This is a genomic window from Haloferax sp. AS1 (genome assembly GCF_014530665.1).
GTDB lineage: Archaea > Halobacteriota > Halobacteria > Halobacteriales > Haloferacaceae > Haloferax > Haloferax volcanii.
In genome coordinates this window covers 1,493,426-1,548,844 of the sequence record NZ_SPSA01000001.1, presented here as the reverse complement: position 1 = coordinate 1,548,844, position 55,419 = coordinate 1,493,426, and the positions used below count along the sequence as shown (strand labels likewise).

The window sequence follows — 55,419 nt, the reverse complement described above, 5'->3', positions numbered from 1 at the left end:
TACTCCCGCGCCGCTCGCAATTCGTCGATGTGCGCGTCGATGACCGACAGCGTCGCGTCGGCGTCGACGTAGCCCTTCTCGTACTCCTTCATCGCGCTGTTGTAGTCGCTGAGGAACTGTGCGACCGCGTCGTCGAGGTCGTCGCTCATACACGTCCGTAGCCCCGTCATCGGATTTGAACCTTCGGCCCGCGGGCGGCGGGCGGCGGGGCGGAACCCCGCGACACTCCCGCCCGGCTCGGCCCGCGTGTCCACCGCGGGACCGTCGATTTATCACCGCGCCCCGCCAACGCGCCGGTAGTGACGACCCTCCGATTCGAGGACGGAACCGTCCACATCGGCACTGACGGCGACAGCGCTGCGGGCGACGACTCCGACGTTCGGGCCGCCCTCGCCGACGTACCGAGCGTCGAAGCCGACCCCCGAAGCGGCGGCTATCGCGCCCCTGCGATTCGGTACGCCGCGGTTCGGGACGCGCTCGACGCGGCCGGCGTCGACTCCGACGACCGGGTCGCGGCCGCCCTCGACTCTCCGCTCTCGCTTTCGACGACCTACGACCTCCGCGACTACCAGCGCGCCGCCCTCGACGCGTGGCTCGATGCAGACGCAGCGGGCGTCGTGGAACTCCCGACCGGCGCGGGCAAGACTGTGCTGGCGGTCGCCGCGATGGTCGCCCGCTCCGTGCCGACGCTCGTCGTCGTGCCGACCATCGATTTACAGGACCAGTGGATACGCGAACTCGAAACCGAGTTCGACGTGCCGGTCGGGCGGTTCGGCGGCGGCGAACAGACGCAGGAGTCCATCACGGTCTCGACGTACGACTCGGCGTACCTCCGCGCCGACGACGTGGGCGGCGACTTCGGCCTCGTCGTCTTCGACGAGGTGCACCACCTCGGCGGCGAGGGATACCGGGACATCCCGCGGTTCCTCGCCGCGCCCGCCCGCCTCGGCCTGACGGCGACGTTCGAGCGACCGGACGGCGCGCACGAGCGCGTCGAGGAACTCGTCGGCCCGCGGGTGTACCGCCTCGACGTGGACGATTTGGCGGGCGACCACCTCGCTGATTACGAGGTCCGTCGCATCGAGGTCGAACTGACGGCCGACGAGCGCGAGACGTACGACGAGGCACAGGAGACGTTCGTGAACTACCTGCGCACCTCGGGGCTGTCGATGCAGTCGGGAAGCGACTACCAGAAGCTCGTGATGCGGTCGGGCAACGACCCGCGGGCGCGGGAGGCACTGCTCGCCAAGCAGCGCGCCCGCGACGTGATGATGAACTCCGAGGCGAAGGTGGACAAACTGGCTCGGTTGCTCGCGCGGCACCGCGAGGACCGCGTCATCGTCTTCACCGCCTCGACCGACCTCGTCTACCGCATCTCGCGGCGCTTCCTCGTCCCGCCGATAACCAACGAGACCGGGACGAAAGAGCGCCGCGAAATCCTCGACCGCTTCCGCGACGGGACCTACGACACCGTCGTCGCGGCCAACGTGCTCGACGAGGGCGTGGACGTGCCCGACGCCAACGTCGGCATCCTGCTTTCGGGGTCGGGGTCGGAACGCGAGTTCACCCAGCGACTCGGCCGTATCCTCCGGCCGAAGACCGACGGCTCGACCGCGACGCTCTACGAACTCGTGAGCGTCGAGACGGCGGAAGAACGGGTGGCGGCCCGGCGTCGGTGACGCGGAAACCCCTCTCAGACCAGCGAGACGTTCAGGTCGCCGTCGTCGGAGAAGGCGTCGTATTCGACGTCGAACTCGATTTCGAAGTCGGCGGTCCCGCCGGCCGGCACGGTGAGTTCCCGCGACTGCGTCGTGCGTTCGCCGCCGACGCTGACCCGGACTTCGACCGTGGTGAGTCGCTCGGCCCCGCCGTCGTTGAGAACCGACCCGAAGACCCGGAGACGGCCGTCGTCGGTCGCCTCGTAGTCGATATCTTCGATGCGGACCGGGGAGACCTCGGGCGTGTCCCGGGGGTTGCCCGCCGGCGCCGCCGGTGGGTTTCGCGGCCCCGTCGCGCCCGGTAGCGACCCCAGACAACCCGACGACAGGCCGACCGCGACCAGTCCGAGGAGGCGTCGTCGCTCCATACGGTGGCGTCCGCCGCGGACGCAATGAACCTTGCCGTCCGCGTCGTCGGTCGCGTCTCACTCACCGTCGCGCGCGCGTCTCCCCGCCGCCCGAGTCGCTTTTGTCCCGCGACCCCCTCGTTGCGAGCGTGCTGACGAAGGACCTGCTTCGGGTGTCGCGGGCGGGCGGCGGCTACCACCCGCAGTTCGCTGACCGGGGCGACCGCCCGCTGGCCGCGAAGGCCATCGGCGTCTTCCGGCGACACGTCGGCGACGCGCGGGCCCCCCTCGACGACGCCCTCGCCGACCTCGAAGCCGAGGCCGACGACTTCAAACTCGCCCGCGGGTTCGCGTCGCTCCTCGACCGCGAGGCGGTGTTCGAGACGGCGGCTCCCCTGCCGCCGGTCCGCGCCCGACGCGCCGCGTTCGAGGCCGCGATGAGCGTCGGCGGCGTGGCGACCGAGGAGGAACGGGCCGCGGCGCTCGACCGCGCGGCGTCCTCGCTCGGGTCGTCGCCGGCGGCGGTCGACGAGTCGCTCACGGCCGACCGCGAGGTCGAACAGGTGCTCTCCGAGTTCGACCCGCGGTGGACGCCCGACGAACTGCTCGCGCAGTACAACCTCTCGCTCGCCCAGACCGCCCTGTTCGACGCGACCGAGGTCCGGGTCCGAAGCTCCGACCCGAAGGCCGTCGTCTCGGCGGTCAAGCGCCTCCGCCTGATGTACGAGATTCGGAAGACCGACGCCGGCCGCGAGGTCGTCGTCACCGGCCCCGACGCGCTCTTTCAGCGAACCCGGCGGTACGGGACCGCCTTCGCCCGCCTGCTCCGGTCGGTCGCCACCGCCGGCGACTGGCGACTCGCGGCGACTATCGACGACCGCGGGACCGAGCGCGAGATGACGCTCACGAGCGACGACGTGTCGGTTCCGGGCGTCGAGCCGATGGCCGAACCCGGCTTCGACAGCGGCGTGGAGGCCGACTTCGCCGCCCGCTTCCGCGGCCTCGACCTCGACTGGTCGCTCGTCCGGGAGCCGGAACCCCTCGAAACGGGGACGAGCGTGATGATTCCGGACTTCGCGTTCGACTACGCGCACGCCGACTTCCGCGTCTTCTTCGAGATTATGGGCTTTTGGACGCCCGAGTACGTCGAAAAGAAACTGGGCCAACTCGCCGACGTGGAGGACGTGGAACTCGTCGTCGCCGTGGACGAGTCGCTCGGCGTCGGCGAGGACATCGCCGCCCGCGACCACCGCGCCGTCCCCTACGCAGGCTCCGTGCGCGTGAAGGACGTGGTTGACGTGCTGCGCGACTACGAGTCCGACCTCGTCGCCGACGCGGCGTCGTCGCTCCCCGCCGAACTCGCGCCCGACGACGACGTGGTGACGCTGTCTGCCCTCGCGGCCGCCCGCGGCGTCTCGGTCGACGCGCTCGACGACGTGGCCTTCCCGGAACACGAACTCGTCGGGCGGACGCTAGTTCGGCCCGCCGTCCTCGACGCGGTCGCCGGGGAAATCGAGGCTGGAATGTCGCTGTCGGCGGCCGAGTCCGCCCTCGCCGACCGCGGCCTCGACGACGCGAGCGCGGTCCTCTCGTGGCTCGGCTACCGGGTCGAGTGGGAGGGACTGACCGGCGGGGCGGTCAGAGAGAAGTAGCGGGGCGCAGCACCGCGACCCGGTCGCTGCCGGCTATTCCGGTTTGACGAGGTCTTCCTGCCGACCCTTGGGGACGGTCGAGCGGAGTTCCCCGTGGAGGTAGAGACCGACGCCGAGGGGTTCGAGTTCGCCGGCGATTTCGTGGGCGGCGGTGAGGTAGCCCCAGTCGCCCTCCCACCGGTCGAGCTGTTGGTCGTGGCCGTCGACGAACGCCTGCGCCTCGCTCGGACTCAGTTCGATGACGTTCTTCGTCGCGTCGCCGCAGAAGCGCTGGACCGCGTTGGTCGAGGGCTTCCAGTGGCGCTGGCGGGTCCGCAGGATGCGCATCCCGAGCCCCTCGACTTCGATGGGGTCGACGACCTCGCCGTGGAACGCCCAAATCTTGCCCGCGCCCTTCTCCCAGAACGTGTACCCGTCGAAGACCGCGGGGTCGACGCCGAACCGCTCGTCCCACCAGTCGACGACCTCCTCGCGGGAGGGCCGCCCCTCGACGACGCGGTCGTCGGCCGTCGGCGGCAGGCGGTCGAACTGCTGGCCCCAGTTCTCGTCGGGGGCGGTGTCGTCGCTCATGCGGTCACCTCCAGTTTGGCGGTGAAGAAGCCGCCCGTGTCGTTGTGGTGCGGGTAGACGCGGCGAGCCTTGGTCACCGACGGGTCGTACTCGTCGCCCTCCCACTCGGTGATGCCGGGCGCGGTCTCGAAGCCGTCGGGCACGTCCCACTCGACGACCTCGCAGTCCTCACGTTCGAGGACGAAGTCGAGGATGGCCTCGTTCTCCTCGGGCGCGAAGGTACAGGTGGAGTAGACGACGGTGCCGCCGGCTTTCGTCACCTGCACGGCCCGCCGGAGGATGCCCTTCTGGATGCCGGCGACGCTCTTGACGTGGTTCATCGTCCACTCGTCGAGCACGTCGGGGTTCTTCCGGCAGGTGCCCTCGCAGGAACACGGCGCGTCGACGAGGACGCGGTCGAACTGCTCGAACGACGCGTCCCTCTCGGGGGTTCGCTCCCCGTAGGGCTTCATCGAGAAGTTGCGGGCGTCCTGATTCGACACGACGAGGTTCGTCACGCCGAGGCGCTCGGCGTTGTGGCGGAGCGCCGACAGCCGCCCGAGGTTGTTGTCGTTGCCGACGAGGACGCCCTCGTCGTCCATCATGGCGGCTATCTGGGTCGTCTTCGACCCCGGCGCGGCGCAGGTGTCCCAGACGCGCTCGCCCGGCTGCGGGTCGAGGGCGATAGCCGGGAGCGCCGACACCTCCTCTTGGCCGTGGAGCCAGCCGTGGAAGTACGGCCAGTTCGTCCCCGGACTGCTGTCTTCGAGCTTGAGGATGCCGGGATGCCAGTCGGTCGGTTCGTAGGCGACGCCCTCGTCGTCGAGCGCCTCGCGGGCGCGCGCCACCGTCGTCTTGATGGTGTTGACGCGGACGACGGAGGGAAGCGGCCGCTCGCAGGCCGCGAAAAAGGCCTCCTCGTCGTCCACGAGCGGCGCGTACCGCTGGAGCGGGTTCATGACACTCGATTCCGCGCGGGCGCGCTTGTCGGTTTCGGAGTCGCCGGCGGGGTCGCAGGCGTCGTCGCCGGGAGACGCCACCGCCGAAGCAATCGCGCCGGGGCGAGGCCGGCAGGCGATGACCGCACAGTCGCCCGTCGGATTTACCTCGCCCCGGCGACCATGTTCACGTATGGCACGCATTCGCGTCCTCGCGGAGGAACTCACCGACGAACTGGAGTCGCCGACGCTGGTCGAAGGGCTGCCGGGCGTGGGATTGGTCGGCAAAATCGCGGCCGACCACCTGGTCTCGGAGTTCGACATGACCCACTACGCCGACGTGTTCTGCGAGGGCGTCCCGAAGGTCGCGGTCTACATGGAGGACGACCCGGCGTTGCACCCGCCGGTCAGGCTCTACGCCGACGCGGAGCGGGACCTGCTCGTCCTCCAGAGCGACATCCCCATCCGGCCCGAGGCGGCGACCGAACTCGCCACCTGCCTCGGCCCGTGGTTCGAGGAACTCGACGTGCTCCCCGTGTTCCTCTCGGGCATCGCCCGAGAGAAGTCCGAGGACGTGCCCGCGCTCTACGGCGTCGGCACCGACGGCGCGGCGCCGCGGCTCGAAGCCGCCGATATCGACAGTCCGACGGAGACCGGCCTCGTCTCGGGGCCGACGGGCGCGCTCCTGAGCAACGCCGTCTCGGTCGGCCGGCCGGCGCTCGCGTTGGTCGTCGAGTCGGACCCGCAGTTCCCCGACCCCGAGGCGGCCCGCGTCGTCATCAAACACGGCATCGAACCGCTCGTCGGTATCGAGGTGCCCGTGGACGACCTCGTGAACAGCGCCACCGAGATACGGCAGGCCAAAGAGCAGTTGGCCCGGCGGATGCAGCAGTCCGACGAGGAGAGCACGCAGGCGCGACCGCTCGGGATGTACCAGTAAGCGGAGTGGACGGCGCTGGCCGTCGGTCGCGGGGAGTCTCGGCCCGCGCGACGGTTCCGCCCTGAGAAGCGTTTCGGCCGACCCGCAGTCTACACGTTTAAGCCGCGTCGGACACTTCTCCCGCCCATGAGCGACGACCCTGCCGAGTCGGTCACGGACGCGAACGCAGACGCCGAGACTGACGCGGCATCCGACGCAGCGGCGCAGACGGCCGAAGACGCGGCGACGGACGCCGACGGCGAGGCGTCGAGCGCCGAGTCGGCGGCCGAGGAATCCGGCGCGACGGGCGACGGGCCGACCGTCGCTGACCGCGTCGCCGAGTACGACGACGACCTCGCGGCCGAGGTCGCGGCGCTCGAAGCCCGCGTCGACGACCTCGAAGCCGAGCGCGACGAGGCGGAAGCGACGGCCGAGGAACTCCAGTCGCGTCTCAAGCGGACGCAGGCCGACTTCCAGAACTACAAGAAGCGCGCGAAGAAGCGGCAGTCCCAAATCAAAGACCGCGCCACCGAGGACTTCGTCGAGCGCGTCGTCACCGTCCGCGACAACCTCGTTCGCGCGCTCGACCAGGACGAGGACGCCGACATCCGCGGCGGCCTCGAATCGACGCTCAAGGAGTTCGACCGCATCCTCGAAGACGAGAACGTCGAAATCATCGACCCCGAACCGGGGACCGACGTGGACCCGAACCGCCACGAAGTGATGATGCGCGTCGACAGCGACCAGCCGGCGGACACCGTCGCCGACGTGTTCCAGCCCGGCTACGAGATGGCCGACAAGGTCATCCGCGCCGCGCAAATCACGGTCAGTAAGGGCGAATAGCGCGCCGTCGACCGGGCGCTCGCCGTCGCCGGGAGCGGTCTCGCCTCCCCGACCCGGCGAGGACTTTTGTTCTCACCTCGCTATCACTACGCCATGCGACTTCGTTCCCGTCGGCGGCGGCCGACCGTGCGCGTCACCCAACACGGCGACCCCGGCGACGACGACCTGCTTTTCGTCCTCGGGTGGGGCAACGAGCCGGGTCACCGGAGCGTCGAGTGGCTCCTCGACCGCCTCACCTACGAGGGCTACCACGTCCACGCCGTCGAACTGCCGACGAACGGCTGGGAGTTCGAGCGCCAGTACGTGAGTCCGGTGCGGGCGTACGCGGTCGACCGCGACATCGACCTCGTGCTCAGCCACAGCACCGGCGGCCTCGTCGCCGCCCACCTCGACCTCGCGGTTCGGAACGTCTTTCTGAGCCCGTGGTGGGGAACGGCCGTCTCGGGGCTCGCCGCCCTCCTGTTTCCCCTCGTCAGTCGGCTGCCGACGACCAAACCTATCGTCCCGTCCGGCATCTCCCGCGAGGACCTCGGCGAACTGAAACTCGCCGCCGAACTGGCCGACGTCCCGGCTAACGCCTCGCCCGCCTTTCTCCGCATGATTCGTGGCGCGCAGGCGTCGCTGCCGCCGTTCCGCCCCGACGACGTGGTGTTCGCCTCGCTTTCGGACCGGGTCGTGGACGTTCGCGCAATCGGCGACCGGACGCCGGCGTCGAACCTCGTCCCGTACGACGGCGGTCACGAGTTCTTCGCCAGCGAGGGCCGCGAACGGACGCTTTCCACGGTGCTCGACGCCCTTGACGGGGCCGACGCGTCGTCGCTCCGGGCGAACGGCGCTGACGCGGCCGACTCGGCCGACGGAACCGAACGCCCGCAGCCGACGGACTGACGAGCAACGAGGTCGCACGGTCGGTCGGGTGCCGGGTCGCCGCCGGGCGACCACGCTCGGAGCGTCGCCGCGACGCGGTCGGCGGTTCTACATAAATCGACCGACCTCTTTTCGACGCGAGAATAGAAAATCGCAAGACGGCGTCGACCTCGGTGCACGCCGTGTGTCGCAGTATCTAGTAACCTTTAACCGGCAAAAGACGGTATTTGCGGGCAAGATGGCGAGCAACAAGATTCTGGGTATCGACCTCGGCACCACGAACAGCGCGTTCGCGGTGATGGAGGGCGGCGACCCGGAGATTATCGTGAACGCAGAAGGCGACCGAACCACCCCCTCCGTCGTCGCGTTCACCGACGACGGTGAGCGGTTGGTCGGCAAGCCGGCGAAGAACCAGGCCATCCAGAACCCGGAGCGCACGATTCGGTCCATCAAGCGCCACATGGGTGAGGACGGCTACACCGTCGATATCGAGGGTGAGGAGTACACGCCGGAGCAGATTTCGGCGATGATTCTCCAGAAAATCAAGCGCGACGCCGAGGACTACCTCGGCGACGAACTCCAGAAGGCCGTCATCACCGTCCCCGCGTACTTCAACGACAAACAGCGGCAGGCGACGAAGGACGCCGGCGAAATCGCGGGTCTCGACGTCGAGCGCATCGTCAACGAGCCGACCGCCGCGTCGATGGCCTACGGCCTCGACGACGAGTCGAACCAGACCGTGCTCGTCTACGACCTCGGCGGCGGCACCTTCGACGTGTCCGTCCTCGACCTCGGCGGCGGCGTCTACGAAGTGGTCGCCACCAACGGGGACAACGACCTCGGCGGCGACGACTGGGACGAAGCCATCATCGAGTGGCTCGCCACCGAGTTCGAAAACGACCACGGCATCGACCTCCGCGAGGACCGACAGGCGCTCCAGCGTCTCAAGGACGCGGCCGAGGAAGCCAAAATCGAACTCTCCTCGCGCAAGGAGACGACCATCAACCTCCCCTTTATCACGGCGACGGACTCCGGACCGGTCCACCTCGAATACGACCTGACCCGCGCGAAGTTCGAGTCGCTCACCGCTGACCTCATCGACCGCACGGTCGAGCCGACCGAGCAGGCGCTCGAAGACGCCGGCTACGACAAAGGCGACATCGACGACGTCATCCTCGTCGGCGGCTCCACCCGGATGCCGCAGGTCCGCGACAAGGTCGAAGAACTGCTCGGCTCCGAGCCGAAGAAGTCCGTCAACCCCGACGAGGCCGTCGCGCTCGGCGCGGCCATTCAGGGCGGCGTCCTCGGCGGCGAGGTCGACGACATCGTCCTCCTCGACGTGACGCCGCTGTCGCTCGGTATCGAGGTCAAAGGCGGCCTGTTCGAGCGCCTCATCGAGAAGAACACGACGATTCCGACCGAGGAGTCGAAGATATTCACCACCGCGGCCGACAACCAGACCACGGTGCAGGTCCGCGTCTTCCAGGGCGAACGCGAGATGGCCGAGGACAACGAACTCCTCGGCGAGTTCACGCTCTCCGGCATCCCGCCGGCCCCCGCGGGCACGCCGCAGATCGAAGTCGGCTTCAACATCGACGAGAACGGCATCGTCAACGTCTCCGCCGAGGACAAAGGCTCCGGCAACGCCGAGTCCATCACCATCGAGGGCGGCGCGGGGCTCTCCGACGACGAAATCGACCGCATGCAACAGGAGGCCGAACAGCACGCCGAAGAGGACAAAGAGCGCCGCCGCGCCGTCGAGGCCCGCAACGAGGCCGAGGGCGCGGTCCAGCGCGCGGAGACGCTCCTCGAAGAGAACGAGGAGAACGTCGACGACGAACTCCGCGCCGACATCGAGGCCGCCGTCGAGGACGTGGAAGCGGTGCTCGAAGACGACGACGCCTCCACGGACGAACTCGAAGACGTGACCGAGGAGCTCTCGAAGGAACTGCAGGAAATCGGCAAGCGCATGTACCAACAGCAGGCGCAGGCGCAGGCCGGCGGTCCCGGCGGCGCTGGCGCTGGTGCGGGCGCGGCGGGCGGCCCCGGCGGTGCGGACCCCGAGGACTTCGTCGACGCCGACGCGGACTTCGACGAGGACGACGAGGACAACTAACCACAGGTGGACGGTCGGGTCGCCGAGGGACCCGACGCCGGCGGTCGAATCCGGGCGAAACCCCCGGTTTGACCCCGTTCGCGCTCGCCGCGATACGAGAGACGGACTTTTCAAATACCTTCACCGGCTACAAGAGAGCAACTGATGAGCGAGGACTTCTACGACGTACTCGGGGTCTCGCGGGACGCCTCGAAAGACGAAATCAAGAACGCGTACCGCAAGAAGGCCGCGAAGTACCACCCCGACGTTTCCGACGAGGACGACGCCGAGGAGAAGTTCAAGAAGGTCCAGAAGGCCAAGGAGGTGCTCACGGACGACGAGAAGCGGCAGATGTACGACCAAGTCGGCCACGAGCGCTTCCAGCAGTCCCAGAAACGCGGCGGCGGTGGCGGCGGCCGCGGACAGGGCAATCCCTTCGGCGGCGGCAACCCGTTCGGCGGCATGGGCGGCGGTGGCGGCGGCTTCGAGGACATCTTCAACAACCTGTTCAACGGCGGCGCGGGCGGCCAACAGCGCAACCGTCCCCAGCAGGGCCGCGACGTGGCCCAGCGCATCTCAATCGACCTCGAAGACGCCTACCACGGCGTCGAGCGCGACGTGACGATTCGCCGCCGCGAGGTCTGTCCCGAGTGCGACGGCGAGGGTCATCCCGAGGACGCCGACGTGAACACCTGTTCGGAGTGTAACGGCTCGGGCCAGCAGACGACGGTCCAGCAGACCCCCTTCGGCCGCGTCCAGCAGACGACGACCTGTCGCGCCTGCGGCGGCGAGGGCGAGACGTACAGCGAGGACTGTTCGGAGTGCCGCGGGAGCGGGCGCGTCCGTCGCACTCGCGACGTGACCATCACCATCCCCGCCGGCTTCCGCGACGGCCAGCGCCTCCGCTACCGCGGCGAGGGCGAACCCGGCGAGAACGGCGGTCCCAACGGCGACCTGTTCGTCGAGGTCAACGTCCGCGACCACGAGGAGTTCGAGCGCGACGGCGACGACCTCCGGTACACCCATCCCATCTCCTTCCCGCAGGCCGTCTTCGGCGCGACCGTCGAGGTGCCGACCCTCGACGGCGAGGAGGAACTGAAGGTGCCCGCGGGCACCCAAAGCGGGTCGACGTTCACCGTCTCCGGCGCGGGGATGCCCCACCTCGACGGCCGGGGCCACGGCGACCTGCACGTCGAGGTCCACGTCGTCACGCCCGAGGACCTCAACAGCGAGCAGCGCGAGGCGCTCAAAGAGTTCGCCGAGGCCGGCGGCGAGGAGGTCAAAGAGGGCCTCTTCCAGAAACTGAAGAACTCGCTGTGAGCGATTTCCGACACCGCCACGCTCTCGTGTGTGGCGGCCGTCGGTTCGGCCGATGTCCTACACGAAAGCGAACTACGAGGACGTAGACGCGGTCGGCGGCGGGCTCCACTTCCTGCGAGACGAACTCGACTGCGTCGAACTCGGCTTCAGCGTGTTGGAGGCCGACCCCGACTGGTCCGGCAAACCCCACGACCACGCCGAACAGGGCCACGAGGAAGTGTACTACCTCGTCTCCGGCGGGGCCACGCTCGTCGTCGAGGACAAGGAACTCGACCTCGAACCCGGCGACGCCGTGCGCGTCTCGCCTGAGGACACGCGCGAACTCCGAAACGGCCCCGAGGAGAGCACGTTCGTCATCGCGGGCGCGCCCTGAGTCGTCGCGCCGGCGTCGTCTCGGCGCTGCTCGCCCGGACTCCCCACGCGTTCTCGAACCGCGAGCACGCCTCGGGGGCTTTTTTCGCGCCGACTCCCTACGACCGGCCATGGACGTTATCGGTGACCTCATGGCCCGCGACCGGCGGAGCGACCGACTCGCGCTCCGGGTCGACGGCCCCGGCCGGACCTACACGTACCACGACCTCATCACGACCTCGTACAAGGCCGGGAACGTCCTCCGCTACCTCGGCGTCCGCAAGGGCGCTCGCGTCGCGGTCGACCCGGCGCCGCTCCCCGAACCGCTGTTGACGTTCCTCGGGGCGGCCCAACTCGGCGCGGTGACGGCGTTCGACCCCGCAGTGGAGGCGCGGGCGACCGTCGTTCCCGTCGACAGCGAGGAAGCATTCGAGGACCTGCCGCCGGGGCAGAAACTCGCCGTGTTCGGCGGCCCGCCGAGTTCGCCCGCGACGACCCACTGGGAACAGGAGGTCTGGAGCGAGAACCCCGCGGTCCACCCGGAAGTAGTCTCGCCCGCCGACCCGGCGCTCGTCGCTGACGACCGCGAGTTCACCCACGGCGACCTGCTCGACGCGGCCCGCGAGGTCGTCGCTGACTTCGACCTCGAAGCGGGCGACACGGTCGCGGTCCGGTCGTCGCTTTCTCACCCCGGAACCGTCGTCGCCGGCGTGCTCGCGCCGCTTTTGGCCGGCGGCACGGTTCGGATTCCCGTGGACGACGAGGCGGTCGAAGCGGCCCTCGCAGTCGGTAACGGGGTTCCCGAGTCGGTCGCGCTCGCGCCCGACGACGTGTGGTGACCACGACGCGTAGGGTGGAGAGACGTCACCGAACGCTCCAACTATTAATTCGGATTTGAGATTGAATTCTACCTCGGTGTTAAATTCGGGATTTTCACCGCTATATTTATAGTCCGGCTGTATCGTTAGTGCAAACACGTTACATGTCACAGGCTGGCATCGTATCTCTCTGGAACCGGTATCGTTCGGTCGGCATCGTCTACCGAATCGGGGTCGCGTTCGTCCTCGGGTCGCTCGTCGGCCTCGTCGTCGGCGAACCCGCGACGGCCTTGAAACCGGTCGGTGACCTGTTCGTCCGACTGCTGGAGATGCTCATCGTCCCCATCGTGGTGTTCACGCTCCTGATGGGCGTCCGGCAGCTCTCGCCGTCGTCGCTCGGTCGCGTCGGCGCGCAGGTCGTGGGGCTGTACGCGCTCACGTCCGCGTTTGCGGTCGCCATCGGACTCGGGGTGAGCAACCTCGTCTCCCCCGGCTCCCGCGGGCTCGAAGAACTGCTCGCCGGTGCCGAGGCACAGAGCGCCGAGGCCCCCGACGCCGTCGAAGTCGTCCTCAACGTCGTCCCGACGAACCCCGTGGGCGCGATGGCCGACGGTGGCGTGTTGCCGACCATCTTCTTCGTCGTCGTGTTCGGCCTCGGCCTCACGCTGGCGTGGGAAGAGACCGACGACGAGCAGGTCAAACGCGGCATCGAGACGTTCTTCGACCTCGCTGACGCCGGCGCGGAAGCGATGTACAAGGTCGTCTGGGGGGCGATGGAGTTCGGCGTTCTCGGCGTCTTCGCGCTGATGGCCAACGTCTTCGGCACCGCCGGCGTGGACGCAATTCTCCCGTTCGCGCTCCTCATCGGAACGATGCTCCTCGCGGCCGTCGTCCACATCGGGCTCGTCTACCTCGGCACGTTCGTCGTCGGCGTCGCGGGGCGGTCGCCGGTCGCGTTCCTCTCCGGAGCGCGCGACGCGATGGTGACCGCGCTGAGTATCCGGTCGTCGTCCGGGACGCTCCCGGTGACGATGTCCGACGCGGACGAGAACCTCGGCATCGAAGAGCGCATCTACGGCTTTACGCTCCCGCTCGGCGCGACCATCAACATGGACGGCACGGCGATGTACCAGGGCGTCGCGGCCATCTTCGCGGCGAACATCGTCGGCGTGAACCTCTCTCTGGTCGACCAGTTCGCGGTCGTCGCGGTGGCCGTGCTGGCGAGCATCGGCACCGCCGGCGTGCCCGGGTCGGGGCTCATCATGCTCACGCTCGTCTTGACGCAACTCGGCCTGCCGCTCGAAATCGTGGGGCTCGTCGCCGGCGTCGACCCAATCCTCGACCGCATCCGGACGATGGTGAACGTGACCGGCGACCTCGCGGTGACGACGGTCGTCGCCACGTGGAACGACGCGGTCGACTTCACCGCCGACGCGTGGAACGACGGCGTCGGCGCGGCGCTGTCCGACTGAACGAAGGCGGAAAAACCGCTTCAGGACGCGTTTTCTATCTTTTCGAGCGACTCGGGATTCTCGATACTGCTCATGTCGCCGAGGTCCTCGCCCGCGTAGATGGAGGCGATGGCGCGGCGGATGATTTTGCCCGACTGCGTCTTCGGGAACTCGTCGACGAACAGGATTTCCCGTGGGCGGAACGGCTTGCCCAACTCGTCGCCGACGACGCCCCGAAGCTCCTCGCGGAGGTCGTCGTTCTCGTCGATACCGTCTTCCAGGACGACGTAAGCGACGACGGCCGTTCCGGTGGTATCGTCGGGGACGCCGACCGCGGCGGCCTGGTTCACCGCGTCGTGTTCGATGAGCGCGCCTTCGACCTCGGCGGGGCCGACCTTGCGGCCGGCCACGTTGAGCGCGTCGTCGGCGCGGCCGTGGAGGAACCAAAAGCCGTCTTCGTCTTTCTGCGCCCAGTCGCCGTGGTCCCAGAGGTCGTCCCACGACGACCAGTAGGTGTCGAGGTAGCGGTCGTCGCCCTCCCAGAGGCTCTTGGTCATCGACGGGCAGGAGTCGCGGGCGACGAGGAAGCCCCGCTCGTGGCTGTCGGCGATGGACTCGCCCGAGGAGTCCACGATGTCGATATCCATCCCGAGGCCGGGGCCGCCGAGCGAGCAGGGCTTGAGCGGTTGGGTCGGCATCGGCATGAGGAAACAGCCGCAGATTTCGGTGCCGCCGGAGATGTTGATGATGGGGGCGTCGCCGCCGCCGACGTGTTCGTAGAACCACTGCCACGACTCGGGGTCCCACGGCTCGCCGGTCGACCCGAGCAGGCGGAGGCTCGACAGGTCGTGTTTCTCGACCTCCTCGTCGCCGTACTTCCGCAGGGCTCGGATGGCCGTCGGCGAGATGCCGAAGGTGGTGATGCGGTGGCGCTCTATCATCTCCCAGAAGCGGTCCGGGTTCGGGTAGTCGGGCGCGCCCTCGTACATGAAGATGGTGCCGGCGAAGGTGTGGTTCCCGATGAGCGTCCACGGGCCCATCATCCAGCCGATGTCGGAGACCCAGAAGAAGCGGTCTTCGGGCTTCTGGTCGAAGCCGAAGTGAATCTCCTTGGCGGTCTGCATCTGGACGCCCGCGTGGGTGTGGACGATGCCTTTCGGCTTGCCGGTCGTTCCCGAGGAGTACAGCAGCATCGACTCGGCGTCCGACGGCAGGCGTTTGGTCTCGTACTCGGAGTCGGCCGCGCCGACGGTGTCGCCCCACCACTCGTCGCGGCCCTCGGTCCACGGCACGTCGGCGTCGCTCTCATCGCCCTCGTCACCGAACCGCCGGTAGACGACGACGTTCTCGACGCAGCCCGCTTCCTCGATGGCCTCGTCGGCGGTCGGTTTCAGTCGGACCTCGGAGCCGCGGCGGTAGAAGCCGTCGGCGGTGAAAAGCACCGAGCACTCGGGGTCTTCGAGGCGGGTCGCGGTGGCGTCGACGCCGAAGCCGGAGAAGATGGGGACGGCTACCGCGCCGACCTTGAAACAGCCGTAGAGGATAGAGATGACCTCGGGGACCATCGGCATGTAGAGCCCGACGGTGTCGCCGGTCTCGATGCCGTAGGATTCGAGGACGTTGGCGACGCGGTTGGCCTCGCGGTAGAGGTCGTGGTAGGTCCGCTGGACGACCTCGCCGCCTTCGCCCTCCCAGATGCAGGCGACGCGGTTCCGGTTCCCGGAACCGACCGCGGCGTGGCGGTCGAGGGTGTTGTGGGCGACGTTTATCTCGCCGCCGGGGTACCAGCGGGAGAACTGCGGCCCCTCCGAGTCGTCGCGGACCGCGTCGTACTCCTCGTAGAACTCGACGTCGAGGTAGTCGACGAGCTCGTCCCAGAACCACTCGACGCCCGAGGCACCGACGCCCGGCACCTCGGTCGTCGTTCGCTCGATGAGTTCGTCGTAGTCCTCGATGTCGTGTTCCCGCATGAAGCGGGTGACGTTGGCGTCCTCGACGAACGCCGGGTCCGGTTCGTGCACCACGGTGTCGGTGTCGGGTACGTCCATGAACCGAGCTACCGCGACCGGAACCATGAATCTTTACTGTTCTTTCGTTGGGTTCGACGGACGCGACGGCCATCGGCGGCCCGGCCCGAGGCGTTTTTGTCGGCCGGTGTGCTAGGAGTAGACATGTACGTCCGAGACGCGAAGAACCGAGACGAGGTCTGGTTGCTCGACTCGCTGGACGAACTCGGACTCGACGACGGCTCCTTCCGGTCCCGCGATTACGTCATCGCGCTCGACGAGGAGTCCGGCGAGAAGGCGGGCTTCGGGCGCATCCGGGTCCACAAGACCGACGAGCCGTTCTGCGAACTCACCTGCGTCGGCGTCTCGGAGCGGTGGCGCGGACAGGGCGTCGGCGCGCACGTCGTCGAGCGACTGGTCGACCGCGCTGCCGCCGAAGACTTCGACACCGTCTACGGCTTCACCTCGGACCACGGCTACTGCGCGCAGTTCGGCTTCGAGGCGGTCGACGCCGAGGACCTCCCCGAGGGGCCGCGGCAGCGACTCGACCGGGTCAGGGAAGCCGACGGCGACGCCATCGCGCTCCGACTCGACCGCGAGGCGTTTTCGATGCCCGAGCGCCTCCGCGAGCGGTTCAAGGCCGCCGCGCCCGCGAGCGCCGGGGACGCCGAACCCGAACTGACCGCCGAGGACTTCGGCTACGACGAGGAGACGCCGACGAAGTACTCGACGAATCTCCGGCGCTGAATCGAATCTCCGGCGCTGAGCCGGGTCCGACTCAGGTCCGGTCGTCGAGGAAGTCGGTGCTGAAGACGATCCAGGTCAGCACGCTACAAAACAGAATCGGCGGGAGGATGGCGAAGCCCCAGAGCGGTTCGAGCCCTTGCAGGAGGATGAGTACCACGTCGGCCAGTCCGAGCGCGAGGAACGGCGCGGTCGCCAGCGCGGCGCGCTTGCGGTTCTTGCCGCCCGTCTCTTCCGGGAGCGGGCCGGGTGAGGCGTCGCCGGCCGAGGCGTCCGAGGTCGAGGTCGACGAGGGCGCGTCCATGCGGGTCCGTCGGGGCCCGACGAGCAAAAACGGTCCGCCTTCCGGTCGGGGTTCCACGGTCGATACGCCCCCGCGTCCGCGGCGAGCGACGCCGACTTACCGCGCGTTCTCCACGCGCGAGGCGTACTCGACGAGTCCGAACAGCACCCCGAGGAGAGCGGCCGAGAGCACCATCCCGTAGAGGCTGAAGGCGAGGGGACTTGTCGGCAGCGAGAGGACGCCGAACAGCGATATCTCGGCGGCGACTTGGCCGCCGTTCTCACCGATGAAGAGGCCGAGGATGCCCGAGATGACTACGACGCTCGCGCCGACGAGGAGCAGGATTCGTCGTCCGCCGGATGTGTCGTTCACGACGCCGCGTTAGGGCCGCGCCGTATAGTCGCTTGCGGGACGACGCGATTGGCGGTGCCCCGCGGAGCCGCCGCCAGCGTCTGCCGGCCGAGGCGACAGTCTCGGGGAGCCGAACGAACTAAGCCACCCCACGCGAATGAGCGCCCAATGCCCGAAGCACTCGTCGAACGCGCCCGCGAAGCGCTCGACAACGCCTACGTTCCCTACTCTGAGTACACCGTCGGAGCGGCGCTCAGGACCGCCGACGGCGAGGTCTACGTCGGCTGTAACATCGAGAACGCGAACTACTCCAACAGCCTCCACGCCGAGGAGGTCGCCGTCGCGGAGGCCGTGAAGAACGGTCACACCGAGTTCGACCGCCTCGTCGTCACCTCGGGGGCGCGCGACGGCGTCACCCCCTGCGGGATGTGCCGCCAGACGCTCGCGGAGTTCTGCGACGAGGACCTCCCGGTCGTCTGCGACCTCGGCGGCGACGACGTGGCCGAGTACACGCTGGGCGAACTCCTCCCGAACACCATCTCGCTGGACACGCTGGAAGCCGCCGCGGCGAAGCGCGACGCCGACGAGTAACGTGTCGCCCGCCGCCGACCGCGGAATCGCCCCGCTCGCGCTCGCGCTCGTCCTGCTCGTGGTACTCTCGGGGTGTACGTCCTCATCGCCGTCACCGCCGGTCGTAGACGCTGCTCTCGGTGCCCCGTCGGCCGACGCGAGCGACGGCGACGACGGAGCCGTCTCGGCCGCCGTCGGCGGAACCGGGTCGTCGGCGTCGGAGACGCGCCCCGCCGACACCGCCGACAACCCGTGGGGGCACGCGCCCGTCGTCGTCGGCGTCGACGCGCCCGCGGACGGCCGCGACTACGCCTCGCTCGTCGAATCGGCGGTCGACTACTGGCGGGCGAACGCGTCGGCGGTCGCCTACGACCCGGCGTTCGTCGTGAGACCGAACAGTTCGGACCCGGACGTGACCGTCTCGGTCGTCGAGCGAATCGACGGCTGCGGCGACGACGCCGGCGCGGACGCGGTCGGCTGTGCGCCCCTCTTGGACGGCGACGACCCGACCGCGCCGACGGAGCCGGTCACGGTGGTCGTCGCCGCCGGCTACGACGACGAGACGACCCAGATGGTTCTGAAACACGAGTTCGGCCACCTACTCGGGCTGACCCACGACGACGCCGACGCGTTTCCCGTGCTGTCCGAGCGCGTCGAGACGACGCGACTGCCGGAACCGGACGCCGCCGAGCGGGAGTCGCCCTTCCGCGAGCGAACCGTCGCGGTCCACGTCGACCTCTCGAACGTCTCGCCCGGCGAGCGGGCGACCCACGAGGCCGAAATCGACCACGCGCTGTCGTACTACGAGGGCGGGGCCGACGGCGTCGCGCCCGCGAACCTCTCGTTCGAACGCGTCTCCAACCCCGAGATGGCGGACGTGACGCTCTCGGTGTCGGCGTTCCGCGACGGCGGCTCTGGCGTGCGCTGGCGGCGGACCGGCGTCGACGCCGACGACGACGCGGCGCTGGAGTGGTACACCGGCGGCGACCTCGTCGTGGACGCCGACCTCGCCCCGTCGCTGGTCGACTGGTACGTCGGCGCGGGACTCGGCTACCTGTTTGCGGCCGACGAGAGAGCCGACCTCCCGCCGCCGTTCCGCGACGGCGACCCCGCCGACGACCGGGCGTGGCGCGGTCTCGCGGGCGAGACGGCGGGAAACGCGACGACGCCCGCGATGACCCCTCGGAGAACGCAAGAATTTCCATCGGTGGCCCGCGAGTAGTGCCATGAACGACAGTGAGGACCCGAACGACGAGGTCCAGTACCATCTCGAAGTCGGTCCCGCGGACCTCGCCGACGCGGTGTTGCTCCCGGGGAACCCCGAGCGCGTGGACAAGGTGACGGCGCTGTGGGACGACCACGAGGAGAAGGCCTCCCACCGCGAGTACCGGACCGCCACGGGCAGCTACGACGGGACGCCGATTTCGGTTACCTCGACGGGCATCGGGAGTCCCTCGGCTGCCATCGCCGTGGAGGAACTCGCCCGCGTCGGCGCGGACACCTTCATCCGCGTCGGCTCCTGCGGCGCGATTCAGCCCGAGATGGGCGTGGGCGACCTCGTCATCACCTCGGGCGCGGTCCGACAGGAGGGCACCTCCAAGGAGTACGTCCGAGAGGACTACCCCGCCGTCGCCGACCACGAGGTCGTCTCGGCGCTCGTCGCGGCCGCGGAACGACTCGGCTACGACTACCACGTCGGCCTCACGATGAGCGCCGACTCCTTCTACGCGGGGCAGGGTCGCCCCGGCTTCGAGGGCTTCCGCGCCGCCGGCTCCGACTCGCTGGTCGAGGAACTCCGCGAGGCGAACGTGAAGAACATCGAGATGGAGGCCGCGGCGCTCCTGACCATCGCCAACGTCTACGGCCTCCGCGCGGGGGCCGTCTGCTCGGTGTACGCGAACCGCGTCACCGGCGAGTTCCGCACCGAAGGCGAATCGCGCGCGGCCGAGACCGCCAGCCTCGCGGTCCACCTCCTCGCGAAGATGGACGAAGTCAAGCGTGAGGCGGGCGTCGACCGCTGGCACGCGGGCCTCAGTCTCGACTAATCCGACAACCGTCGAATCCGGATTTCGACGCTCTGGGGGCGTAGCGGCCAAAATTACCCCGGCTGTGGAGACGGTTTCAAAGCCCCTTTATCGGATGACTGCGCATCCGACGACATGAGCACGCAGGTCGTCGTTCTCGGCTCGGGGTACGCCGGGGCCGGCGCGGTTACAACCCTCGAAGAAGAGCTCGGTCCGGACGCGCAACTCACGTGGGTCGCCGAACACGACTACCACCTCGTCCTCCACGAGGTCCACCGCTGCATCCGCGACCCGAGCGTCGAGTCCAGCATCACCATCCCGGTCGACGACATCAAAGACGACTCGACGGAGTTCGTCAAGGGTCGCGCGACCGACGTGGACGTCGACGAGCGCGCAGTCGAGCTCGAAGGCGGCGACACCGTCGACTACGACTATCTGCTCGTCGCCATCGGCTCTTCGACCGCCTTCTTCGGTATCGAGGGTCTCGAAGAGTTCGCCCACCAGCTCAAAGGTCTCGACGACGCCCGCGAGATTCACCAGGACATCAAGGAGGCGGCCGCCGACGCCTCCCGCGACGACCCCGCGCAGGTCGTCATCGGCGGCGCGGGTCTCTCCGGCATCCAGACCGCCGCCGAGGTCGCGGAGTACCGCGACACGAACCGCGCGCCCATCGACATCAAGCTCGTCGAGGGGATGGACGAAATCTTCCCCGGAAACGACCCCGAACTGCAGGGCGCGCTCCGGCGTCGCGTCGAAGACCTCGACATCGACATCCTCACCGGCGACTTCATCTCGAAGGTCGACGAGGAGACCGTCTTCATCGGCGGCGGCGAGGACGAAGCGCCCGAGGAACTCGACTACGACGTGCTCGTCTGGACCGGCGGCATCACCGGCCAGCCCGAGGCGTCCGACGTGGAGCTCGAACAGGACGAGCGCTCCCATCGCTTCTTCGCTGAGGAGGACTTCCAGACCAGCGACGACCGCGTCTTCGCGGTCGGTGACTGCGCCCTCGTCGAGCAGGGCCCCGACAACGTCGCGCCGCCGACGGCGCAGGCCGCCTGGGACGCCGCTGACGTGGCCGGCGAGAACATCGCCCGCGCCATCGCCGGCAAGCCGCTCAAGCGCTGGACGTTCACCGACAAGGGGACGGTCATCTCCATCGGCCACGACGCCGTCGCCCACGGCGTGAAGTTCCCCGTCTTCGGAGAGTTCCCCGTCAACGTCTTCGGCGGCCCGCTCGCGCGGACGCTGAAGAAGGGCATCGCCGCGAACTGGATTGCAGACGTCACGTCGCCGAAGCGCGCGCTCTCCGCCTGGAACGACCTCTAACTCGGAACACGCGCCCGACCGCCGGGTGACGCGGCACCCGCCGCCCGACGCTCGTCGACTCGGTTTCGATTTCTCCGGCTCTGTCGCACTCACCGAGTACTGACGAGTCGCGTCGCCGTTCGCCGGGGTCAATCGGTGGCGCGAACCGTATCACCAAGCCGAACGGACCGCTTCGCCGTCCGAACGCCGGTCCCGCCGGTCGGAGTGCGCGGAGAGTGCCCGGAAAAAGACGGAAAGTAAAGCGTGGTTAGTGCTGGGGTTCGCCGACGGGTGCCTGCATGTCGTCGATGCGGAGGATGAGGATGTTGCTCGTGTCGTCCTTGCCGTCGAGCGTGCCGTCGATGACGAGCTTCGAGAGGGGCGTCGGACCGACGCGAATCTTGTCGCCCTCGTGGAACTCGCGGACCGAGCCCTGCACGTGAATCTCGGCGCGGCACAGCTCGGGGTGGTGGACGCTGGAGAGGTCGATTTCGTCGACGTTGACGCCTTCGACTTCCTCGTCGTTGTGGAACAGGGGGACGAACGCGGGCTCGTCCATCTTGTCCACGTCGAGCGCCTCGTAGGCGTTCGCGGTCGGCTTGTAACCGCCCTTCGGACCGGGGACGCCCTCGACCAACTGGAGCGCCTTCAGGCTCTGCATCTGGTTTCGGATGGTGCCGGGGTTTCGGTTGACTTCGGTCGCGATATCCTCACCTTTTACGGCGTCTTCGGAGTCCCGATAGAGGTTGATGAGTGCAGTCAAGATAGTTTTCTGACTCGACGTGAGCTCGATTGATGACATGGAGAATGGTTCGCTACATACGTCCTTAAATCCGATGGATGACGCCTCGAATCTGCCGTTCGTCTACTTTGTAACCGTATCACACTCATGAATGTTCATTCCGAACCTCGATTCGGCCTCGATGCTGTCGATAGCACTATACGGCTCACGAGACTCCGGTAGCACATGAACGGGAAACGAGTCCTCGTGACCGGCGGTGCCGGCTTCATCGGTTCGAATCTCGCGAACCATCTCGCCGACGAAAACGAGGTCGTCGCCGTCGACGACCTCTACCTCGGCACGCCCGAGAATCTCGACGACGCCGTGGAGTTCCACGACGCGAGCGTGCTTGACGACGACCTCCCGACCGACGACGTGGACGTGGTGTTCCATCTGGCGGCGCTGTCGTCGTACAAGATGCACGAGGAGAACCCGACGAAGGGCGCGCGCGTCAACGTCGAAGGCTTCGTGAACACGGTCGAGCAGGCGCGAAACGACGGCTGTGACACCGTCGTCTACGCCTCAACCTCCTCGATTTACGGCTCGCGGACCGAGCCCTCGCCGGAAGAGATGCCGGTCGAGGCGCGCACGGGCTACGAAGCGTCGAAACTCGCCCGGGAGCGCTACGCGGAGTACTTCCACCACCACTACGATATGCGGACGGCCGGGCTCCGGTTTTTCTCGGTGTATCAGGGCTTCGGCGGCGCGGAGGAACACAAAGGCGAGTTCGCCAACACGGTCGCGCAGTTCACCGACAAAATCGCGGCCGGCGAGTCGCCGGAGCTGTTCGGAGACGGCACCCAGACCCGCGATTTCACCCACGTCGACGACATCGTTCGCGGCATCGAACTCGCCGCCGACCACCGGCTACAAGGCATCTACAACCTCGGCACCGGCGAGAGCTACTCGTTCAACGAGATGGTCGACATGATAAACGAGGCGCTCGGCACCGACGTCGAACCCGAATACATCGAAAACCCCCTCGACGTGTACGTCCACGACACGAAAGCCGACTGCACGAAGATACGCGAGGCGACCGGCTGGGAACCCAAAATCTCCTTCGAGGAGGGTCTCCGGCGCGTCTGCGAACCGTATCTCGACGAGTAGCCCGTGCGTTCCGCCGGACGACGGCCTCCCCCGAGGCGACAGATAGCATTATCAATAAGGGTGTTTTTCCGATGCCACTAAACGGCCCGAACGAGTGGGTCATCTATGGAACGGAACGTCAGAATTCTGGGTGCACCGACGGACTACGGTGCCAATCGACGCGGGGTGGACATGGGCCCCTCCGCGATTCGATACGCTGGACTCGCGGGGGAACTGGAGTCCGCGGGCGTCTCGCCGACTGACGCCGGCGACCTCGCGGTGCCGCACCACGCGACGCGGGACGCCGACGCCGGGGCGACGAACGCGAAGCACGTCAAGGAAGTCGAAGAGGTGACGCGGAGCCTCGCCGACGCCGTCTCGACCGCGCTCGCCGAGGGGACGACCCCGCTCGCGCTCGGCGGCGACCACTCCATCGCCATCGGCTCGCTGGTCGGCAGCGCCCGCGACGCCGACATCGGCGTCATCTGGTTCGACGCTCACGGCGACTTCAACACGCCGAGCACCTCGCCGTCCGGCAACGTCCACGGCATGCCGCTGGCCGCCGCGCTCGGCATCGGTGACTTCGCGGGCGTCGAGTGGGCGAACGCCGCCGGCCTCAAAGAGGAGAACGTCGCTATCGTCGGCTTGCGCTCCGTCGACGACGCGGAGGCCGAGGCGATTCGCGACAGCGACGTGACGGTGTACACGATGTCGGATATCGACGAGCGGGGCGTCACCGCGGTGACGAACGACGCCCTCGACGTGGCGACCGACGGCACCGACGGCGTCCACGTCAGCCTCGACCTCGACTGGCTCGACCCCCGCGAGGCCCCCGGCGTCGGGACGCCCGTCCGCGGCGGCGTGACCTACCGCGAGGCCCACGCGGCGATGGAACTCGTCGCCCGCTCGGAAGCCATGCGCTCGTTCGAACTCGTGGAGGTCAACCCCATCCTCGACGAGCACAACGAGACCGCGACGCTCGCGACCGAACTCGCCGCAAGCGCCTTCGGCAAGCGCATCCTCTGATGTCGACGCCGAGAGAAGCCCCCGCGCCGCACGACCTCGCCGCCGGCGTCGTCGTCCTCCGGGAGAACTCCGTGCTCGCGGTCTACGAGAAGGACCGCTGGGGACTGCCGAAAGGCGGCTCCGAACCCGGGGAGTTCTTCTTCGAGACCGCCGCCCGCGAGGCCGCAGAGGAGACCGGCGTCGAAGTCGAAATCCAGTCGCTCGCCTTCACGAGCGAGATTCGCGCTCCGGACCACCGCATCTATCTCCAGCGGTTCTACCACGCGACGCCCGTCGCCGACGATCCGACGCCGTCGCCGAGCGACCCCGACGACGAAATCGAGGCGGCGAAGTTCCTCCCGCTGACCGCCCTCGGGTCGACGCTCACCTACCGGCCGCGGGTCGAACCGCTCCGCGACTGGCTCCGGGACCGCAAGCCGCGACACTACACCTACGACCTGACCAGAGAACCCTCGGACGTGGAGAAGTAGCCGACTACGAGGTTCGACCGCTGGCTGTCCCGCTTTTCCGCGCGACTCGACCGATGTAGCCGACGGTCGCGCCGACACCGCCGACGACGAGGGCGAGCACCGCGCCGCCGACGAGCGGATACGCGACCCACAGCGGTGACTCCATCGTCGACACCGGGACGAACAGGTTGACCGCGAATCCGAGACACGGCCCGAAAGCGAGCACGATACCCTCGCCGGCGCGCGTGCCGATATTCTCGCCGCGGGCGACGTGTGCCGCGACGCCGGCGACGACCAGTACCGCGCCCGCGTCGACGACGAGCGACTGCACGGCCGTCGGCGGTTCGAGGTTCCACGCCCGAAGCGCGGTCAGGCCGCCGAGGACGACGACGAACGCGAGCGCCGAGACGCCGACGATTCTCGACCGCGGTCGCACGCTCATACCGGTAGGACCTCCGGCCGAGATAAATGTCTTCGGGGAGCGACGGTCGGAGCCGCGGCTCTCCGGCGGGAGTCCGCGAAAAAAGTCTCGCGGGGAGCCGTTACTCGTCGTCCGCGTCGGTTTCCGCGTCCTCTTCCACGCTGTCCGCGTCGTCGAGTTCCTCGGCCTCGGTCGTCATCGCGGCCGGAATCACGTCGACGGAGGCCACGTCGTCGCCCTCGTCGAGGTCCATCACGATGACGCCCATCGTGTTGCGGCCGACCGTCGAGATATCCTCGACGGGGGTCCGGAGAATCTGCCCCTCGTCGGACATGACGACGAGGTGGTCGCCCTCGCCGACGGTGTTGATGGCGCAGACCGGGCCGTTCCGCTCGTTTGCCTTGATGTCGATGAGACCCTTGCCGTTTCTGGACTGCGTGCGGTAGGCGTCGAGGTCCGTGCGCTTCCCGTAGCCGTTCTCGGTGACGGTGAGAATCCAACTGTGGTGGGCCTCGTCGATGGCGGCCACGCCGGCGACAACGTCGTCGCCTTCGAGTTTGATGCCGCGGACGCCGCGGGCCGAGCGGCCCATCGCGCGCACCTCGTCCTCGTCGAAGCGGATGGACATTCCCCGTTCGGTGCCGATGACGAGGTCGCTTTCGCCGTCGGTGACCTCCACGTCGACGAGTTCGTCGCCCTCGTCGAGTTTGGTGGCGATGATGCCCGTCGAGAGGATGTTCTGGAAGCGGTCGGTGCCGGTCCGCTTGATGTAGCCGTTCCGGGTCACCATCGTTAGATATCCCTCGATATCTTCGAGGTCGTCGCAGTTGACGACGGCCGTAATCTCCTCGCCGTCGTCGAAGTCGAGCAGATTGACCGCCGACTTCCCGCGGGCGGTCCGCGACATCTCGGGGACCTGGTAGGCCTTGAGTTGGTAGACCTGCCCGTGGTTGGTGAAACAGAGCAGGTCGTCGTGGGTGTTCGTGACGAACACCGACGAGACGTTGTCGCCTTCCTTGAGGTCCGTCCCGATGATGCCCTTGCCGCCGCGGTGCTGGGCGCGGAACCGGGAGACCGGCATGCGCTTGATGTAGTCGTCCTCGCTGACGACGACGACCACGTCCTCCTCGGGGATGAGGTCGGCGCGGGTGACCTCGCCGGTGTTGGCGACGAACGAGGTCCGCCGGTCGTCGGCGTACTCGTCTTTGATGTCGAGCAGTTCGGACTCGATGACGGCGTCGAGTTCCGACTGGTCGCCGAGGATGGTTTCGAGGCGCTCGATGGTCGCCTGCACGTCCTCGTACTCGGCTTCGATTTCGGCCGCCTCCATCGAGGTGAGCGACCCGAGCTGCATCGAGACGATGTGGTTCGCCTGCTCCTCGGAGAAGTCGAACGTCGGCAGCGGTTCACCGTCGACTTCGACTTCGACCTCGCCGCGGAGCGCGGCCTTCGCGTCGTCGCGGCTCTCGGAGTTGCGGATGGTCTCGACCACGTCGTCGATGTTGTCGAGGGCCTTCAGGCGGCCGTCGAGGATGTGCGCGCGGTCTTCGGCCTCGGCGAGTTCGTACTCGGAGCGCCGGCGAACCACGTCGCGTCGGTGGTCGAGGTAGTGTTCGAGCGTCTCCTTGAGCGTCAGCACCTGCGGCTGGCCGTCGACGAGCGCGAGGTTGATGACGCCGAACGTGGATTCGAGGTGGTTGTCGAGCAGCTGGTTCTTGACGACCTCGGCCATCGCGCCGCGCTTGAGTTCGATGACGACGCGGATGCCGTCGCGGTCGGACTCGTCGCGGATGTCGCGGATGCCCTCGATTTTGCCCTCGTTCACGTCGTCGGCGATGCGCTCGATGAGGCGGGCCTTGTTCTCCTGATACGGGAGTTCGTTGATGACGATGCGGCCCTCCTCTTCGAACACGTCGTAGTCGGCGCGGACGCGGACGCGACCGCGACCCGTCTTGTACGCCTTGTGGACCGCGTTGCGGCCGACGATGTTCGCGCCGGTCGGGAAGTCCGGCCCCTTGATGTGTTCCATCAGGTCCGCGACGGTCGCGTCGGGGTTCTCGATGAGTTCGACGGTGGCGTCGACGACCTCACCGAGGTTGTGCGGCGGGATGTTCGTGGACATCCCGACCGCGATGCCGGACGACCCGTTGACGAGCAGGTTCGGGAACGACGACGGCAGCACCGTCGGCTCCTGCTTGCGGTCGTCGTAGTTCGACTGGAAGTCGACGGTGTCCTTGTCGATGTCGTCGAGGAGTTCCTCGGCGATGGGGGACATCCGCGCCTCCGTGTAGCGCATCGCGGCCGGCGGGTCGCCGTCGACGGAGCCGAAGTTACCCTGGCCGTCGACGAGCGGGTAGCGCATGGAGAAGTCCTGCGCCATGCGCGCGAGGGTGTCGTAGATGGCGGAGTCGCCGTGGGGGTGGTAGTCACCCATCGTCTCGCCCACGATGGACGAGGACTTGCGGTGCGACGAGTTGGAGGTCACGCCGGCCTGATGCATCGCATACAGGATGCGCCGGTGGACCGGCTTCAGGCCGTCGCGCACGTCGGGCAGCGCCCGCCCCGCGATGACCGACATCGCGTAGTCGATGTACGACTGCTCCATCTCGTCTTCGATGCGCGCGTTCTTGACTTCGGCCGCGATACCCGCGCCCGGTTCGAACGAATCTGGTGCGTCAGAACTCATATTAGATGTCTACCCATTCGGCGTCGTTCGCGTGGTCCTTGATGAACTGCTTTCGCGGCCCGACGGCGTCGCCCATCAGGATGTTGAACATCCGGTCGGCGGCGGCGGCGTCCTCGACGGTGATGCGCTTGAGGACGCGGTTTTCGGGGTTCATCGTCGTGTCCCACAGCTGGTCGGGGTTCATCTCACCGAGTCCCTTGAACCGCTGGACCTGCGTGGGGTTGCCGTTGCATTCCTCCTCGATGATGCGGTCCCGCTCGGCCTCGTCCATCGCGTCGTAGGTGTTGCCGCGGTAGCGGACGCGGTACAGCGGCGGTTGGGCCGCGTACACGTAGCCGGCCTCGATGAGCGGGCGCATGTGCCGGTACAGAAGCGTAAGCAGCAGCGTCCGGATGTGCGCGCCGTCGACGTCGGCGTCGGTCATCAGGATGAGCCGCTGGTAGCGCGCCTTCTCGATGTCGAACTCGTCGCCGACGCCGCCGCCGATGGCGGTGATGAGCGCCCGTATCTCGTCGTTTTCGAGGATGCGGTCGAGGCGGTGTTTCTCGACGTTCAGAATCTTCCCCTTGAGGGGCAAAATCGCCTGGAACTTGCGGTCGCGGCCCTGCTTTGCCGAGCCGCCCGCGGAGTCGCCCTCCACGATGAACAGTTCGGACTCCGAGGGGTCGCGGCTCTGACAGTCCGCGAGCTTCCCCGGCAGCGAGGTGGATTCGAGCGCGGACTTGCGGCGGGTGAGCTCCTCGGCCTGCTTCGCGGCCTTGCGGGCGCGGGCGGCCTCGACGGCCTTCGAGATGATGGCCGTCGCCGTGTCCGGGTTCTCCTCGAAGAACGTCCCGAGCTGTTGGTGGGTGACGCTCTCGACGATGCCGCGGACCTCGGAATTCCCGAGCTTGGTCTTCGTCTGCCCCTCGAACTGCGGGTCGGGGTGCTTGACGGAGATGACGGCGGTGAGTCCCTCGCGAACGTCCTCGCCGCGGAGGTTGTCGCCGTCGAGGTCGTCGAGCATATCGTGGCTGTTCGCGTAGTCGTTGACGACGCGGGTGAGCGCCGTCTTGAACCCGGTCAGATGCGTGCCGCCCTCGCGGGTGTTGATGTTGTTGGCGAAGGCGTGAATCGACCCCTGGAGCTCGTCGGTCGCCTGCATGGCGATTTCGACCTCGATGCCCTCCGACTCGTCGTCGTAGTAGATGACGTCGTCGTGGAGCGCCGTCTTGGTCTCGTTGAGGTACTCGACGAACTCGCGGATGCCGCCCTCGAAGAGGAACGTGCTCGACTCGTCGGTCCGCTCGTCGGAGAGCGAAATCTCGACCCCAGAGTTGAGGAACGCGAGCTCTCGCAGGCGGTTTTCGAGCGTCTTGAAGTCGAACTCGGTCGTCTCGAAGATACCGTCGTCCGGCCAAAAGCGGATGGTCGTTCCGGTGTCTTCGCCGGGTTCGAGGTCGCGCACGCGCTCGAACTCCTCGACCTGCGGCTCGCCGACCTCGAAGCGGTGTGTCCACACCGCGCCGTCGCGTTTGACCTCGACTTCGAGTTCGCTCGACAGCGCGTTGACGACGGAGACGCCGACGCCGTGGAGGCCGCCGGAGACTTGGTAGGACTTGTTGTCGAACTTCCCGCCGGCGTGGAGGACGGTCATGATGACCTCCAGCGCGGGTCGGTCGTACTGTTCGTGCGTATCTACCGGAATCCCGCGGCCGTTGTCGGTGACGCTGACAGAGCCGTCCTCGTGGAGGGCGACCTCGATGGCGTCGCAGTGGCCCGCGAGCGCCTCGTCGATGGAGTTGTCGACGACTTCGTAGACGAGGTGGTGGAGCCCGCGAGAATCGGTGGACCCGATGTACATCGCCGGACGCTTTCGAACGGCTTCAAGCCCTTCGAGGACCTGAATCTGTCCGGCCCCGTACTCGTTATCCTGAGACATCTGAACAGGCCTAGGATAGCCCGTCCCTTAAAGGCTCGCACGCGCGGGCGCGTACTACTTACTGGAGTCCCGCGTAGCGGTTTCCGACATCGGAGACGCCGACCGACCGACCCGCGTTTCGTGGGTGACTCTGTGTATCATGATCCGGCGTTCCGGCGCGAACGCCCCTCGAAGCGCGTCAACGCCCCGAGTTCACTTTCACTCCGCTGCCGGTGAGTACTTAACGCGGGACTGGGTAGATGCGCATCAGGAAATGACCTCGTTCCAGTCGACACTCGGTGACGAGCCGGGGATCGCAGAGGAGCTGGCGAAGGGCCAGCGGGAGATCTCCATCGCCGAGTTCTTCGAGAAGAACAAGCACATGTTGGGCTTCGACAGCGGAGCCCGCGGGTTGGTCACCGCCGTCAAGGAGGCGGTGGACAACGCGCTCGACGCCACGGAGGAGGCGGGCATCCAGCCCGACATCTACGTGGAAATCGCCGAGGCGGGCGACTACTACCGCCTCGTCATCGAGGACAACGGGCCGGGCATCACGAAAGAGCAGGTGCCCAAAGTGTTCGGGAAGCTCCTCTACGGCTCTCGCTTCCACGCGCGCGAACAGTCCCGCGGCCAGCAGGGTATCGGTATCTCCGCGGCGGTCCTCTACTCGCAGCTGACGAGCGGGAAACCCGCCAAAGTGACGAGCCGGACGCAGGGCTCGGAGGACGCCGAGTACTTCGAACTCGTCATCAACACGGACCAGAACGAACCCGAGATTCGCACCGAGAAGACGACCTCGTGGGACCGCCCCCACGGCACGCGCATCGAGTTGGAGATGGAAGCCAACATGCGCGCCCGCCAGCAGCTTCACGACTACATCCTCCACACGGCGGTCGTCAACCCCCACGCCCGCATCGAACTCCGGGAACCCGGCCTCGACGAGCCGATGAAGTTCGAGCGGGCGACCGACCAGCTTCCGAAACAGACGAAGGAGATTCGCCCGCACCCCCACGGCGTCGAACTCGGGACGCTCCTGAAGATGCTCTCGGCGACCGAGTCGTACTCCGTGTCCGGCTTCCTCCAAGAGGAGTTCACCCGCGTCGGCGCGAAGACCTCCGACAAGGTTCACGACGCCTTCCGCGACCGGCACTTCGGCCGCGAGATGACGTGGCGGACGCCCGACGCGTCCGAGGCCGACGACCTCGTCGCCGTCGTCGAGGACGCCGTCGCCAACAAGGGCAAAGAGGCGACCGCGGCGTTCGCGGACGAACTGGTCGATATCGTCGTCGGCAAGGACCGCATCGCCCACGGCGAACTCGTCACTATCGTCGAAAACGCCGCCGAGACGGCCGGTGAGGACACCGACACCTCGTTCGGTGAGACGGTCCGCGAGAACGTCGTCGAGGCGCTGTGGCCCGCCCTCACCGACGACCGCGAGGGCGACGCGTACGCCATCGTCGACGACGTGACCACCACGCAGAAAGACGACGCCGGCAAGCTGTCGATGGCGCGCTCCATCGCCACGCAGTTCGCCGAGACGACCGGCCCGGCCGACCGCGCCACCCGCGACGACGTGGCCGAGTTCGTCTCGTGGGCCGCCGACCGAACCAAAGAGCGCGAGGACGAGACCTACGGCGAGACTGCACAGGAGAACATCGCCGACGCCATCTGGTCGCGGATGCGAACCGTCTCCGACGAGGTACCGAAGGTCCGCGAGGTCGCCGACGACCGCGACGTGGCCCGCGACCTGCTCGACGCGATGCGCGAGACGGACATCCTCGCGCCGCCGACGGACTGTCTGTCTCCCATCTCGGCGGAACTCGTCGAAGCCGGCCTGAAAAAGGAGTTCGACGCCGACTTCTACGCCGCGGCGACCCGCGACGCCGAGGTCCACGGCGGCGACCCCTTTATCGTCGAAGCCGGCATCGCCTACGGCGGCGAACTCAAGTCCGAGGGGAAAATCGACCTGCTCCGCTTCGCCAACCGCGTCCCGCTGGTCTACCAGCAGGGCGCGTGTACCATCACCCACGTCGTCAAGGACATCGGCTGGCGGAACTACGGCCTCGACCAGCCGGGCGGCAGCGGCATGCCGAACGGCCCCGCGGTTCTGATGGTCCACGTCGCCTCCACGAACGTCCCCTTCACGAGCGAGTCGAAGGACGCGCTCGCGGACGTGCCGGCGATTCAAGACGAGGTCGAACTCGCCATCCGCGAGGCGGCCCGCGACCTCAAATCCTACCTGTCGAAGCGGCGGTCGCTCCAGAAGCGCCGCGAGAAACAGGACGTGCTCGGCCGCATCCTCCCGCAGATGGCGACGAAGCTCTCGGAGGTCACCGGGCGACCCGAGCCCAACATCGACGGCGCGCTCGGCCGCATCATGAACAACCTGACCGTCGAGCGGGCCGTCGACGACGGCGAGGTGACGCTCACGGTGACGAACCACTCCAACACGAACGAGTCGCCGGACATCACCGATATCGTCTCGGCCGAGCCGGGCGGTCTCGACGGCGAGGCGACGGTCGTCGACCTCGACGGGGAGTGGTTCGTCAAGTGGAACCCCGAGGTGTCGTCCGGTGAGACGGCGACGCTCACGTACTCGGTCGCACAGGACGCGTCGTTCGACATCAACGTCGACGGCGTCGAGACGGAGAAACTCACGGTGAACGTATAATGGCATCCGACCAGCAGACATCCGAGGAACGCGCCCGCGAGCGTCTCATCGACCTCGCGGCGGAGTTCTACGACCAGTTCGACGCGGGGGAGATTCCGCACATGACGCTCCCGACGCGGACGAAAAGCAACATCGAGTACGACGAGGACGCCAACGTCTGGGTGTACGGCGACCGGACCTCGAAGCGCTCTGCGAACAGCGTTCGGGGCGCGCGAAAGCTCCTGAAGGCCGCCTACACCATCGAGTTCCTCGCGCGCCAACTCGACGAGGACCGCTCGTCAACCCTGCGTGAGCTGTACTACATCTCCGAGTCGTGGGACAACGAGGAGGCGCACTTCTCCGACCAAGACGAGTCAAACAAGCTCATCGAGGACTTGGAAATCGTCAGCGATGTCAAGCGCGAGGACTTCCACATGCGCCCGGAGGAGTCCGGCGCGAAGCTCATGGGTCCCCTCAAAATCCGCGAGCAGACGAACCGCGGCGACCGCGAGATTCACTGCCAGTTGGACGTGGGACAGGGCGGCTACCAGATTCCGAACAACCCCGACACCATCGAGTTCCTCGAACACGACATCGAGTTCGTCATGTGCGTCGAGACCGGCGGGATGCGCGACCGCCTCGTCGAGAACGGCTTCGACGACGACTACAACGCGCTCGTCGTCCACCTCGGCGGCCAGCCGGCGCGCGCCACCCGGCGTATCACGAAGCGCCTGCACGACGAACTCGACCTGCCGGTCGTGGTCTTCACCGACGGCGACCCGTGGTCCTACCGCATCTTCGGCTCGGTCGCCTACGGCTCTATCAAATCCGCGCACCTCTCGGAGTACCTCGCCACGCCCGACGCGAAGTTCGTCGGCATCCAGCCGCAGGACATCGTTGACTACGACCTCCCGACCGACCCGCTCGCGGACTCCGACATCAACGCGCTCCAGTCCGAACTGGAGGACCCGCGGTTCATGGGCGACTACTGGACCGAGCAGATAGAGCTCCAACTCGACATCGGCAAGAAGGCAGAACAGCAGGCGCTTGCCTCCCGCGGTCTCGACTTCGTGACCGACGAGTACCTGCCGACGCGCCTCGACGAGATGGGTATCATCTAACCCCGCTCACTCCCGGTCGCCGTTTTTCTACCTCGTTTCGGTCAGATTGAACAGCGCCACGATAGTGAACCCGCCGTAGAAGCCGAGGGTGTGAATCGCCAGCTCGGTCGCGAACCCCGCGGTGGTTTGGATGGGTTTGATGTGAAAAAACAGCGCGTCGGTCGTCAGGACGACGAGCGTGGCGGCGAGACAGATGAAGAGCCGACGAACACTGAAAAGCGGGCTCGACCGGAGGGCGTCGCGCATGGCGGTTCGACGGTCGCCCGCTGTATGAGCCTGTCGCCGCGCGGAGGGTTCGGATTCGGTTCGGTGGCGTCGCGGCTCGCGGTTCGCGCTTACGGATACAGCCCGTCGCCGCGGAATCCGTCGAAATAGCGTCTGACCACGCCGTTCAGTGTTCGCGGCTCGCTCGTCGCGAGGTCGTGACCCGCCCCGGAGAACAGCGCGAGCGTCGCGTCCGCGACGCCGCCTTTGAGTTCTCGAATCCGCGGTTCGGGGAACAGTCGGTCTGCCTTCCCGGCGGCGACGAGCGTCGACGCGTCGATGTCACCGAGTATCTCTCGGGAGTCGTGTTCGAGACAGGCCGTACAGGAGACGACCGCGTCGGCGGGGACGGCGGGCCGGAAGTCGACGACCCGGCCGGCCGCCTCGATGAGCGCCGGGGCGACCGTCGCTTCGAGGCCGGTCGCGGACTCCCGCTCCGCGTCCGCGACGACCTCGGCCCACCGGCTCTTGCCCGCCAGCGAGCGCCAGCGCGTCACGACGTTCTCGCCGTGGCCGCCGAGTCGCGTCCCGGCGGCGACGACCGCCAGCGAGTCCACGTAGTCGCCGTAGTCGGCGGCGAGGTACTGGGCGACGAGGCCGCCCATCGAGACGCCGATAACGTCGGCCGGCCAGAGGTCCTGTTCGTCGATGACGCCGGCGTAGCCCGCGGCCATGTCGCGGGTGGTCGAGCCGACCGGGAGGTGTCGCGGGCGGCCGACCACCCACACGTCGCGGTCGTCGAACTCGCGGAACAGGCCGGCGAGCGCCGCCGCAGTCCCGCGGTTCGGGTCGATGCGCTGGAAGGCGTCGGAGAGGCCGGGAAGCACCACGAGCGGGTCGGCGTCGGCGTCACCGAAGCGGTAGTAGGGCCGCCGGCCGCCGAGCATGCCGTAGTCGAGGTCCATACGCGAACCGACGGCCCGACGCGGCAAAATCGTTCGGTCCATTCGCCAGTCCGTCTGGTTGTCTGTCTGCCCGGCTGTCGGTCCCGCCGTCGCCGCCTCAGACCTGGTCGGGGTCGTCGAGGACGACCGGGATACCGCGGTTCGCCACGTCCACGACGAAGGCGTCCGGGTCGGTTTCGAGAAGCGGAATCGTGTCGTAGTGAATCGGAAGCACGAGGTCCGGGTCGAGCGTCTCCGCGAGGTCGGCGGCCTCGCGGCGGTCCATCACGACCGAGCCGCCGATGTTGGCGAGAAACAGCGACACTTCGAGATGTTTGTGGCCTTCGAGCACGTCGGAGTCGCCGGGCCAGAAGACGGTTCGGTCGGCAATCGAGATGTGGAAGCCGCAGCCGAACCCCTGCGGGTGAACCACGTCGCCGTCGCGGAGATGCGGGCCGTCGGGGTCGTTGAACGCCGGGAGCGACCACACGTCGACCTCACCGACGGTGAGGTGGGCTTCCTCGTCCACGCGGACCGTCTCGTAGGGGAGGTCCTCGACCGGCACCACGTCGCGGTCGATAGTCGCCGCGTCGACCCCCTCGAACGCGACGACGGTCGCGTCGGCGTCTGCGACCTGCTCGATGGCGTCGGAGTCGTAGTGGTGGTTGTGCGTGACCAAAATCAGGTCGCCGTCGCGGGCGTAGTAGTCGTCGAGGACGCCGTAGCGGCCGGGGTCGAAGTAGACGACGAAGCCGTCGGGCGACTCGATTCTGACGGTCGCGTAGCCGAGCCACGACACGTCGAGGCCGTCGTGTTTGATGGTCATACGCGATACCTCGGACCGAGGGGTAAAAAGCGCGGCTCTCGGTGAGAGTCGGCCGGTGCGGACGGGCGGCGGGTGGCGGTGGCGGGTGACGGGTGGCGAGCGACAGTGGCGGATTCGCGGGGTCCCGCTCAGACGAGCGTGTCGCGCAGGACGCCGAACACGACGAGGCTCCACAGGAACACGCCGGCCCCGTAGCACAGGAGGGCGAGTCGGAGCGACGTGTCCGTCTCGACGGGCGACCACAGCCCCGCGTTCGAGACGACCCTGTTCGTCCCGCCCTTCTCGCCCGCGTGTTCGACGTTGCTCGGACCCATCTGCCCGACTGCGCCGCCGCCGAGCACGACGAGGAGCACGCCGGCCCCCGTCAACGCCAGCAGGTACAGCCCCGAGTGCGTGGCGAGATACACCGCACCGACAGTAACCAGCCCGAGGAGCCCCGTATAGAGCGCGAGCGGCTTCAGGAGGGCGTTAACGTCCGTGGAGGGCATTTGTGTGAACCTGTGGATTTTAGCACAGTATATCTCTTTGGGCGCGACCCGCCGCGAGCATCGCTCACTGCGAGTCGGCCAGTCGCTCCACGCGGTCCAGCGAGTCGGCCGTCTCGGCGGTCTTGTCCTCGCGGACGGTGACGAACCGCGGGAACCGAAGCGCGTAGCCCGAGGAGTACGTCGGCGAGGCCTGAATCTCCTCGTAGCCGACTTCGAAGACGACCGACGGGCGGATGTCGACCTCCTTGCCCGCCTCGCGTTCGATTTCGGGTTCGAGGAGGTCGGTCAACTCGGCCAACTCCTCGTCGGTGATGCCCGTGGCGACCTTGCCGATGGTCTCGAAGGCGTCGTCCCCGGACTCGGCTTCGACGCGGGCCGAAAGCAGGAACGTCCCGAGGAACTCCGCGCGGCGACCCTCGCCCCACTCCGCGCCGGTGACGACGAGGTCCAGCGTCTCCACGTCGGGCTTGCGCTTCAGCCAGTTCTTCCCGCGGTCGCCCGGCGAGTACGGCGCGTCGGGGTTCTTCAGCATGATACCCTCGTGGCCGGCGTCGAGGGCGTCGGCCTCGTAGGCGGCGATTTCGTCGGGGTCGTCCGAGAGGAGCAGGTCCGAGACGGCCGGTGAGTCGTCACCGAGGAGCGCGGTCAGTCGGTCGTGGCGGGCGGCAAGCGGGTCGGCCAGGAGGTCGTCGCCGGCGGCGTGCAGGCAGTCGAACGCCCGGAGTTCGACCCGGACCTCCTCGCGCATCCGTCCCACGTCGTGTTTTCGGCGGAAGCGACGGAGAATCTCCTGAAACGGCAGGGGCTCGCCGCCGTCGTCCATCGCCACGACCTCGCCGTCGAGGATGACGGGGTCGTCGACCGCGCCGGCGACGAACTCGACCACCTCGGGGAGCGCGTCGGTCACGTCCTCCATGTTGCGCGAAAACAGCGACACCTCGCCGTCGGCGTCGCGGTGGACCTGCACGCGCGCGCCGTCGAACTTGGTCTCGACCGCGGCGGTTCCCCACTCGTCGAGCGCGTCGGCGGCGGTGCCGGCCTGTGCCAGCATCGCTTGCACGGGGCGGCCCACTTCGAGGCGAACCCCGTCGAGCCCGGCTTCGCCCTCGTCGCGGGCGAGTCCGGCGACCATGCCGTAGTCGTTCGACACCTGCAAGGCGCGGGCGACGGCGGCGATGGCCTCGTTTCTGCGCTCGCGGGCGGCGGCTTCGGTCTCCGAGTCGGCGTCGTCGTCGCGGATGGCGGCGGCGTCCGCGGGGGCGACCAGGAACGCCTCCGCGACGGCGTCGCGGACGGTCCCCTCGCCGACGCCGATGCGCATCTCGGAGAGGACGAGCCGCGCGAGGAAGCGCGCCTCGTCGGGGTCGGTCCGGTTGAACAGGCCGTAGAGCGTCTTGAGCTTCGTCTCCTCGCTGCCGGAGCCGGAGGCGGCCGCGAGGGCGCGGAGCTCCGAATCGACTTCGGCGACGGTCAGGCCGTCCTGTTCGCCCGAGCCGAAGGCGGCGAGGCCGCGCTGGCCGCCGAAGTCGTAGCTCGCGGCGACCGCGCCGATTTCGCCGCGGTCGGCGAGGCGGTCCTCCACGTCGTCGGCCGAGACGTTCGGGCCGGCGGCGCGGGCGATGGCCTCGTGGCAGAGCCGCGGGCCGATGTCGAGCGTGGTCGAGTCCCACGCCGGGAAGACGCGACCTTGGACGAACCGGGCGACCGTCGGGAGGTCGTCGCCGGCGTCGGAAAAGAGGTCTGAGAGGAGCGAGACGACCGCGAGGTCCGCTGGCTCGGCTTCTATCTCGGCGGCGCGGGCGGCGAACTCGGCGAACTGCATCGTCCGTGGGTATCGCCGCGCGGGGCAAAAGCGTCTCGACAGTCGTCGGGGATGTGATTCGCTGTCGAACGTCCGGAGTGCCGGGAAGTTGAAGGCGTTCGACGCCAGAACGCCGGGTATGAGCGACGACCTCGCAGAGCGCGTCGAAGACGTGCTCGCGGTCGACGCGGCCGAGTTCGAAGCGCAAGCGAAAGCCGACGCCGAGGTGCTCAAGCGCGAACTGCGCGAGGGGACCTTCGATAACCACCAGTCAATCGTCGGCTTGGAGTACGAGTTCTACGCCGTCTCCGACGGTCGCTGGTCCGCGAGCGAAGACGACGTGCACGCGCTCATGCGGGTCCCGCGCCGCCTGCTCGGCCTCATGGGCTTCGAGAAGGAACTCGGACTCCACAACGCCGAGATGACCACGAGCCCCCAACCGCTGAACCCCCACGGCCTCCGCGCGCAGGAATCCGAGGTCCGCGCCCGACTCGACGCCGCGCTCGACTGCGCCGCCGCCGAGGGGATGCGCCTCGTCTCCGACGGGATGTGGAGCATCCCGCCGGCCGGCGAGAGCGCCCGCGAGTACCTGACCGACTCCGTCACCGACGGAGGCGTCCGCCTCGCGACGAACATGAGCAACTCCGTGCGCTACCACGCGATGGCGAACGGGCCGACCGCCCCGGCGTCGTTCACGCTCGACGCGCCGCACGTCTCGCTGAAAGCGGACACCGTGATGCCCGAGGCGCTCATCACGTCCATCCAGCCGCACTATCAGGTCCCGCACGCCGACGACCTGCCGTACCACTTCAACTACGCGCTGCGGGTCGCCGGGCCGCTGCTCGCGCTCGGCGTCAACTCCCCGTTCTTCCCCGCAGACCTCTACGACGAGGACGCGACGGCCGACGAAATTCTCGACGACGGGTGGGACGAAAACCGCATCGCGGTGTTCGAGTCGGTGCTCAACTCCGGCGACCACGAGAAGGTCGCCTTCCCCGGCGACCTCGACACCGTCGAGGACGCGGTCGACCGCGTCGTCGAGGACTCCACGATGGTCCCCATGTCGGTCGAACGCGGCGACCGCTTCGACGACGACTTCGCCACGCTCCGCCGGAAACACGGCACCTACTGGCGGTGGGTCCGCCCGGTGTTCGACGGCGCGTCCCGGTCGTCGGCCAACGCCCGCATCGAGTTCCGACCCATCGCGGGCCAGCCGACCGTCCGCGACTCGGTGGCGTTCCAGGCGGCCTTCGCCGGGCTCATGGAACGGCTCCCTCGACTCGACCATCCCGTCATCGGCCTCGACTGGGAGACCGCCGAAGAGAACTTCTACACCGCGATGCGCGAGGGGCCGCACGGCGACCTACGGTGGATAGATGTCGACGGCGACGACGTGACCGGCGCGGAGCTCTACGAGGACCTGCTCGTCCACGCCCGCGACGGGCTTCGGCTCGCGGGCTGTTCCGAGGAGGAGGCCAACTACTATCTCGAACCCCTGCGAAAGCGCGTCGAGACGGGCGTCACGCCGGCCGACTGGAAGCGCGCCCGCGTCCGCGACGCCCTCGACGGCGGCGGCGACTTCGGGGCGGCGCTCCGCGAGATGCAACGCGAGTACGTCGAACGGCAGTCCGAATCGCTGCTCGAAGGCGCGTTCTCGGACTGGTTCTGACGGCGCGAGCGCCCGCGTCCGCGACGACGCTCGCGGCCGTGCTCGCCGGCCGCCGACGCTCTCACGTCTTGTCGGAGAAATAACTATTACTGCGTCCCGCGAAGACCGCGTATGGTCTCCCGTCGGACGAAAGCGGTCGCTCAACTCGGTATCGCAGTTCTCACCGCGCTCTGGATGGTGTCGATGCGCCGTCTGCTCCGCTCCAGTGACGACGAGTCCCACGAGCCGACGCCGCTGTCGCCGGGCGGACTGGCCGTCGGCGGAGCGTGGGGAGTCGGACAGGTGTGGGCGTACGACCGCGATTGCTGGAAGGTTCGGTCGAATCGGCGTCGCGGGCTGGTCGTCAGCCTCGTCGGCCTCGCGGTCGAGCGCCGACTGCTTCCCCGCACCGAGTCGTTCACGTACAGCCTCGGCTTCGGGCGCGTCCTCGGCGTGGTCGTCTACCGGGCGTGGTACGGGCTCTTGCGGCCGCTTCCGGGCGGCGACTGAGCGAGGGATTCGGCCGCGGGGATTTCGTCGCGGGCTCCGTTACGGCGGTTTCGTCGCGGGGCTCCCACCGCGGGAGTTCCGGCCAGTCCCGCCGGTCACGAATCGCGAAAATGGAGAGAAACCGCCGACTGCGGGCGACTTATTCGAGGCCTTCGAAGTTCTGGTGGCGCTGGATGTCGACGCCGTCCTCGGTGACGACGGCGATGTTGATGCCGTTGCCCGAGGCGAGGTCGCGCTCGACCGCCGAGCGGATGGCCTTCGTGGCGACTCCCTTCGCCTCCTCGATGCTGAGGCCGTCTTCGAACTCCTGTTCGAGCACACCGAGGGCGTACTGACTGCCGGAGCCGGTGACGGTGTACTCCTCTTCGAGGATGGAGCCGGCGGGGTCGATGCTGTAAATGTGCGGGCCGGTCTCGTCGACGCCGCCGAGGATGGGCTGGACGACGTAGAACCCGCCCGAGCGGAGGAAGTTGCCGACGAGCGTCGACAGCGCCTGCATGCTCATGTCCTCGCCGCGGCGAGCCTCGTACAGGCGGACCTCGGCGCGGAGGGAGCTGATGAGCGACTGGGCGGCCGAGACGGAGCCGGCGATGGTCAGCGCGCCCGTCGGGTGAATCTCTTCGACCTTCTGGACGTCCTTCGAGGAGACCATGTAGCCCATGCTCGCGCGCATGTCGGTCGCGAGGACGACGCCCTCTTCGGTCTTGATACCGACGGTGGTCGTTCCGGTCTTCGTCTCTTTGTCACCGAGTTCGTCGGCGCGGCGGTCGGCGTTCGAGAACTCGCCGAGCTCGGGGCCGAACACGTTCGAGCGGTCGCCGTTCAGCGAGTCGAGACGGCCGGAGAACTCGTCGTGAGTCGGGGTACGCATTGTCAGCGATTGCACTTCGGCGCTGATAAATGCAACCCTTCACCTCTCCGTTGCCGGTGCCAAAGCGTCAGACGCGTGTCGGCGGCGGCCGCGCGAGGCGGTCGCTCGCGGTGAGCGGCGTCGGAAGGAGGGAGTCGCCCGAGTCGCGTTAGCGAGCCGCGGCGCGTTCGTAGGCGGTTCCGGTCGTCTCCACGAGCCGGCGAATCGGCAGGGTCACGCCCATCCGACGGGCGGCGAGCGCGACGGGGAGCAGCGCGATGCCCATCGCGACCGATAGCTGGTAGGCGGCGAACAGGACGTACTTGGTTAGGCGGGGAATCATCACCGTGTCCTCAGTCGAGGCTCGGGCGGTGCCAGTATATAAATCTTCTCTCAATCCGACGCGGAGCACCCCGACGCTGTCTGTCGATTAAAGCGAACTTGTCTCTAGACCAACTAGACCGACTATTCGGCGTGGGTCGCGCGTGACCCGCGGAGTGCTTTTCTATAAGTTATAGCGATAATCACCGTGGCATGCGCGGGTCGTGCGCGCCCCGGTCGGGCGGCGGGAGCGTCGCGAATTCGGACGCATCGCGGATTCGGTCGCGTCGCGGTCGGTGCGCGCGTCGGGCGTGTGAATCCCACGCGCCCCGATACTCGAACCACAAGACACGAAACCCCACCGGCGCGTAACGTATGTATGAGCAACTATCTCGTCGCGATGGAGGCGGCCTGGTTGGTCCGGGACGTAGAAGACATCGACGACGCCATCGGCGTCGCGGTCAGCGAGGCCGGCAAGCGACTCAACCAGAAGGACAAGGAGTACGTCGAGGTCGAAGTCGGCGCGACGCCCTGTCCCGCCTGTGGCGAACCGTTCGACTCCGCGTTCATCGCGGCCAACACCGCGCTCGTCGGCCTGCTCCTCGAAATCAAGATTTTCAACGCGGACGGCGAGAAGCACGCCTCCCGCATCGCCAAAAGCGAGGTCGGCGGCGCGCTCCGCGACGTTCCTCTCGACGTCATCGACATCCGCGAGTTCGACTCCGACGAAGAGCAGTAACGCGGCGACTCCCATCTCCGGTGGGCGACCGGAACACTTTTTCATAACTACGGGTTATCACTCCGGCATGGAACTCCCCACGCCGCAGGACCTCAGGGAACGGCGGAACTCCTTGGAGTTGACGCAGAGCAAACTCGCCGACATGGCCGGTGTCTCACAGCCGCTCATCGCCCGCATCGAAGGCGGCGACGTCGACCCGCGCCTCTCGACGCTCCGGCGCATCGTCGAGGCGCTGGACGAGGCCGAGGGTCGCATCGTGCGCGCGGAAGACATCATGAACACGACCGTCCGGAGCGTCGCCCCCGACAACTCCGTCCGCGAGGCGCGCGACATCATGCTCGACGCCGGCTTCTCGCAGTTGCCCGTCATCGAGAACGGCCGCCCGCTCGGCATCATCTCGAACGCCGACATCCGCCACGTCCAAGAGGACGACGTCACCGACCGTCCCGTCAACGAGGTCATGTCCGAGGGCGTCACGACCGTCGAACCCGAGACGACGCTGGACGAAATCGGCGTCTACCTCGACCACAACTCGGCCATCATCGTCGTCGAAAGCGGCGAGACGGTCGGTATCATCACCGAGGCCGACATCGCGGCCCACATCTGAGGCGGCCCCGAACCGACGGTCGGTCCCCGACAGCCCGCCGCTGCGGACTCACCGCCGCCGGACGACGAGCGGCGTTTCTCCCTTCGGCTGGGTCGTCATTTCGGGCGTGATTGCTAACGCTCCGTCGCCGCCCCAGTCGAGGTCGAAGTCGCGGAGGACGGTCGCGAGCACGATTTTCGCCTCCGTGAGCGCGAACGCTCGCCCGAGACAGCTCCGCGGTCCGGCCCCGAAGGGGAGATAGGCGTAGGCGGGTCGGTCGGTGTCGTCGTCCCATCGCTCGGGCCGGAACGCGAGCGGGTCGTCGTACCACCGCTCGTCGCGGTGGATGCGGATGATCGAGAGGTGGATGTCCGTGCCCGCCGGGATGACCCGGTCGCCGGTCGGAAACGGCTTCGCCGTCTCTCGCGGGAGCGTGTGGACCGGCGGATAGAGCCGAATCGTCTCCTTGATGATGCGTTCGAGCACCGGAAGCTCCCGGGTCGCCTCGGCGGTCACGGGGCCGTCGCCGACGACGCGGTCGACCTCGGCGGCGGCGCGCTCGCGGGTCTCGGGGTGGGTCGCGAGCAGGTACAGCGCGTAGGTGAGCGCGAGCGCGGTCGTCTCGTGGCCGGCGAAAATCATGCCCACGAGCTGGTTCTCCAGCGACTCGACGGTCGTCGGGTAGTCTGCGTCGGTTCCGAGCGCGTCGGCGAGGCGGCGCGTGAGGCTCTCGTCGGCGGCGGTCTCGACCAGTTCTCGGACCTCCTCGCGGAGGACGCGGTCGGCGCGGTCGAACCGGCGTCGACTCGGCGTCGGCACCCACGACGGCAGCACCCACGACGCGGGCGCGAAGCGGCCGTTGAGACCGTCGGCGGCCGACCGAATCCGCTCGTCGCCGTCGCGGTCGAGTTCCCGGCCGAGGATGGTGGCGAAGATGATGTCCAAGGTGACCGCCTTCATCTCGGATTCGAGCGACAGCGTTCCCGCGTCGGGCCACGTCCGCAGGCGGCGCTCGACCTGTCGGCGCATCACGGACGCGTAGTCGTCGACCCGGTCCCAGCAGAAGAAGGGGTCTAGCTCGTCGCGCTGTCGCCGCCACTCGTCGCCCTCGGCGGCGATGACGGCGTCGCCGAAGGCGGCCTCGAACTCGCCGCCCTTGACGATTGAGTCGCGGTCGGTCACGAACGCCCGCTCGAAATGGTCGGGGTGGGCGAGGACGTACAGCTCGTCCATCCCCACCACGTCGAGTCCGACCGCGTCCTCGACGCCGTGGTCCGCGAGGAGGTCGGCGACGAAGCCGAACGGGTCGGCCGCGAAGCCGACGGTGTGGCCCACGAGCGGGAGGCCGCTCGGAGTCGGTGGCGGTGAAGTCACACCACCACTATGGCGAACATCGATAAAATAGTGCTTCTCATCGAACAGTTCGATTCGGCGCTCGGTCCGGCCTCAGAGGTCGAGGCCGCGAATCGAGACGCCGTCGCCCGCCTCGACGCGCCCGATGACGCGGCCGTCGGTCGCCTCGACGAGCGCCTCGGCGTTCTCCTCGGGAACCGCGGCGACGAAGCCGGTGCCCATGTTGAACGTCGTGTGCATCTCCTCGTCGGAGACGCCGCCGCGTTCTTGGACGAACTCGAACACCGGCTGGGGGTCGAACGCGTCGTCGACGACGTAGCGGAACTCGCCCATGCGTTCGAGGTTGGTCCACCCGCCGCCGGTGACGTGGGCCGCGGCGTTGGTCTCGGCGGCGCGCAGGTCGTCGAGCAGGTAGGTGTAGAGCCGCGTCGGTTCGAGGAGCGCCTCGCCGACGGTGTCGTAGTCGTCGCCGTCCCAGTCGTCGTCGTAGTCGCCGTCGGCCGTCGCGGCCTTGCGGGCGAGCGTGAGACCGTTCGAGTGGATGCCGGACGACGGGAAGCCGACGAGCGCGTCGCCTTCCTCGGCCTCGCCGGGGAAGATGGCGTCTTTCTTCGCCAGTCCCGCGCAGGTGCCGGCGAGGTCGAGGCCGTTGATGACCTCGGGCATGACGGCGGTTTCGCCGCCGACGAGTTCGATGTCGGCCTCCTCTGCGCCCGCGGCGAGGCCCTGTCCGACCTGCTCGGCGAACGTCTCGTCGGGGGCGTCGACCGCGAGGTAGTCCACGAACGCGACGGGCCGAACGCCGGCCGCGACGAGGTCGTTGGCGTTCATGGCGATGCAGTCGATGCCGACCGTCGAGTAGTCGTCGAGCGCTTCGGCGACGAGCAGTTTGGTGCCGACGCCGTCGGTGGCGAGTCCGAGGTAGCGGTCGCCGATGTCGAGCAGGCCGGCGTAGTCGCCCGACCCGCCGCCGACCTGTGCGACGAGCGCGGCGGTCGCGGCCTCGCTCGCTTCGATGTCGACGCCCGCGTCGGCGTAGGTCATCCCGTCGGAGTCGTCGTTCGTCATGTTCGTGTACGAGATAGGCCGAAATATAAAATCACAGGGTACGAATCATACACGTTCTCGCATAGATGAGCGTTCGCCGGCGACCCGACCGACGACGGATAGACGGTGGGCCGGCGTCGCCCCCTTCGGTTACCCACTTCCTGCCGAGCGTGCGCGCTCCGAGACGCCCCCCGCTACGACCCTCCTAACCGCCCGCTTCCGAGCTATTGTTATTGAATAATAGACAGCTATTGCAATATTTGCGAAAAAGCACGAGACGAGCGGATAAATATTCTCGGGCGATTTGAGACGTTTGTAAAACGTTACGAAAAGAGAATGTCTCCCGTAACCCGGCCTTGAACGGTCGAAAAAGGACCCGAATTCACGGTAACGCTCGGTCCCTTATATTATGGTCCCTGTCGTATGCAGAAGTGACGATGTCCGGAATCCCCTCCACGAACGACTCGATCGCGCTCGACTTCGCATCGACCGTCGGTCGCCTCGCGTACGCCCCCCTCGAAACCGTCGCCTTCTGGTCGGCAGTCGCGCTGCCCCTCGCGTACCTGCCCGTCCTCAGCGGCGGCCTCTCGACCGGCGAACTCCCCCTCTTCGTCGGCCTCATCGCCCTCCACGCCGTCGCGCTCGTCCTCGGGCGCGACCACGGCCAGCAGTAAACCGCGGTCCTCGACGCGGACGACCAACCCGGATTCGTCTCGGTTCCCCGCCGACGCAGGCCTCTCTCACGGCGCGCCTGCCCCTGCCCGACCGCGAACCGCCCGCAAACCAGTCCACCTGCCCGACTCCGACCCGAACACCGACCTCAGCCAACCTCTGCCCACCCCAACTCACCCCTGCCAACTTCAGCCAACCTCTGCCCACATCAGACACAGCCCAATCCAACCCCGCGTCTCGAACTGCACTCCACGGCCGCAAGCGTCCCCGAATCTCGACCTCGACGACCGGTCCCCGCCGCACTCGTGCGGTCCCCTTCTCCCCGCATTCGTCCTCGTAGCGCCCCGAGTACCGACTGCGCCCCGAGTCCTTCGAGTGCTCTCTGTTCTCCCGTCCGACGCTAGCGGTCGCTCGCGACTTCGAGAACGAGACGAGCCAGAAATAGCGCGATTGGGGTTGTCCGAAACGCCCGCCGGTCGGGTCAGAACCCGACGAACAGGAACAGGCCGACGGTGAGGAGAATCGACAGGACGAGGACGCCGGCGAACACCGGCGTGCTCCACGACTGGACCGTCTTACCGTCGAGCGAGCCGAGCGGGAGCATGTTGAACGCCGCGAGGAAGGCGTTGATGATGAGCCCGCGCGAGCCGACGAGCTGGATTACGTCGGAGCCGACGAGGACGCCGACGACGAGCACCGGCGCGAACGCGACGAGGAGCAGCAGGTTCGTCACCGGTCCCGCGAGGGCGATGAGGCCGTGTTCGCGCTCCGTGAGCACGCCGCGGTGATAGACCGCGCCGGGCGCGGCGAAGATGAACCCGACGAGCGCGCTCATGATGGCGACCGCGAGCATGCCGTAGTCGGCGCGGAACTCGGCCACCTGATTGAACCTGACGGCGACGACCTTGTGGGCGACCTCGTGGAGGAGAAAGCCCACGCCGGCCGTCAGGAGGCTCACGACGAGCGCGAGACCGAACGACCCGTTCGTCAGCAGTTGGATGGTGCGGTTGCCGCCGCCGGCGAAGAAGATGGCGAAGGCGAGGCCGAGCGCGACCCACGCGACGAGCAGGTCGCGGAGCTCGCGCGAGGAAAACGAGACGTTCACGTCAGGGACCTCCAGATGAGGTCGGCGCTGTTGCGCGCGCCCTCGAACATCAGGTTCGTCACGCCCGCGACGCCGCCGAGGTCGGAGGCGATGACGGGGATGACGTAGGTGACGAAGAGGAAGCTCGCGACGATGCTCCCGATGTTCGTCATGGCGACGACCATGATGAGCTTGAACAGCGGCACGTCGAACATCTGGCCGACGAGCTCGACGATGGGCGTCTCCTCGTCGTCGAGCAGTTCGTTCAGCGTGCCGATGTCACCGACGTTGACCGGCGTGTGGCGGAGTTCGACGTAGCCGGTGAACCAGCCGGGCGCGAGAAGCGGGTTGATGGAGGTCATCCACGCGACGAGGCCACCGACGAGGGCGGAGGTCCACCGCGCGCCGGCGACCTTGGCGAGCGCGGCGGCGAACACGCCGTTGATGAGGAACCACGCGCCGAAGATGGTCAGGAGTCGTTCGTTGCCGACGCCGGCCATCGCGAGGAGGACGAAGAAGGCGACGAACACGGCGGTAACGCCGAACCCGAGCAGCTTGCCCCACGGGAAGCCGTCTTTTTCCGCGACGCCGACGAGCGACTCCATCGGCGGGAGCGTCTCGGGGTGTTCGAGGTAGTTCTCGATGCCCTCGCGGTGGCCCGCGCCGACGACGGCGACGACGTGGCGGCCGGACTGCCGGAGCGCGACGAGCTGGTGGGCGATGTAGGCGTCGCGCTCGTCGATGAGCGCCTCCGCGCCGCCGGGACTGAACCGGCGGAACTCCTCCATCATCGCCGAGACCACGTCGCCGTCGGTCAGTTCGGCCATGTCGAACTCCTCGTAGTCGGCGTCGGCGTCGCCCTCGACGGGCGCGAACAGGCCGAAGGCGTTCAGGACCGCGCCGACGGTGACGCCCACGACGACGCCCGCGAGGACGCCGATGACGAGGCTGCCGACGATGGCGGTGCCGAGGCTCCCGAGGAGTCCGGAGACGAAGCCGGTACCGACTCCGAGGCCGAAGCCGGCGACGATACCGATTGCCGCGCCGCCGCCGAGGCCGGCGAGAATCGCGTCGTCGCCGTCGAGAGAGAACGAGGCGACGGTGTAGAGCAGATACGCGGCCACGCCACCGAAGACTGCGGCCGTGGCCGTGCGCGTCAACAGGAGGTCGGTGACGCCGACCGCGCCCCCGAACAGGCCGACGAGCGGCCCGAGGACGACGCCGACGGCGATGCCGAACACCGCGCCGACCCCGCGGGCGTCGGCGACCCCGAACAGGAGGTCGCCGGCCATGCGCATCTTTTCGAGCGTGCCCATCCGCTGCCAGAAGCGCTGGATGGTCACCTGGATGTCGCGGTCGACGAGCGCCACGTCGAGACCCTCTTCCTCGGCGGTCTCGACCGCCGCGAGCATGTCCGCGCCGGGCTTCACGTCGAACTTGTCTCCCATCCGCGACTGGACGTACGACAGCATCCAGTAGGCGATAAACTGGAAGACGGTGTTGCCGCGGAGCAGGTCGCGCGCTTCGATGTCGTCGGGCGTTCCGCCCTTCAGCTGTCGGTAGCGCCCCTCGTCGAGTTCGACCGCGACGACGTCGGGACGCTCCTCTCTGACGGTCTCTTCGACCTCTCTGACGCTGTCGGCCGAGACGTGGGCCGTGCCGACGACGCGGACGTGGCCCTCGCCGGGCGACGAATCGTTCATCGCCGGGTTTACCGCCCCACGGTTTTTATCCGTGTCGGCATCTCCCACGAACTATGCAGGAGTTCGACGCGCGAACCCCGACGCCCGCCCACGAGACGGCCATCGACTGCCTCCGCGCCGGCGTCGAGGCCGTCCTTCCCGACCGCGTCGTCCGCGAGTCGGTGTCGCTCGACGGCGACGCGCTGACCGTCGCGGACGAGACCTACGACCTGAGCGCCTACGACCGAATCCTCGTCGTCGGCGGGGGCAAAGCCGGCGACGGCGTCGCCGACGCCCTCGAAGCCGTCCTCGGCGACCGCATCGACGACGGCGTCGTGGTGACGCCGGACCCGACGCCGAGCCCCGACGGGCGAATCGAGCGACTCCCCGGCGACCACCCGGTCCCCTCCGCGCGCGGCGTCGAGAGTACCCGGAAACTCGTGGACCTCCTTTCGGACCTCGACGACCGGACGCTCGTCCTCGCGGCCATCACGGGCGGCGCGAGCGCGGTCCTCCCGGCCCCCGCCGAGGGCATCTCGCTCGCCGAGTTGCAGGAGACGACCGACAGACTGCTCGAAAGCGGCGCGGAGATTCACGACCTCAACGCGGTCAGAAAGCACGTCTCGACGCTGAAAGGCGGCGGTCTCGCGCGACTCGCCGCGCCCGCGACGGTCGTCGGCCTCGTCCTCTCGGACGTGGTCGGAAACGACCTCGGCGTCATCGCCTCCGGCCCGACCGCGCCAGACGAGACGACCTACGACGACGCCCTCGACGTGCTGGACCGCTTCGACCTCGACGTGCCCAAACCGGTCCGCACGCGCCTCGCCCGCGGCTCCGCGGGCGACGTGCCGGAGACGCCGAAGCCCGGCGACCCGGTGTTCGACCGGGTGACGAACCACGTCCTCGCGGACACGTTCACCGCGCTCGACGCCGCCCGCGAGGTGGCCGACGAACGCGGGTACGACCCGCTCATCCTCTCCTCCCGCGTGCGCGGCGAGGCGCGCGAGGCCGCGAAGACCCACGTCGCCGTCGCGGAGGAGGCGCTGGCGACCGGAAATCCGATCACCGCGCCCGCAGTGGTCCTCTCGGGCGGCGAGTGCACCGTGACGGTCCGGGGCGACGGCGACGGCGGGCCGAACCTCGAATTCTGCCTCGCGGCCGCCGCGGAACTCTCCGACGGGACCGTCCTCGCCAGCATCGACAGCGACGGAAAAGACGGCGGGACCGAGGTCGCGGGCGCGGTCGTTGACGCCTCGTCGGTCGCCGCGGGCGACGCCCACGCCGCGCTGGCGAGAAACGACGCGCTCCCGGTGCTCCGAGAGGCCGGCGCGCTCGTCGAGTCCGGCGCGACGGGGACGAACGTCAACGACCTGCGCGTCCTCGTGGTCAGCGAGGGCGTCTGAGCGCCGGCGATTTTCGGCTGGCGGGACAACAGGTTTGTATCCTCCGGCGGAGTACTCCACGCCATGGCCGGTTTGTTGCCCTCCACCCCCGACACCTCCGCCGCGGACGAGTCCTCCCCGCGGGTCATCGGACTCGAAGACGACGAGGCGTCGGACCTCCTGTCGGCGCTCTCGTCGGGGACGGCCCGCCGCGTGCTCGCCGCGCTCCACGAGGAGCCGACGAACGCCGCGGAGCTCGCGGAACGCGTCGACACGTCGCTCCAGAACGTCCAGTACCACCTCCGAAAGCTCGACGACGCGGGCCTCGTCGAGGTGGTCGACACCGTCTACTCCGAGAAGGGCCGCGAGATGAAGGTGTACGCGCCCGCCGACAGGCCGCTCGTCGTCGTCGCCGCGGGGGAGGAAACCCGGACGGGGCTGGCGTCCATGCTGACGAGCCTGCTCGGGGGCGTCGCCGTGTTGGCGCTGCTGTCGGCGCTCGTCCAGTGGGTCGCCACGCGCGGGGTCGGCGTCCTCGGCGGCGGTGGCGGTGCCGCGGAGTCCGCCGACGCCGGGGCGGTCTCGACGATGGCCGCGGAGGCCGCGCCCGCGGCGGCGCAGGTCGTCCCGCCGGGGCTCGCCTTCTTCGCCGGCGGCCTCGTCATCCTGCTCGTCGTCGCGGCCGTCCAGTTCGCCCGACGGTGAGGCCCCGCGGGGGCCGACGGCGACCGGGCCGGCCATTCGCGCTGGGGTAACTATTCGTACTCCCCCCAACTACAACGTAGCATGAAACACCGTGCCGTGGTCCGCGGTATCGGGGTCGGCGTCGGCGAAGACGGCTCGAACGTCCCGGCGGTCGTCCTTGAAGCGCGCGACGAGTTCCTGCCCATCGTCATCACGTCGGACCAGGCTCAGGCCATCCAACTCGGTCTCTCCGGCGAGCAGTTCGAGCGCCCGCTGACCCACGACCTCCTGGTCGAGATGGTGACGGAGTTCGGGGGGGCAATCGACAGCATCCGCATCGACGACCTCTCGAACGGCACGTTCCTCGCCAAGGTCGACGCCGAGCGCTACCACGACGGAGAGGCGCGGTCGGTCGTCTTCGACGCGCGCCCGAGCGACGCCATCGCCCTCGCCATCCGCGTGGACTGCCCGATTCTCGTCTCCGACGAAGTGCTCGACGCCGCCGGCCAGTCGCCCGAGGCGTTCGACGCCGACTTCGACGAGTGACCCGGGGCCGTCGCCGCCGCGCCCCACGATTTCAAGCCCCCTCGGCGTGACCCTGCTCGCATGAGCGAACCCACCGCGACGCTCGACGAGTCGCGCACCGAGATGACCGAACTCCTCCTGCCGAACGACACCAACAACCTCGGGCGAGCCCTCGGTGGCGCGGTCCTCCACTGGATGGACATCTGCGGGGCCATCGCAGCGATGCGCTTTTCGAACCGCCAGTGCGTCACCGCGTCGATGGACCACGTCGACTTCATCAGCCCCATCGACCTCGGTGAGGTGGCCGTCATGGAGGCGTACGTGTTCAACGTCGGTCGGACCAGCGTGGACGTGAAAGTCGACGTGCACGCCGAGAACCCGAAGACCGACGAGCGACGGAAGACGACCACGTCGTTCCTGACGTTCGTCGCGCTCGACGACGACGGGAAGCCGACGCCCGTGCCCCGCCTCGTCTGCGAGACCGACGAGGAAGAGGAACTCCGCGCCGAGGCGGTCGCCGCCCGCGCCGACCAGCTCGAATCCGTCATCGAGCGCATGGAGTAGGGCGGACACTCCCACCGACGACAGCGCCGAACTCTTTTCCCCCGCGGCGACCGACTGGCGACCATGCTCGACGTTCCCGTCCCGGCTCCGCCGTCGCTCCCGACCGTCGACCCGAACCAGTACGACGACGCGCAGGTGGCGGCCGACGCCGACTTCAAGCGCGCCGAGTTGGAGGAGTTCCTCGAAGCCGGCGCGTGGGCCGACGCCTTCGAGGCGTGGGCCGCCGAGACGCCCGTCACCGAGGCGCAGTGGGAAATCGTCCTCGACCTCGACCTCCTCTCCCACTTCGACTTCTTCTGGGACGACTTCGCGGACCGCGTCGGCTACCACGCGCCGGGCATCCCCGAGGACTGGAAGGAGCGCGAACTCCACCCCGAACTCACCTCGTGGGGCGAGGTGTCGTCCATCAACGCCGGCCTCACCGAACTCGGACAGGACGTGTGCGACGTGCTCAAAGACGACTACATCGACTGGGAGTCCGAGTACGAAGCGCCCGACGACCTGCCGGACTTCGGCTGAGTCGCCGCATCTCTCCCCGTCCGTCGTTTTTCTTGGCACGGCCTCTCACGACCTCCGAAAACCGTTGGGAATATTCTTTTATTCGTGATATCCCCGTCGAACGTACTTATTTATGGGGATATTCTGGTCAGATTTGGGAAAACGGTGATGTCCCAATCGCCGCTCTCATCTCCTGTCGCTATGACGAACATGAAACGCCGCGACGTGCTCCGTGGATTCGGTGGCGTCGCCATCGCGGGCGGACTCGCAGGATGTATGGGCGGCGGCACGGCCGACGACGAAACCGAGACGACCACGACGGCGACCCCCACGCCGACGCCGACGCCGACCTCGACGCCGACGCCGGAGCCGGAAATGGCGATGCTCCGCGTGGCGCATCTCTCGCCGGACGCGCCGAACGTCGACGTGTACGTCGACGACGCGGTCGCGCTCTCGGACGTGCCGTTCGGCGCGGTCAGCGACTACCTCTCGGTGCCCGTCGGGACCCGAACGGTGAAAGTGACCGCCGCCGGCGACGAGTCGACAGTCGCCTTCGAGGGCGACCTCGACGTCGCCGAGGCGACCTACACCGTCGCCGCGGTCGGCGAACTCTCCGAGGAGACGTTCGAACCGCTCGTCCTCGAAGACGACGTGTCGCTCCCGGCCGACGACACGGCCCGCGTCCGGGTGGTCCACGCCTCGCCCGACGCACCCGCCGTCGACGTGACCGCCGGCGATACGGTGCTTTTCGACGGTGTCTCCTTCACCCAGTCCGGGAGCGTCGAGGTGCCGGCCGATACTTACGCGCTTCAGGTCCGGGGCGACACGGAGTCGAACGACGGCGACGCGGTCGCCGAGTTCGACGTGGAACTCGCCGGCGGCACCGTCTACACCGTGTTCGCGGCGGGCTACCTGTCGCCCGATGACGAGCCAGCCGACGCGGGCTTCCGGCCCGTCGCGGCCGTCGACGCCGGCTCCGGTGGCGGCGGACTCGTCCAGCGCGACGTGTCGCTCCGCGCCGCGCACCTCTCGCCTGACGCGCCGAACGTCGACGTGCTCGTCGACGGCGCGGTCGCGCTCTCGGACGTGCCGTTCGGCGCGGTCAGCGACTACCTCGCGCTGACCGCCGGCTCGCACCAAGTGACGATTCGCGCGACCGACGCGCCCGACACGGTCGTCTTCGACGAGATGCTCGACCTCGCGGCCGGCGCGTACACCGCCGCGGCGCTCGGCGAGCTCGACTCGGCGGCCGAAAACGGCTTCGCCGTCTCGCTCCTCGAAGACGACCGCTCGGCCCCCGCGGACGACATGGCCCGCGTCCGGGTGCTTCACGCCTCTCCCGACGCGCCCGCAGTCGACGTGACCGTCGCTGGCTCCGGGGACGCCCTCGTCGACGGCGCGGCCTTCGGCGACGCCGCGACCGTCGAGGTCCCCGCGGGCGAGTACACGCTCCAGATTCGGGGCGACACGGAGTCGAACGACGGCGACGTGGCCGCCGAGTTCGACGTCGCGGTCGAGGGCGGCCGCGCCTACACCGCCATCGCGCTCGGCTACCTGACGCCGGACGACGAGCCAGCCGACGCCGCGTTCGACCTCAGCGTCGTCGCGGACAACTGAGCCGGGGCGAGTCATCCGACCGCCCGGCGGTCGGCCTCGCTCAGCCCCACGCTTCCCCTCCGAGCGACCTCCTCTCCAACGAATGACGACGACACGACCCCGACGATTCGGACTGCCGCGCGCCCAGCGGCGGCCATGAGCGTCTGGGTCGACGCCGCGCGGCTCTCGCTCGGCGCGAGCGTCACGTTCCTCGTCGTCATGCTCGGCATCTGGGCGCGGAACTACCTGCTGTTCCGGTCGAAGCACGCGCTCGGTCTCGTCGTCTTCGGCGTCTTTCTGCTCGCACAGAGCCTCTTCGCGCTCTACTACTACCTCGTCGACCCGACGCTGTCGGTCTGGTTCGCCACGGCCGTCCCCGCCGCGGCGTGGCGGGTGCTGATGGGAATCCACGTCCTCCAAGCGGTCGCGCTGGGGGTCCTCCTGTGGATTACGTGGGATTAAACGTTAACCCGGAGGCCTCCGAGCCTCCTTGCATGGACCGCCGAGCCCTCCTTTCGAGCGCCGCCGCGCTCTCGCTTGCCGGTCTCTCGGGCTGTCTCGCTGACGCCCGACGGACCACAAGCGGTCGCATCCACGCCGACACCGGCCACTCGAAACTCCATCCGGCAGACGAGCGGTACGTGACCGGGTCGTTCCCCGACGACGCCGATTTCCGCGGGTGGCTCTTTTCGGACCCGCCGGCCGACCAGCGGGACGTGTTCACCGACCGCGCGATGCAGGGGCAGTACTCGAACGACCTGCTGGAAGCCGACGGCGACTCGTTCGTCCTCCTGTTCGAGGTCCGGATGCCCCGCGAGGACGCCGCGTTCTACAACGTCGCGCAGTCGCCGTCGTGGACCGGGTGGCGCGACGCCGACATCCCGATTCGGCGGTCGCCGCCCGCCGACCTCGAACCGTTCGAGGCCGACACGCTCGTCTGCACCCACCTCTCGACGTTCGACGTTGCGAGGGGGGCGGCCCCGACGAACGCCGCGCTCCGGGTGTTCGAGCGCGACGACGAGTCCGGCACGACCCACGGGTCCGACCCCGAACAGACTGTGGCGACCTACCGCGTCGGTCGCTGGGCGGACCGATAGCGTCGGCGTCGGTGGTGGCGGTGGCGTCGGGCCGCGAGTCGGCGTCGGAGTAAGCGTTATGTCGATTCCGAGACTTCGTTCGAACAGCATGCGACGACTCCTGACTCTGCGCCGCCCGCCCGCGGTCGGCCAGTCACGGCGCTCGGTCGTCGCCCCGTCGCCCATTATTGCGGGGCGGTAGCCTCGCACATCTCTCATCCTCGACTCCCGCCCGTATCGACTTCCGAGCGACAGCGGTCTCCCGTCCGGTGTGACCACGACCACCGGAACCCAACATGGAGCGACGCACGACCCACACCCGACAGGCGTATCGACAGCGACCAACAGACCACCGACAGCGGAGGGTCTCCCGTGTCTGAGTCCGACCCGGCGGAACGCCCGGCCGACGCGGACCAGACCCGCCGTTTTGATATATATCCGCGAGAAGGACGGGGTATGGAAGACATCGCAGACCAGTACACGCCGTCGGACGTTGAGTCCGTGGTCGGCGAGTACTGGGACGAAAACGACGCGTACGAGGCGACGAAGGAGGCACACGCCGACGACCCGTCGTTCTTCTTCGTCGACGGCCCGCCGTACACGTCCGGCCAGATGCACCTCGGCACGGCGTGGAACAAGACGCTGAAGGACGCCGTCATCCGGCACAAGCGCATGACGGGGCATCAGGTCACGGACCGTCCCGGCTACGACATGCACGGCCTCCCCATCGAGGTCAAAGTCGAGGAGGAACTCGGCTTCACCTCGAAGCGCGACATCGAGGAGTTCGGCATGGAGCAGTTCATCCAGAAGTGCAAGGAGTTCGCCGTCCGCAACCGCGAGGCGATGGACGAGGACTTCCAGTCCATCGGCGCGTGGATGGACTGGGACAACCCCTACCAGACGCTGTCGCCCGAGTACATGGAGTCCGCGTGGTGGGCGTTCTCGAAGGTCGCCGAAAACGGACTCGTCGAACAGGGCAAGCGTAGCGTCAACTACTGCCCGCGCTGTCAGACCGCCATCGCGGCCAACGAGGTCGAGTACGACGAAATCACCTCGCCGTCCATC

The 55,419-nt window shown here is 68.1% G+C and carries 56 protein-coding genes (2 of these 56 only partly in view); 34 read left to right on the top strand and 22 right to left on the bottom strand.

Going from position 1 to position 55,419, the window contains the following annotated elements; genetic code table 11:
* Positions 1 to 149, bottom strand: partial view of a hypothetical protein gene (locus E4P24_RS08275; protein WP_004041491.1) — the 5' portion only. The gene continues 1 nt to the left of window position 1, outside the view; the window shows 149 of its 150 coding nt (coding positions 1-149); the start codon lies at positions 147 to 149; the stop codon is cut by the window's left edge — 2 of its three bases fall inside, at positions 1 to 2.
* A 150-nt stretch (positions 150 to 299) separates the two neighbouring features.
* Here E4P24_RS08275 and E4P24_RS08270 point away from each other — a divergent pair, with 150 nt between their 5' ends.
* The gene (locus E4P24_RS08270; RefSeq protein ID WP_004063216.1) at positions 300 to 1,679 is read left to right on the top strand and encodes a DEAD/DEAH box helicase family protein; all 1,380 of its coding nucleotides are present in this window, start codon (positions 300 to 302) and stop codon (positions 1,677 to 1,679) included.
* Between the two features lie 14 nt (positions 1,680 to 1,693).
* On the opposite strand, the gene E4P24_RS08265 is transcribed toward E4P24_RS08270, so the two are convergent.
* Entirely contained in the window at positions 1,694 to 2,086 is a 393-nt protein-coding gene (locus E4P24_RS08265) for a transcriptional initiation protein Tat (RefSeq protein WP_115859820.1), read from the bottom strand.
* Positions 2,087 to 2,214: 128 nt separating this feature from the next.
* On the opposite strand from E4P24_RS08265, the gene E4P24_RS08260 reads away from it, so the two are divergent.
* Entirely contained in the window at positions 2,215 to 3,717 is a 1,503-nt protein-coding gene (locus E4P24_RS08260; protein ID WP_188148343.1) for a DUF790 family protein, read from the top strand.
* 33 nt (positions 3,718 to 3,750) lie between these two features.
* Here E4P24_RS08260 and E4P24_RS08255 read toward each other — a convergent pair whose 3' ends face one another.
* Together E4P24_RS08255 and E4P24_RS08250 are read right to left on the bottom strand one after the other, a co-directional pair.
* The gene (locus E4P24_RS08255; RefSeq protein WP_004041487.1) at positions 3,751 to 4,287 is read right to left on the bottom strand and encodes a hypothetical protein; all 537 of its coding nucleotides are present in this window, start codon (positions 4,285 to 4,287) and stop codon (positions 3,751 to 3,753) included.
* A complete protein-coding gene (locus E4P24_RS08250) occupies positions 4,284 to 5,225 on the bottom strand; it encodes an RsmB/NOP family class I SAM-dependent RNA methyltransferase (protein WP_004970655.1) in 942 nt (313 codons plus the stop codon). Before E4P24_RS08250 ends, E4P24_RS08255 begins: the two co-directional genes overlap by 4 nt.
* 172 nt (positions 5,226 to 5,397) lie before the next feature.
* On the opposite strand from E4P24_RS08250, the gene E4P24_RS08245 reads away from it, so the two are divergent.
* The 8 genes from E4P24_RS08245 (at position 5,398) to E4P24_RS08210 (ending at position 13,889) form a co-directional block, all read left to right on the top strand.
* Positions 5,398 to 6,144, top strand: a complete 747-nt coding sequence (locus tag E4P24_RS08245) for a proteasome assembly chaperone family protein (protein ID WP_163489137.1) — start codon at positions 5,398 to 5,400, stop codon at positions 6,142 to 6,144.
* A 126-nt stretch (positions 6,145 to 6,270) separates the two neighbouring features.
* Positions 6,271 to 6,966: a nucleotide exchange factor GrpE gene (locus E4P24_RS08240; protein ID WP_004041484.1), complete on the top strand. Its 696-nt coding sequence runs from the start codon at positions 6,271 to 6,273 to the stop codon at positions 6,964 to 6,966.
* Positions 6,967 to 7,092: 126 nt separating this feature from the next.
* Entirely contained in the window at positions 7,093 to 7,854 is a 762-nt protein-coding gene (locus tag E4P24_RS08235; protein WP_188148666.1) for an alpha/beta hydrolase, read from the top strand.
* A gap of 217 nt (positions 7,855 to 8,071) precedes the next feature.
* The gene (dnaK, locus tag E4P24_RS08230) at positions 8,072 to 9,949 is read left to right on the top strand and encodes a molecular chaperone DnaK (RefSeq protein ID WP_115802633.1); all 1,878 of its coding nucleotides are present in this window, start codon (positions 8,072 to 8,074) and stop codon (positions 9,947 to 9,949) included.
* Positions 9,950 to 10,093: 144 nt separating this feature from the next.
* Positions 10,094 to 11,248, top strand: coding sequence for a molecular chaperone DnaJ (gene dnaJ / locus E4P24_RS08225; protein ID WP_115859827.1), 1,155 nt, complete (start codon positions 10,094 to 10,096; stop codon positions 11,246 to 11,248).
* A 52-nt stretch (positions 11,249 to 11,300) separates the two neighbouring features.
* A complete protein-coding gene (locus E4P24_RS08220) occupies positions 11,301 to 11,621 on the top strand; it encodes a cupin domain-containing protein (RefSeq protein WP_007273624.1) in 321 nt (106 codons plus the stop codon).
* 109 nt (positions 11,622 to 11,730) lie between these two features.
* Positions 11,731 to 12,438: an AMP-binding protein gene (locus E4P24_RS08215; protein ID WP_115802631.1), complete on the top strand. Its 708-nt coding sequence runs from the start codon at positions 11,731 to 11,733 to the stop codon at positions 12,436 to 12,438.
* A gap of 143 nt (positions 12,439 to 12,581) precedes the next feature.
* Positions 12,582 to 13,889 carry a dicarboxylate/amino acid:cation symporter gene (locus E4P24_RS08210; RefSeq protein WP_006600256.1) on the top strand — a complete coding sequence of 436 codons (1,308 nt, stop codon included), beginning with the start codon at positions 12,582 to 12,584 and terminating at the stop codon, positions 13,887 to 13,889.
* Positions 13,890 to 13,909: 20 nt separating this feature from the next.
* Here E4P24_RS08210 and E4P24_RS08205 read toward each other — a convergent pair whose 3' ends face one another.
* Positions 13,910 to 15,916: an AMP-binding protein gene (locus E4P24_RS08205; protein WP_223173901.1), complete on the bottom strand. Its 2,007-nt coding sequence runs from the start codon at positions 15,914 to 15,916 to the stop codon at positions 13,910 to 13,912.
* A 123-nt stretch (positions 15,917 to 16,039) separates the two neighbouring features.
* Between E4P24_RS08205 and E4P24_RS08200 the strand changes: the two genes are divergently transcribed.
* On the top strand, positions 16,040 to 16,621 hold the full coding sequence (locus tag E4P24_RS08200; RefSeq protein ID WP_004041468.1) for a GNAT family N-acetyltransferase: 582 nt from the start codon (positions 16,040 to 16,042) through the stop codon (positions 16,619 to 16,621).
* Between the two features lie 31 nt (positions 16,622 to 16,652).
* On the opposite strand, the gene E4P24_RS08195 is transcribed toward E4P24_RS08200, so the two are convergent.
* Both E4P24_RS08195 and E4P24_RS08190 read right to left on the bottom strand, forming a co-directional pair.
* Positions 16,653 to 16,922: a hypothetical protein gene (locus E4P24_RS08195; RefSeq protein ID WP_004063229.1), complete on the bottom strand. Its 270-nt coding sequence runs from the start codon at positions 16,920 to 16,922 to the stop codon at positions 16,653 to 16,655.
* Between the two features lie 96 nt (positions 16,923 to 17,018).
* Complete coding sequence (locus E4P24_RS08190) at positions 17,019 to 17,273, bottom strand: hypothetical protein (protein ID WP_004041464.1); 255 nt, start codon at positions 17,271 to 17,273, stop codon at positions 17,019 to 17,021.
* 147 nt (positions 17,274 to 17,420) lie between these two features.
* Between E4P24_RS08190 and cdd the strand changes: the two genes are divergently transcribed.
* The 4 genes from cdd (at position 17,421) to E4P24_RS08170 (ending at position 21,175) form a co-directional block, all read left to right on the top strand.
* Positions 17,421 to 17,843 (top strand): cytidine deaminase, encoded by a 423-nt coding sequence (cdd, locus tag E4P24_RS08185; protein WP_004041462.1) that lies wholly within the window; start codon positions 17,421 to 17,423, stop codon positions 17,841 to 17,843.
* Between the two features lies 1 nt (position 17,844).
* Entirely contained in the window at positions 17,845 to 19,044 is a 1,200-nt protein-coding gene (locus E4P24_RS08180) for a hypothetical protein (RefSeq protein ID WP_115859831.1), read from the top strand.
* Between the two features lie 4 nt (positions 19,045 to 19,048).
* Positions 19,049 to 19,867, top strand: a complete 819-nt coding sequence (locus tag E4P24_RS08175) for a nucleoside phosphorylase (RefSeq protein ID WP_115802628.1) — start codon at positions 19,049 to 19,051, stop codon at positions 19,865 to 19,867.
* Positions 19,868 to 19,981: 114 nt separating this feature from the next.
* Complete coding sequence (locus tag E4P24_RS08170) at positions 19,982 to 21,175, top strand: NAD(P)/FAD-dependent oxidoreductase (RefSeq protein ID WP_004063232.1); 1,194 nt, start codon at positions 19,982 to 19,984, stop codon at positions 21,173 to 21,175.
* A 247-nt stretch (positions 21,176 to 21,422) separates the two neighbouring features.
* Here E4P24_RS08170 and E4P24_RS08165 read toward each other — a convergent pair whose 3' ends face one another.
* Positions 21,423 to 21,956 (bottom strand): Rrf2 family transcriptional regulator, encoded by a 534-nt coding sequence (locus E4P24_RS08165; protein ID WP_004063234.1) that lies wholly within the window; start codon positions 21,954 to 21,956, stop codon positions 21,423 to 21,425.
* Positions 21,957 to 22,121: 165 nt separating this feature from the next.
* Here E4P24_RS08165 and E4P24_RS08160 point away from each other — a divergent pair, with 165 nt between their 5' ends.
* The 3 genes from E4P24_RS08160 to E4P24_RS08150 all read left to right on the top strand — a co-directional run bounded on the left by E4P24_RS08160 (position 22,122) and on the right by E4P24_RS08150 (position 24,517).
* Complete coding sequence (locus E4P24_RS08160) at positions 22,122 to 23,042, top strand: NAD-dependent epimerase/dehydratase family protein (protein WP_115802627.1); 921 nt, start codon at positions 22,122 to 22,124, stop codon at positions 23,040 to 23,042.
* A 105-nt stretch (positions 23,043 to 23,147) separates the two neighbouring features.
* On the top strand, positions 23,148 to 24,047 hold the full coding sequence (gene rocF / locus E4P24_RS08155; RefSeq protein WP_115802626.1) for an arginase: 900 nt from the start codon (positions 23,148 to 23,150) through the stop codon (positions 24,045 to 24,047).
* A complete protein-coding gene (locus E4P24_RS08150) occupies positions 24,047 to 24,517 on the top strand; it encodes an NUDIX domain-containing protein (RefSeq protein ID WP_004041454.1) in 471 nt (156 codons plus the stop codon). Before rocF ends, E4P24_RS08150 begins: the two co-directional genes overlap by 1 nt.
* 4 nt (positions 24,518 to 24,521) lie before the next feature.
* On the opposite strand, the gene E4P24_RS08145 is transcribed toward E4P24_RS08150, so the two are convergent.
* From E4P24_RS08145 to gyrB, 3 genes are all read right to left on the bottom strand, one after another.
* Positions 24,522 to 24,938 carry a hypothetical protein gene (locus E4P24_RS08145; protein ID WP_188148341.1) on the bottom strand — a complete coding sequence of 139 codons (417 nt, stop codon included), beginning with the start codon at positions 24,936 to 24,938 and terminating at the stop codon, positions 24,522 to 24,524.
* 100 nt (positions 24,939 to 25,038) lie between these two features.
* The gene (gyrA, locus tag E4P24_RS08140; protein ID WP_188148340.1) at positions 25,039 to 27,603 is read right to left on the bottom strand and encodes a DNA gyrase subunit A; all 2,565 of its coding nucleotides are present in this window, start codon (positions 27,601 to 27,603) and stop codon (positions 25,039 to 25,041) included.
* Between the two features lies 1 nt (position 27,604).
* Positions 27,605 to 29,524: a DNA topoisomerase (ATP-hydrolyzing) subunit B gene (gene gyrB / locus E4P24_RS08135; RefSeq protein WP_004063239.1), complete on the bottom strand. Its 1,920-nt coding sequence runs from the start codon at positions 29,522 to 29,524 to the stop codon at positions 27,605 to 27,607.
* A 253-nt stretch (positions 29,525 to 29,777) separates the two neighbouring features.
* Between gyrB and E4P24_RS08130 the strand changes: the two genes are divergently transcribed.
* Entirely contained in the window at positions 29,778 to 32,174 is a 2,397-nt protein-coding gene (locus tag E4P24_RS08130) for a DNA topoisomerase VI subunit B (protein ID WP_188148339.1), read from the top strand.
* Complete coding sequence (locus E4P24_RS08125; RefSeq protein WP_115802622.1) at positions 32,174 to 33,274, top strand: DNA topoisomerase IV subunit A; 1,101 nt, start codon at positions 32,174 to 32,176, stop codon at positions 33,272 to 33,274. Before E4P24_RS08130 ends, E4P24_RS08125 begins: the two co-directional genes overlap by 1 nt.
* 27 nt (positions 33,275 to 33,301) lie before the next feature.
* On the opposite strand, the gene E4P24_RS08120 is transcribed toward E4P24_RS08125, so the two are convergent.
* The 5 genes from E4P24_RS08120 to ligA form a co-directional block, all read right to left on the bottom strand.
* Positions 33,302 to 33,520, bottom strand: coding sequence for a hypothetical protein (locus E4P24_RS08120; RefSeq protein WP_004041448.1), 219 nt, complete (start codon positions 33,518 to 33,520; stop codon positions 33,302 to 33,304).
* A gap of 89 nt (positions 33,521 to 33,609) precedes the next feature.
* Positions 33,610 to 34,443 (bottom strand): alpha/beta fold hydrolase, encoded by an 834-nt coding sequence (locus E4P24_RS08115; RefSeq protein WP_115802621.1) that lies wholly within the window; start codon positions 34,441 to 34,443, stop codon positions 33,610 to 33,612.
* A gap of 97 nt (positions 34,444 to 34,540) precedes the next feature.
* On the bottom strand, positions 34,541 to 35,248 hold the full coding sequence (locus E4P24_RS08110) for an MBL fold metallo-hydrolase (RefSeq protein ID WP_004063244.1): 708 nt from the start codon (positions 35,246 to 35,248) through the stop codon (positions 34,541 to 34,543).
* Positions 35,249 to 35,376: 128 nt separating this feature from the next.
* Complete coding sequence (locus tag E4P24_RS08105; RefSeq protein WP_115802619.1) at positions 35,377 to 35,736, bottom strand: hypothetical protein; 360 nt, start codon at positions 35,734 to 35,736, stop codon at positions 35,377 to 35,379.
* A 64-nt stretch (positions 35,737 to 35,800) separates the two neighbouring features.
* Entirely contained in the window at positions 35,801 to 37,558 is a 1,758-nt protein-coding gene (gene ligA, locus E4P24_RS08100) for an ATP-dependent DNA ligase LigA (protein WP_115891245.1), read from the bottom strand.
* A gap of 118 nt (positions 37,559 to 37,676) precedes the next feature.
* Between ligA and E4P24_RS08095 the strand changes: the two genes are divergently transcribed.
* The gene (locus E4P24_RS08095) at positions 37,677 to 39,206 is read left to right on the top strand and encodes a hypothetical protein (RefSeq protein ID WP_115802617.1); all 1,530 of its coding nucleotides are present in this window, start codon (positions 37,677 to 37,679) and stop codon (positions 39,204 to 39,206) included.
* A gap of 111 nt (positions 39,207 to 39,317) precedes the next feature.
* Positions 39,318 to 39,695, top strand: a complete 378-nt coding sequence (locus E4P24_RS08090) for a hypothetical protein (protein ID WP_004041441.1) — start codon at positions 39,318 to 39,320, stop codon at positions 39,693 to 39,695.
* A 139-nt stretch (positions 39,696 to 39,834) separates the two neighbouring features.
* Here E4P24_RS08090 and psmB read toward each other — a convergent pair whose 3' ends face one another.
* Both psmB and E4P24_RS08080 read right to left on the bottom strand, forming a co-directional pair.
* Positions 39,835 to 40,566: a proteasome endopeptidase complex subunit beta gene (gene psmB, locus E4P24_RS08085; RefSeq protein ID WP_004041440.1), complete on the bottom strand. Its 732-nt coding sequence runs from the start codon at positions 40,564 to 40,566 to the stop codon at positions 39,835 to 39,837.
* A gap of 148 nt (positions 40,567 to 40,714) precedes the next feature.
* Positions 40,715 to 40,888, bottom strand: a complete 174-nt coding sequence (locus tag E4P24_RS08080) for a hypothetical protein (RefSeq protein ID WP_004063248.1) — start codon at positions 40,886 to 40,888, stop codon at positions 40,715 to 40,717.
* 357 nt (positions 40,889 to 41,245) lie between these two features.
* On the opposite strand from E4P24_RS08080, the gene E4P24_RS08075 reads away from it, so the two are divergent.
* Positions 41,246 to 41,605, top strand: a complete 360-nt coding sequence (locus E4P24_RS08075) for a DUF555 domain-containing protein (protein WP_004041438.1) — start codon at positions 41,246 to 41,248, stop codon at positions 41,603 to 41,605.
* 67 nt (positions 41,606 to 41,672) lie between these two features.
* Complete coding sequence (locus tag E4P24_RS08070) at positions 41,673 to 42,212, top strand: CBS domain-containing protein (protein ID WP_004041437.1); 540 nt, start codon at positions 41,673 to 41,675, stop codon at positions 42,210 to 42,212.
* A 48-nt stretch (positions 42,213 to 42,260) separates the two neighbouring features.
* Here the strand turns inward: E4P24_RS08070 and E4P24_RS08065 are convergent, their stop codons facing one another.
* Positions 42,261 to 43,565: a cytochrome P450 gene (locus tag E4P24_RS08065; RefSeq protein WP_188148338.1), complete on the bottom strand. Its 1,305-nt coding sequence runs from the start codon at positions 43,563 to 43,565 to the stop codon at positions 42,261 to 42,263.
* A 72-nt stretch (positions 43,566 to 43,637) separates the two neighbouring features.
* Positions 43,638 to 44,612: a phosphoribosylformylglycinamidine cyclo-ligase gene (purM, locus tag E4P24_RS08060; RefSeq protein ID WP_115802615.1), complete on the bottom strand. Its 975-nt coding sequence runs from the start codon at positions 44,610 to 44,612 to the stop codon at positions 43,638 to 43,640.
* Positions 44,613 to 45,028: 416 nt separating this feature from the next.
* Here purM and E4P24_RS08055 point away from each other — a divergent pair, with 416 nt between their 5' ends.
* Positions 45,029 to 45,265 (top strand): hypothetical protein, encoded by a 237-nt coding sequence (locus tag E4P24_RS08055; RefSeq protein ID WP_115802614.1) that lies wholly within the window; start codon positions 45,029 to 45,031, stop codon positions 45,263 to 45,265.
* 479 nt (positions 45,266 to 45,744) lie between these two features.
* Here the strand turns inward: E4P24_RS08055 and E4P24_RS08050 are convergent, their stop codons facing one another.
* Positions 45,745 to 46,368, bottom strand: a complete 624-nt coding sequence (locus tag E4P24_RS08050; protein WP_004063252.1) for a hypothetical protein — start codon at positions 46,366 to 46,368, stop codon at positions 45,745 to 45,747.
* The gene (locus E4P24_RS08045) at positions 46,365 to 48,050 is read right to left on the bottom strand and encodes a TraB/GumN family protein (protein WP_188148337.1); all 1,686 of its coding nucleotides are present in this window, start codon (positions 48,048 to 48,050) and stop codon (positions 46,365 to 46,367) included. The genes E4P24_RS08050 and E4P24_RS08045 overlap by 4 nt, the downstream gene beginning before the upstream one ends.
* Before the next feature lie 53 nt (positions 48,051 to 48,103).
* On the opposite strand from E4P24_RS08045, the gene E4P24_RS08040 reads away from it, so the two are divergent.
* The 9 genes from E4P24_RS08040 to ileS all read left to right on the top strand — a co-directional run.
* On the top strand, positions 48,104 to 49,432 hold the full coding sequence (locus tag E4P24_RS08040; protein ID WP_188148336.1) for a glycerate kinase: 1,329 nt from the start codon (positions 48,104 to 48,106) through the stop codon (positions 49,430 to 49,432).
* Between the two features lie 63 nt (positions 49,433 to 49,495).
* The gene (locus E4P24_RS08035) at positions 49,496 to 50,116 is read left to right on the top strand and encodes a winged helix-turn-helix domain-containing protein (protein WP_115802611.1); all 621 of its coding nucleotides are present in this window, start codon (positions 49,496 to 49,498) and stop codon (positions 50,114 to 50,116) included.
* Between the two features lie 81 nt (positions 50,117 to 50,197).
* Positions 50,198 to 50,641: a bifunctional nuclease family protein gene (locus E4P24_RS08030; RefSeq protein ID WP_004041429.1), complete on the top strand. Its 444-nt coding sequence runs from the start codon at positions 50,198 to 50,200 to the stop codon at positions 50,639 to 50,641.
* Between the two features lie 60 nt (positions 50,642 to 50,701).
* Complete coding sequence (locus E4P24_RS08025) at positions 50,702 to 51,184, top strand: acyl-CoA thioesterase (RefSeq protein WP_004063256.1); 483 nt, start codon at positions 50,702 to 50,704, stop codon at positions 51,182 to 51,184.
* Between the two features lie 63 nt (positions 51,185 to 51,247).
* Positions 51,248 to 51,703 carry a hypothetical protein gene (locus E4P24_RS08020; RefSeq protein WP_004063257.1) on the top strand — a complete coding sequence of 152 codons (456 nt, stop codon included), beginning with the start codon at positions 51,248 to 51,250 and terminating at the stop codon, positions 51,701 to 51,703.
* Between the two features lie 180 nt (positions 51,704 to 51,883).
* Positions 51,884 to 53,299, top strand: a complete 1,416-nt coding sequence (locus E4P24_RS08015; protein ID WP_188148335.1) for a DUF4397 domain-containing protein — start codon at positions 51,884 to 51,886, stop codon at positions 53,297 to 53,299.
* A 135-nt stretch (positions 53,300 to 53,434) separates the two neighbouring features.
* Entirely contained in the window at positions 53,435 to 53,740 is a 306-nt protein-coding gene (locus E4P24_RS08010; RefSeq protein ID WP_188148334.1) for a hypothetical protein, read from the top strand.
* 32 nt (positions 53,741 to 53,772) lie between these two features.
* Entirely contained in the window at positions 53,773 to 54,375 is a 603-nt protein-coding gene (locus E4P24_RS08005) for a hypothetical protein (protein WP_188148333.1), read from the top strand.
* Between the two features lie 435 nt (positions 54,376 to 54,810).
* Positions 54,811 to 55,419 carry the 5' end (the start) of an isoleucine--tRNA ligase gene (gene ileS, locus E4P24_RS08000; RefSeq protein ID WP_188148332.1) on the top strand. 2,523 nt of this gene lie beyond the right edge of the window, so 609 of the gene's 3,132 nt are visible here — the first part of the coding sequence; it begins with the start codon at positions 54,811 to 54,813; its stop codon lies beyond the right edge, outside the window.

Excerpts from the sequence above, each read along its gene's own strand:
- E4P24_RS08195 (WP_004063229.1), bottom strand. The coding sequence starts at position 16,922 with ATGGACGCGCCCTCGTCGACCTCGACCTCGGACGCCTCGGCCGGCGAC.
- E4P24_RS08170 (WP_004063232.1), top strand. The coding sequence starts at position 19,982 with ATGAGCACGCAGGTCGTCGTTCTCGGCTCGGGGTACGCCGGGGCCGGC.
- E4P24_RS08025 (WP_004063256.1), top strand. The coding sequence starts at position 50,702 with ATGAGCGAACCCACCGCGACGCTCGACGAGTCGCGCACCGAGATGACC.
- E4P24_RS08090 (WP_004041441.1), top strand. The coding sequence starts at position 39,318 with ATGGTCTCCCGTCGGACGAAAGCGGTCGCTCAACTCGGTATCGCAGTT.
- E4P24_RS08165 (WP_004063234.1), bottom strand. The coding sequence starts at position 21,956 with ATGTCATCAATCGAGCTCACGTCGAGTCAGAAAACTATCTTGACTGCA.
- E4P24_RS08265 (WP_115859820.1), bottom strand. The coding sequence starts at position 2,086 with ATGGAGCGACGACGCCTCCTCGGACTGGTCGCGGTCGGCCTGTCGTCG.
- E4P24_RS08035 (WP_115802611.1), top strand. The coding sequence starts at position 49,496 with ATGGCCGGTTTGTTGCCCTCCACCCCCGACACCTCCGCCGCGGACGAG.
- E4P24_RS08200 (WP_004041468.1), top strand. The coding sequence starts at position 16,040 with ATGTACGTCCGAGACGCGAAGAACCGAGACGAGGTCTGGTTGCTCGAC.
- E4P24_RS08040 (WP_188148336.1), top strand. The coding sequence starts at position 48,104 with ATGCAGGAGTTCGACGCGCGAACCCCGACGCCCGCCCACGAGACGGCC.
- purM (WP_115802615.1), bottom strand. The coding sequence starts at position 44,612 with ATGACGAACGACGACTCCGACGGGATGACCTACGCCGACGCGGGCGTC.
- E4P24_RS08175 (WP_115802628.1), top strand. The coding sequence starts at position 19,049 with ATGAACGACAGTGAGGACCCGAACGACGAGGTCCAGTACCATCTCGAA.
- E4P24_RS08220 (WP_007273624.1), top strand. The coding sequence starts at position 11,301 with ATGTCCTACACGAAAGCGAACTACGAGGACGTAGACGCGGTCGGCGGC.
- E4P24_RS08115 (WP_115802621.1), bottom strand. The coding sequence starts at position 34,443 with ATGGACCTCGACTACGGCATGCTCGGCGGCCGGCGGCCCTACTACCGC.
- E4P24_RS08130 (WP_188148339.1), top strand. The coding sequence starts at position 29,778 with ATGACCTCGTTCCAGTCGACACTCGGTGACGAGCCGGGGATCGCAGAG.
- ligA (WP_115891245.1), bottom strand. The coding sequence starts at position 37,558 with ATGCAGTTCGCCGAGTTCGCCGCCCGCGCCGCCGAGATAGAAGCCGAG.
- cdd (WP_004041462.1), top strand. The coding sequence starts at position 17,421 with ATGCCCGAAGCACTCGTCGAACGCGCCCGCGAAGCGCTCGACAACGCC.
- E4P24_RS08145 (WP_188148341.1), bottom strand. The coding sequence starts at position 24,938 with ATGAGCGTGCGACCGCGGTCGAGAATCGTCGGCGTCTCGGCGCTCGCG.
- gyrB (WP_004063239.1), bottom strand. The coding sequence starts at position 29,524 with ATGTCTCAGGATAACGAGTACGGGGCCGGACAGATTCAGGTCCTCGAA.
- E4P24_RS08250 (WP_004970655.1), bottom strand. The coding sequence starts at position 5,225 with ATGAACCCGCTCCAGCGGTACGCGCCGCTCGTGGACGACGAGGAGGCC.
- E4P24_RS08120 (WP_004041448.1), bottom strand. The coding sequence starts at position 33,520 with ATGCGCGACGCCCTCCGGTCGAGCCCGCTTTTCAGTGTTCGTCGGCTC.
- dnaK (WP_115802633.1), top strand. The coding sequence starts at position 8,072 with ATGGCGAGCAACAAGATTCTGGGTATCGACCTCGGCACCACGAACAGC.
- E4P24_RS08150 (WP_004041454.1), top strand. The coding sequence starts at position 24,047 with ATGTCGACGCCGAGAGAAGCCCCCGCGCCGCACGACCTCGCCGCCGGC.
- E4P24_RS08055 (WP_115802614.1), top strand. The coding sequence starts at position 45,029 with ATGTCCGGAATCCCCTCCACGAACGACTCGATCGCGCTCGACTTCGCA.
- E4P24_RS08080 (WP_004063248.1), bottom strand. The coding sequence starts at position 40,888 with ATGATTCCCCGCCTAACCAAGTACGTCCTGTTCGCCGCCTACCAGCTA.
- E4P24_RS08240 (WP_004041484.1), top strand. The coding sequence starts at position 6,271 with ATGAGCGACGACCCTGCCGAGTCGGTCACGGACGCGAACGCAGACGCC.
- E4P24_RS08070 (WP_004041437.1), top strand. The coding sequence starts at position 41,673 with ATGGAACTCCCCACGCCGCAGGACCTCAGGGAACGGCGGAACTCCTTG.
- E4P24_RS08015 (WP_188148335.1), top strand. The coding sequence starts at position 51,884 with ATGACGAACATGAAACGCCGCGACGTGCTCCGTGGATTCGGTGGCGTC.
- rocF (WP_115802626.1), top strand. The coding sequence starts at position 23,148 with ATGGAACGGAACGTCAGAATTCTGGGTGCACCGACGGACTACGGTGCC.
- gyrA (WP_188148340.1), bottom strand. The coding sequence starts at position 27,603 with ATGAGTTCTGACGCACCAGATTCGTTCGAACCGGGCGCGGGTATCGCG.
- E4P24_RS08005 (WP_188148333.1), top strand. The coding sequence starts at position 53,773 with ATGGACCGCCGAGCCCTCCTTTCGAGCGCCGCCGCGCTCTCGCTTGCC.
- E4P24_RS08045 (WP_188148337.1), bottom strand. The coding sequence starts at position 48,050 with ATGAACGATTCGTCGCCCGGCGAGGGCCACGTCCGCGTCGTCGGCACG.
- E4P24_RS08095 (WP_115802617.1), top strand. The coding sequence starts at position 37,677 with ATGAGCGACGACCTCGCAGAGCGCGTCGAAGACGTGCTCGCGGTCGAC.
- E4P24_RS08020 (WP_004063257.1), top strand. The coding sequence starts at position 51,248 with ATGCTCGACGTTCCCGTCCCGGCTCCGCCGTCGCTCCCGACCGTCGAC.
- E4P24_RS08105 (WP_115802619.1), bottom strand. The coding sequence starts at position 35,736 with ATGCCCTCCACGGACGTTAACGCCCTCCTGAAGCCGCTCGCGCTCTAT.
- psmB (WP_004041440.1), bottom strand. The coding sequence starts at position 40,566 with ATGCGTACCCCGACTCACGACGAGTTCTCCGGCCGTCTCGACTCGCTG.
- E4P24_RS08215 (WP_115802631.1), top strand. The coding sequence starts at position 11,731 with ATGGACGTTATCGGTGACCTCATGGCCCGCGACCGGCGGAGCGACCGA.
- dnaJ (WP_115859827.1), top strand. The coding sequence starts at position 10,094 with ATGAGCGAGGACTTCTACGACGTACTCGGGGTCTCGCGGGACGCCTCG.
- E4P24_RS08160 (WP_115802627.1), top strand. The coding sequence starts at position 22,122 with ATGAACGGGAAACGAGTCCTCGTGACCGGCGGTGCCGGCTTCATCGGT.
- E4P24_RS08125 (WP_115802622.1), top strand. The coding sequence starts at position 32,174 with ATGGCATCCGACCAGCAGACATCCGAGGAACGCGCCCGCGAGCGTCTC.
- E4P24_RS08110 (WP_004063244.1), bottom strand. The coding sequence starts at position 35,248 with ATGACCATCAAACACGACGGCCTCGACGTGTCGTGGCTCGGCTACGCG.
- E4P24_RS08075 (WP_004041438.1), top strand. The coding sequence starts at position 41,246 with ATGAGCAACTATCTCGTCGCGATGGAGGCGGCCTGGTTGGTCCGGGAC.
- E4P24_RS08205 (WP_223173901.1), bottom strand. The coding sequence starts at position 15,916 with ATGGACGTACCCGACACCGACACCGTGGTGCACGAACCGGACCCGGCG.
- E4P24_RS08210 (WP_006600256.1), top strand. The coding sequence starts at position 12,582 with ATGTCACAGGCTGGCATCGTATCTCTCTGGAACCGGTATCGTTCGGTC.
- E4P24_RS08245 (WP_163489137.1), top strand. The coding sequence starts at position 5,398 with ATGGCACGCATTCGCGTCCTCGCGGAGGAACTCACCGACGAACTGGAG.
- E4P24_RS08030 (WP_004041429.1), top strand. The coding sequence starts at position 50,198 with ATGAAACACCGTGCCGTGGTCCGCGGTATCGGGGTCGGCGTCGGCGAA.
- E4P24_RS08010 (WP_188148334.1), top strand. The coding sequence starts at position 53,435 with ATGAGCGTCTGGGTCGACGCCGCGCGGCTCTCGCTCGGCGCGAGCGTC.
- E4P24_RS08255 (WP_004041487.1), bottom strand. The coding sequence starts at position 4,287 with ATGAGCGACGACACCGCCCCCGACGAGAACTGGGGCCAGCAGTTCGAC.